This is a genomic window from Savagea faecisuis (genome assembly GCF_042675605.1).
Classification (GTDB): domain Bacteria; phylum Bacillota; class Bacilli; order Bacillales_A; family Planococcaceae; genus Savagea; species Savagea faecisuis.
Map to the genome: position 1 here is coordinate 1 of NZ_JBHTJF010000003.1, position 57342 is coordinate 57342.

General features: G+C 41.7%; 57 protein-coding genes, 3 pseudogenes, 1 CRISPR repeat array and 1 riboswitch (1 of these 62 only partly in view). Of the genes and pseudogenes, 36 read left to right on the plus strand and 24 right to left on the minus strand.

Going from position 1 to position 57342, the window contains the following annotated elements; translation table 11 throughout:
• Positions 1 to 18: 18 nt before the first annotated feature.
• Positions 19 to 1578, plus strand: coding sequence for an IS21 family transposase (gene istA / locus ACFQ0V_RS01060; RefSeq protein ID WP_381008853.1), 1560 nt, complete (start codon positions 19 to 21; stop codon positions 1576 to 1578).
• Positions 1575 to 2294: an IS21-like element helper ATPase IstB gene (gene istB, locus ACFQ0V_RS01065; protein WP_331640958.1), complete on the plus strand. Its 720-nt coding sequence runs from the start codon at positions 1575 to 1577 to the stop codon at positions 2292 to 2294. The genes istA and istB overlap by 4 nt, the downstream gene beginning before the upstream one ends.
• 295 nt (positions 2295 to 2589) lie before the next feature.
• Here istB and tndX read toward each other — a convergent pair whose 3' ends face one another.
• The 3 genes from tndX to ACFQ0V_RS01080 all read right to left on the minus strand — a co-directional run bounded on the left by tndX (position 2590) and on the right by ACFQ0V_RS01080 (position 5461).
• Positions 2590 to 4191, minus strand: a complete 1602-nt coding sequence (gene tndX / locus ACFQ0V_RS01070; protein WP_002324544.1) for a site-specific resolvase TndX — start codon at positions 4189 to 4191, stop codon at positions 2590 to 2592.
• Between the two features lie 617 nt (positions 4192 to 4808).
• Positions 4809 to 5039: a helix-turn-helix domain-containing protein gene (locus ACFQ0V_RS01075; protein ID WP_002334012.1), complete on the minus strand. Its 231-nt coding sequence runs from the start codon at positions 5037 to 5039 to the stop codon at positions 4809 to 4811.
• Complete coding sequence (locus ACFQ0V_RS01080; protein ID WP_002324547.1) at positions 5036 to 5461, minus strand: RNA polymerase sigma factor; 426 nt, start codon at positions 5459 to 5461, stop codon at positions 5036 to 5038. The genes ACFQ0V_RS01075 and ACFQ0V_RS01080 overlap by 4 nt, the downstream gene beginning before the upstream one ends.
• A 501-nt stretch (positions 5462 to 5962) precedes the next feature.
• Here ACFQ0V_RS01080 and ACFQ0V_RS01085 point away from each other — a divergent pair.
• Complete coding sequence (locus ACFQ0V_RS01085; protein WP_002324548.1) at positions 5963 to 6316, plus strand: helix-turn-helix domain-containing protein; 354 nt, start codon at positions 5963 to 5965, stop codon at positions 6314 to 6316.
• Between the two features lie 58 nt (positions 6317 to 6374).
• Here the strand turns inward: ACFQ0V_RS01085 and ACFQ0V_RS01090 are convergent, their stop codons facing one another.
• From ACFQ0V_RS01090 to ACFQ0V_RS01105, 4 genes and pseudogenes are all read right to left on the minus strand, one after another.
• Positions 6375 to 6569 carry a cysteine-rich KTR domain-containing protein gene (locus ACFQ0V_RS01090; protein ID WP_011860842.1) on the minus strand — a complete coding sequence of 65 codons (195 nt, stop codon included), beginning with the start codon at positions 6567 to 6569 and terminating at the stop codon, positions 6375 to 6377.
• Between the two features lie 95 nt (positions 6570 to 6664).
• A complete protein-coding gene (gene tet(M) / locus ACFQ0V_RS01095) occupies positions 6665 to 8584 on the minus strand; it encodes a tetracycline resistance ribosomal protection protein Tet(M) (RefSeq protein ID WP_011860841.1) in 1920 nt (639 codons plus the stop codon).
• 15 nt (positions 8585 to 8599) lie between these two features.
• A pseudogene (locus ACFQ0V_RS01100) lies at positions 8600 to 8653 on the minus strand (hypothetical protein); the annotation flags it as partial.
• Between the two features lie 500 nt (positions 8654 to 9153).
• A complete protein-coding gene (locus ACFQ0V_RS01105) occupies positions 9154 to 10431 on the minus strand; it encodes an IS110 family transposase (RefSeq protein ID WP_381008857.1) in 1278 nt (425 codons plus the stop codon).
• 667 nt (positions 10432 to 11098) lie between these two features.
• On the opposite strand from ACFQ0V_RS01105, the gene ACFQ0V_RS01110 reads away from it, so the two are divergent.
• The 4 genes from ACFQ0V_RS01110 to ACFQ0V_RS01125 all read left to right on the plus strand — a co-directional run bounded on the left by ACFQ0V_RS01110 (position 11099) and on the right by ACFQ0V_RS01125 (position 14512).
• On the plus strand, positions 11099 to 11587 hold the full coding sequence (locus tag ACFQ0V_RS01110; protein ID WP_381008859.1) for a GNAT family N-acetyltransferase: 489 nt from the start codon (positions 11099 to 11101) through the stop codon (positions 11585 to 11587).
• Between the two features lie 208 nt (positions 11588 to 11795).
• On the plus strand, positions 11796 to 12809 hold the full coding sequence (locus ACFQ0V_RS01115) for a hypothetical protein (RefSeq protein ID WP_381008861.1): 1014 nt from the start codon (positions 11796 to 11798) through the stop codon (positions 12807 to 12809).
• The gene (locus tag ACFQ0V_RS01120; RefSeq protein WP_381008863.1) at positions 12806 to 13906 is read left to right on the plus strand and encodes a hypothetical protein; all 1101 of its coding nucleotides are present in this window, start codon (positions 12806 to 12808) and stop codon (positions 13904 to 13906) included. The genes ACFQ0V_RS01115 and ACFQ0V_RS01120 overlap by 4 nt, the downstream gene beginning before the upstream one ends.
• 117 nt (positions 13907 to 14023) lie before the next feature.
• On the plus strand, positions 14024 to 14512 hold the full coding sequence (locus tag ACFQ0V_RS01125) for a CueP family metal-binding protein (protein WP_381008865.1): 489 nt from the start codon (positions 14024 to 14026) through the stop codon (positions 14510 to 14512).
• 40 nt (positions 14513 to 14552) lie between these two features.
• On the opposite strand, the gene ACFQ0V_RS01130 is transcribed toward ACFQ0V_RS01125, so the two are convergent.
• Positions 14553 to 14795 carry a DUF418 domain-containing protein gene (locus tag ACFQ0V_RS01130; RefSeq protein ID WP_381008866.1) on the minus strand — a complete coding sequence of 81 codons (243 nt, stop codon included), beginning with the start codon at positions 14793 to 14795 and terminating at the stop codon, positions 14553 to 14555.
• 77 nt (positions 14796 to 14872) lie between these two features.
• Here ACFQ0V_RS01130 and ACFQ0V_RS01135 point away from each other — a divergent pair, with 77 nt between their 5' ends.
• From ACFQ0V_RS01135 to ssuE, 15 genes and pseudogenes are all read left to right on the plus strand, one after another.
• Positions 14873 to 15298 (plus strand): hypothetical protein, encoded by a 426-nt coding sequence (locus tag ACFQ0V_RS01135; RefSeq protein ID WP_381008868.1) that lies wholly within the window; start codon positions 14873 to 14875, stop codon positions 15296 to 15298.
• A gap of 180 nt (positions 15299 to 15478) precedes the next feature.
• A CRISPR array of direct repeats spans positions 15479 to 16320; the repeat unit is 33 nt; unit sequence GTCTCCCTCTGCATAGAGGGAGTGGATCGAAAT.
• Between the two features lie 140 nt (positions 16321 to 16460).
• Complete coding sequence (locus ACFQ0V_RS01140; protein WP_381008870.1) at positions 16461 to 16895, plus strand: PH domain-containing protein; 435 nt, start codon at positions 16461 to 16463, stop codon at positions 16893 to 16895.
• A gap of 324 nt (positions 16896 to 17219) precedes the next feature.
• Positions 17220 to 17325, plus strand: a riboswitch (SAM riboswitch).
• A gap of 93 nt (positions 17326 to 17418) precedes the next feature.
• Positions 17419 to 18801 (plus strand): LLM class flavin-dependent oxidoreductase, encoded by a 1383-nt coding sequence (locus tag ACFQ0V_RS01145; RefSeq protein ID WP_381008872.1) that lies wholly within the window; start codon positions 17419 to 17421, stop codon positions 18799 to 18801.
• 34 nt (positions 18802 to 18835) lie between these two features.
• Entirely contained in the window at positions 18836 to 19801 is a 966-nt protein-coding gene (locus ACFQ0V_RS01150; RefSeq protein WP_381008874.1) for an aliphatic sulfonate ABC transporter substrate-binding protein, read from the plus strand.
• Position 19802: 1 nt separating this feature from the next.
• Complete coding sequence (locus ACFQ0V_RS01155) at positions 19803 to 20618, plus strand: ABC transporter permease (protein ID WP_381008876.1); 816 nt, start codon at positions 19803 to 19805, stop codon at positions 20616 to 20618.
• Entirely contained in the window at positions 20609 to 21322 is a 714-nt protein-coding gene (locus ACFQ0V_RS01160; protein WP_194561936.1) for an ABC transporter ATP-binding protein, read from the plus strand. Before ACFQ0V_RS01155 ends, ACFQ0V_RS01160 begins: the two co-directional genes overlap by 10 nt.
• Positions 21319 to 22953, plus strand: a complete 1635-nt coding sequence (locus tag ACFQ0V_RS01165) for an AMP-binding protein (RefSeq protein ID WP_381008878.1) — start codon at positions 21319 to 21321, stop codon at positions 22951 to 22953. The genes ACFQ0V_RS01160 and ACFQ0V_RS01165 overlap by 4 nt, the downstream gene beginning before the upstream one ends.
• 100 nt (positions 22954 to 23053) lie before the next feature.
• Positions 23054 to 24826: a glycerophosphoryl diester phosphodiesterase membrane domain-containing protein gene (locus tag ACFQ0V_RS01170; RefSeq protein ID WP_381008880.1), complete on the plus strand. Its 1773-nt coding sequence runs from the start codon at positions 23054 to 23056 to the stop codon at positions 24824 to 24826.
• Positions 24827 to 25304: 478 nt separating this feature from the next.
• Positions 25305 to 25625 (plus strand): annotated as a pseudogene (locus tag ACFQ0V_RS01175) (sugar diacid recognition domain-containing protein); the annotation flags it as partial.
• Positions 25626 to 25901: 276 nt separating this feature from the next.
• On the plus strand, positions 25902 to 26285 hold the full coding sequence (locus tag ACFQ0V_RS01180) for a helix-turn-helix domain-containing protein (RefSeq protein ID WP_381008935.1): 384 nt from the start codon (positions 25902 to 25904) through the stop codon (positions 26283 to 26285).
• Positions 26286 to 26353: 68 nt separating this feature from the next.
• Positions 26354 to 27466 (plus strand): glycerate kinase, encoded by a 1113-nt coding sequence (locus tag ACFQ0V_RS01185; RefSeq protein WP_381008882.1) that lies wholly within the window; start codon positions 26354 to 26356, stop codon positions 27464 to 27466.
• A gap of 11 nt (positions 27467 to 27477) precedes the next feature.
• Positions 27478 to 28830, plus strand: coding sequence for a GntP family permease (locus ACFQ0V_RS01190; RefSeq protein WP_381008884.1), 1353 nt, complete (start codon positions 27478 to 27480; stop codon positions 28828 to 28830).
• A 94-nt stretch (positions 28831 to 28924) separates the two neighbouring features.
• Positions 28925 to 29683 carry an AIM24 family protein gene (locus ACFQ0V_RS01195; RefSeq protein ID WP_381008886.1) on the plus strand — a complete coding sequence of 253 codons (759 nt, stop codon included), beginning with the start codon at positions 28925 to 28927 and terminating at the stop codon, positions 29681 to 29683.
• Positions 29684 to 29717: 34 nt separating this feature from the next.
• Entirely contained in the window at positions 29718 to 30545 is an 828-nt protein-coding gene (locus tag ACFQ0V_RS01200) for an aldo/keto reductase (RefSeq protein ID WP_381008887.1), read from the plus strand.
• 130 nt (positions 30546 to 30675) lie between these two features.
• Positions 30676 to 31215, plus strand: coding sequence for an NADPH-dependent FMN reductase (ssuE, locus tag ACFQ0V_RS01205; RefSeq protein WP_194561944.1), 540 nt, complete (start codon positions 30676 to 30678; stop codon positions 31213 to 31215).
• Positions 31216 to 31413: 198 nt separating this feature from the next.
• Here the strand turns inward: ssuE and ACFQ0V_RS01210 are convergent, their stop codons facing one another.
• Positions 31414 to 32637, minus strand: a complete 1224-nt coding sequence (locus tag ACFQ0V_RS01210; protein WP_275399380.1) for an IS110 family transposase — start codon at positions 32635 to 32637, stop codon at positions 31414 to 31416.
• A gap of 331 nt (positions 32638 to 32968) precedes the next feature.
• On the opposite strand from ACFQ0V_RS01210, the gene ACFQ0V_RS01215 reads away from it, so the two are divergent.
• The 4 genes from ACFQ0V_RS01215 (at position 32969) to ACFQ0V_RS01230 (ending at position 35708) form a co-directional block, all read left to right on the plus strand.
• Positions 32969 to 33460, plus strand: coding sequence for a GNAT family N-acetyltransferase (locus ACFQ0V_RS01215; protein ID WP_194561945.1), 492 nt, complete (start codon positions 32969 to 32971; stop codon positions 33458 to 33460).
• Positions 33461 to 33578: 118 nt separating this feature from the next.
• Entirely contained in the window at positions 33579 to 34124 is a 546-nt protein-coding gene (locus ACFQ0V_RS01220) for an NADPH-dependent FMN reductase (protein ID WP_381008891.1), read from the plus strand.
• Positions 34124 to 35095, plus strand: coding sequence for a ring-cleaving dioxygenase (locus tag ACFQ0V_RS01225; RefSeq protein ID WP_381008893.1), 972 nt, complete (start codon positions 34124 to 34126; stop codon positions 35093 to 35095). The genes ACFQ0V_RS01220 and ACFQ0V_RS01225 overlap by 1 nt, the downstream gene beginning before the upstream one ends.
• 4 nt (positions 35096 to 35099) lie before the next feature.
• Positions 35100 to 35708 (plus strand): alpha/beta hydrolase, encoded by a 609-nt coding sequence (locus ACFQ0V_RS01230; protein ID WP_381008895.1) that lies wholly within the window; start codon positions 35100 to 35102, stop codon positions 35706 to 35708.
• Between the two features lie 255 nt (positions 35709 to 35963).
• Here the strand turns inward: ACFQ0V_RS01230 and ACFQ0V_RS01235 are convergent, their stop codons facing one another.
• The 3 genes from ACFQ0V_RS01235 to ACFQ0V_RS01245 form a co-directional block, all read right to left on the minus strand.
• Complete coding sequence (locus ACFQ0V_RS01235; RefSeq protein ID WP_381008898.1) at positions 35964 to 36455, minus strand: GAF domain-containing protein; 492 nt, start codon at positions 36453 to 36455, stop codon at positions 35964 to 35966.
• A gap of 82 nt (positions 36456 to 36537) precedes the next feature.
• Positions 36538 to 38133 carry a ribosomal protection-like ABC-F family protein gene (gene abc-f, locus ACFQ0V_RS01240; protein WP_381008899.1) on the minus strand — a complete coding sequence of 532 codons (1596 nt, stop codon included), beginning with the start codon at positions 38131 to 38133 and terminating at the stop codon, positions 36538 to 36540.
• Between the two features lie 240 nt (positions 38134 to 38373).
• Positions 38374 to 38859, minus strand: a complete 486-nt coding sequence (locus tag ACFQ0V_RS01245; RefSeq protein ID WP_381008900.1) for a DUF4825 domain-containing protein — start codon at positions 38857 to 38859, stop codon at positions 38374 to 38376.
• Between the two features lie 177 nt (positions 38860 to 39036).
• Between ACFQ0V_RS01245 and ACFQ0V_RS01250 the strand changes: the two genes are divergently transcribed.
• The 3 genes from ACFQ0V_RS01250 to ACFQ0V_RS01260 all read left to right on the plus strand — a co-directional run bounded on the left by ACFQ0V_RS01250 (position 39037) and on the right by ACFQ0V_RS01260 (position 41554).
• The gene (locus tag ACFQ0V_RS01250) at positions 39037 to 39300 is read left to right on the plus strand and encodes a hypothetical protein (protein ID WP_381008902.1); all 264 of its coding nucleotides are present in this window, start codon (positions 39037 to 39039) and stop codon (positions 39298 to 39300) included.
• Between the two features lie 435 nt (positions 39301 to 39735).
• Positions 39736 to 41025 carry an NCS2 family permease gene (locus tag ACFQ0V_RS01255; RefSeq protein ID WP_381008904.1) on the plus strand — a complete coding sequence of 430 codons (1290 nt, stop codon included), beginning with the start codon at positions 39736 to 39738 and terminating at the stop codon, positions 41023 to 41025.
• Positions 41026 to 41035: 10 nt separating this feature from the next.
• Complete coding sequence (locus ACFQ0V_RS01260; protein ID WP_381008906.1) at positions 41036 to 41554, plus strand: DUF3841 domain-containing protein; 519 nt, start codon at positions 41036 to 41038, stop codon at positions 41552 to 41554.
• A gap of 53 nt (positions 41555 to 41607) precedes the next feature.
• Here ACFQ0V_RS01260 and ACFQ0V_RS01265 read toward each other — a convergent pair whose 3' ends face one another.
• On the minus strand, positions 41608 to 42708 hold the full coding sequence (locus ACFQ0V_RS01265) for a tyrosine-type recombinase/integrase (RefSeq protein ID WP_381008908.1): 1101 nt from the start codon (positions 42706 to 42708) through the stop codon (positions 41608 to 41610).
• A gap of 224 nt (positions 42709 to 42932) precedes the next feature.
• Between ACFQ0V_RS01265 and ACFQ0V_RS01270 the strand changes: the two genes are divergently transcribed.
• The 3 genes from ACFQ0V_RS01270 to ACFQ0V_RS01280 all read left to right on the plus strand — a co-directional run bounded on the left by ACFQ0V_RS01270 (position 42933) and on the right by ACFQ0V_RS01280 (position 44867).
• Positions 42933 to 43607, plus strand: a complete 675-nt coding sequence (locus tag ACFQ0V_RS01270) for a hypothetical protein (protein WP_381008909.1) — start codon at positions 42933 to 42935, stop codon at positions 43605 to 43607.
• Positions 43608 to 43619: 12 nt separating this feature from the next.
• Positions 43620 to 43742 carry a DUF418 domain-containing protein gene (locus ACFQ0V_RS01275; RefSeq protein ID WP_381008911.1) on the plus strand — a complete coding sequence of 41 codons (123 nt, stop codon included), beginning with the start codon at positions 43620 to 43622 and terminating at the stop codon, positions 43740 to 43742.
• Positions 43743 to 43931: 189 nt separating this feature from the next.
• Positions 43932 to 44867: a helix-turn-helix domain-containing protein gene (locus tag ACFQ0V_RS01280; RefSeq protein WP_381008912.1), complete on the plus strand. Its 936-nt coding sequence runs from the start codon at positions 43932 to 43934 to the stop codon at positions 44865 to 44867.
• Positions 44868 to 44955: 88 nt separating this feature from the next.
• Here ACFQ0V_RS01280 and ACFQ0V_RS01285 read toward each other — a convergent pair whose 3' ends face one another.
• From ACFQ0V_RS01285 to ACFQ0V_RS01295, 3 genes are all read right to left on the minus strand, one after another.
• Positions 44956 to 45492, minus strand: a complete 537-nt coding sequence (locus ACFQ0V_RS01285; protein WP_381008914.1) for a hypothetical protein — start codon at positions 45490 to 45492, stop codon at positions 44956 to 44958.
• A 95-nt stretch (positions 45493 to 45587) separates the two neighbouring features.
• The gene (locus ACFQ0V_RS01290) at positions 45588 to 45851 is read right to left on the minus strand and encodes a hypothetical protein (RefSeq protein WP_381008916.1); all 264 of its coding nucleotides are present in this window, start codon (positions 45849 to 45851) and stop codon (positions 45588 to 45590) included.
• Between the two features lies 1 nt (position 45852).
• Entirely contained in the window at positions 45853 to 46008 is a 156-nt protein-coding gene (locus ACFQ0V_RS01295) for a hypothetical protein (protein ID WP_381008918.1), read from the minus strand.
• 217 nt (positions 46009 to 46225) lie between these two features.
• On the opposite strand from ACFQ0V_RS01295, the gene ACFQ0V_RS01300 reads away from it, so the two are divergent.
• Positions 46226 to 47056, plus strand: coding sequence for a patatin-like phospholipase family protein (locus ACFQ0V_RS01300; RefSeq protein ID WP_381008920.1), 831 nt, complete (start codon positions 46226 to 46228; stop codon positions 47054 to 47056).
• Here the strand turns inward: ACFQ0V_RS01300 and ACFQ0V_RS01305 are convergent.
• The gene (locus tag ACFQ0V_RS01305; RefSeq protein ID WP_194561964.1) at positions 47045 to 47368 is read right to left on the minus strand and encodes a hypothetical protein; all 324 of its coding nucleotides are present in this window, start codon (positions 47366 to 47368) and stop codon (positions 47045 to 47047) included. The two genes, ACFQ0V_RS01300 and ACFQ0V_RS01305, sit on opposite strands and share 12 nt — an antisense overlap.
• A 475-nt stretch (positions 47369 to 47843) precedes the next feature.
• Positions 47844 to 48593 carry a hypothetical protein gene (locus ACFQ0V_RS01310; RefSeq protein ID WP_381008922.1) on the minus strand — a complete coding sequence of 250 codons (750 nt, stop codon included), beginning with the start codon at positions 48591 to 48593 and terminating at the stop codon, positions 47844 to 47846.
• A gap of 89 nt (positions 48594 to 48682) precedes the next feature.
• On the opposite strand from ACFQ0V_RS01310, the gene ACFQ0V_RS01315 reads away from it, so the two are divergent.
• Complete coding sequence (locus ACFQ0V_RS01315) at positions 48683 to 49333, plus strand: DUF5052 family protein (RefSeq protein WP_381008924.1); 651 nt, start codon at positions 48683 to 48685, stop codon at positions 49331 to 49333.
• A gap of 39 nt (positions 49334 to 49372) precedes the next feature.
• On the opposite strand, the gene ACFQ0V_RS01320 is transcribed toward ACFQ0V_RS01315, so the two are convergent.
• The 3 genes from ACFQ0V_RS01320 to parE all read right to left on the minus strand — a co-directional run bounded on the left by ACFQ0V_RS01320 (position 49373) and on the right by parE (position 55058).
• On the minus strand, positions 49373 to 50557 hold the full coding sequence (locus ACFQ0V_RS01320) for an MFS transporter (protein ID WP_381008926.1): 1185 nt from the start codon (positions 50555 to 50557) through the stop codon (positions 49373 to 49375).
• Positions 50558 to 50679: 122 nt separating this feature from the next.
• Entirely contained in the window at positions 50680 to 53100 is a 2421-nt protein-coding gene (gene parC / locus ACFQ0V_RS01325) for a DNA topoisomerase IV subunit A (protein WP_381008927.1), read from the minus strand.
• Positions 53097 to 55058 carry a DNA topoisomerase IV subunit B gene (gene parE, locus ACFQ0V_RS01330; RefSeq protein WP_381008936.1) on the minus strand — a complete coding sequence of 654 codons (1962 nt, stop codon included), beginning with the start codon at positions 55056 to 55058 and terminating at the stop codon, positions 53097 to 53099. The genes parC and parE overlap by 4 nt, the downstream gene beginning before the upstream one ends.
• 256 nt (positions 55059 to 55314) lie before the next feature.
• On the opposite strand from parE, the gene plsY reads away from it, so the two are divergent.
• Together plsY and ACFQ0V_RS01340 are read left to right on the plus strand one after the other, a co-directional pair.
• The gene (gene plsY, locus ACFQ0V_RS01335; RefSeq protein ID WP_381008928.1) at positions 55315 to 55917 is read left to right on the plus strand and encodes a glycerol-3-phosphate 1-O-acyltransferase PlsY; all 603 of its coding nucleotides are present in this window, start codon (positions 55315 to 55317) and stop codon (positions 55915 to 55917) included.
• Positions 55918 to 55927: 10 nt separating this feature from the next.
• Positions 55928 to 56218 (plus strand): HesB/YadR/YfhF family protein, encoded by a 291-nt coding sequence (locus ACFQ0V_RS01340; protein ID WP_381008930.1) that lies wholly within the window; start codon positions 55928 to 55930, stop codon positions 56216 to 56218.
• 29 nt (positions 56219 to 56247) lie between these two features.
• On the opposite strand, the gene ACFQ0V_RS13260 is transcribed toward ACFQ0V_RS01340, so the two are convergent.
• The 3 genes and pseudogenes from ACFQ0V_RS13260 to ACFQ0V_RS01350 form a co-directional block, all read right to left on the minus strand.
• Entirely contained in the window at positions 56248 to 56775 is a 528-nt protein-coding gene (locus tag ACFQ0V_RS13260; RefSeq protein WP_449329111.1) for a DUF3885 domain-containing protein, read from the minus strand.
• A gap of 9 nt (positions 56776 to 56784) precedes the next feature.
• Positions 56785 to 57078 (minus strand): annotated as a pseudogene (locus ACFQ0V_RS01345) (hypothetical protein); the annotation flags it as partial.
• Positions 57078 to 57342, minus strand: partial view of an acyl-CoA thioesterase gene (locus ACFQ0V_RS01350; RefSeq protein ID WP_381008931.1) — the 3' portion only. Its footprint extends 170 nt past the window's final position; the window shows 265 of its 435 coding nt (coding positions 171-435); its start codon lies off the right edge, out of view; the stop codon is at positions 57078 to 57080. The gene ACFQ0V_RS01350 and the pseudogene ACFQ0V_RS01345, both read right to left, overlap by 1 nt.

The following is a 57342-nucleotide window of genomic DNA, read 5'->3' on the forward strand; positions in this document are numbered from 1 at the left end:
ATAGATTATCTCGGATAGGTGGGGAATTTTAAACCGTTATTATTGAGGATTTTAACACCGATATTCACAGCCGAAATTAATTATATCAGATACGAAACGAATACCAAAGGAAAATCCTATTCATCTGTTGCCAAACAAATGAATCGGGATCGCAGAACTATTAAGAAATATGCAGAACAAGACGAGGTACAAATTCAACAACCGTTTAAACAAAAAAGAAAAGCACGTGTAATGGATCCAGTAAAACCAATCATCGATCAATGGATTCGAGAAGATATGAAAAAGAAGAAGAAATTTCAACGTACCGCTAAGCGAATGTACGACCTTCTGGTCGAACAACATCAATTTACAGGGTCAGATCGTTCTGTACGAGCTTATGTAGCTAAGAGAAGACAAGAGTTATTAGAAGAAAATCAAGCTGCTTACTTACCGTTAGAATCAAGAGCAGGAACTGCCCAAGTTGATTTTGGAGAAGCACCTTTTCTTTATGAAGGAAAAGAAGTCGTGCGTCCTTACTTAGTATTATCTTTTCCCTATAGTAACTCATTTTTATTTCAAGTTTTTCCGTCTCAAAATCGAGAATGCTTTTTACAAGGACTCGCTAATATGTTCAGTGAATTACAAGGCGTTCCACACACGATTCGATTTGACAACTTATCACCTGCGGTGAAAAAAGTATTGCCTCATGGAGAGCGGGAATTGACAGATGAATTCCAACGCTTTGTTTCACATTATGGGTTTCAGTATGAATTTTGTAATCCGAATAGTGGGCATGAAAAAGGACATGTAGAATCCATGGTGAAGTATATTCGCAACAACTACTTACTGCCAGCTGTCTCTTATCATGATTTTCAATCCTTACATGAATTGACCATCCAGTGGAGCATAGAGAATCGCCAACGCGAGCACTATGAAAAGAATTTGCCAATTGCCGAACTCTATTTGGCAGATCAGGAAAAGTTTCTACAACTCCCTGGAAAGCCTTTTGAATGCGTACGTTTCCTTTCATTAAAAGCAGATAAATATGGTTTTATCCAAATTGAGCAGAAAAAATATTCTACTTCTCCACGCTATGCTCGTCAGGTTGTCATTGCAAAAATTGGTTATGATCACATTATTTTATTTAATGAAGAGCAAGTTGAAATCGTGAAGCATAAACGCTTATATGGTGCTGAAGAGATGAAGTCTATGAATTGGCAACCTTATCTACACATGATGGCTAAAAGGCCGAATGCCTTAAAATACAGTTCATTTTACGACGAACTTTCAGAAAAATGGAAAAAGTATTTACAGGATTGTACGATATCAGAAAAGAAAGCAGCACTTTCTTTACTCTCAAACCTTTTAAAAGAACGAGATTTTACTTTAGCCGATCAAGCCTTAGATGTCGCTTCAGCTCATGGCCATCATCCTACAGCGGCAGCGATTGAACAAGTTTTTTATCAGCTCGTTAATGGCCGAGGAATTCGGGAAACTTTGCCGAATTCTCATCTATCTGTCACTATTCCGCCTTCGGCGGAGCGAGGATTAGATCACTATGATCAGCTTTTCGCTATCCAAGGAGGTGGTACGAAATGAGAGAACAAATTGAAGAATACGCAAAACGATTAAAATTGAGTTGGATTCGTGAGCATTATCATGAGGTTCAAGCTGATAATCATGAAGCTTTCCTGCTTGAAATCTTTCGACAAGAAATTAAACAGCGTGAGGAGCGTAAGCTTAATTTATTAATTAAACAAGCCGCTCTTCCTGACACTATGCACCAATCATTTGATTGGGTGAATCTCCACATGAACGGAAATCTATCACAACAGGAAGTACTGCAGGGGCAATTTATTGAGAGAAAAGAAAACTTGATTTTATACGGTGGTGTTGGAGCTGGAAAGACGTTACTGGCTTCTACAATTGGCTGGAATGCCCTACTCGAGCACCAATATAAAGTACGATTTTATACCGTCGCACAGCTCGTCAATATTTTATTAGATGCCCATGAAAAAGGAACAGTGGGACGACTTTTGAAACAAATTGAAAGTCTAGATCTTCTTATTTTAGATGAATTAGGTTATGTTCCTTTGCATAAACAAGGAGCAGAGCTCCTCTTTCAAGTGATTAATTTGTGTTATGAGAAGAAAAGTTTAATCGTGACGACGAATTTACAGTTTGGACAATGGAATCACATTTTTGGAGATCCTATTCTTACCGAAGCTGTCATTGATCGGCTGATTCATCATTCACATTTGATTGTCTTTAATCGTGAAAGTTATCGTCACAAAGAATCTTTAATGAATCAATAAATTAAGGGGGTGGCAAGCGGCTACATATTTAATTGCCGTTTCGAACATTTTCTAGTTGCCAAATACAGAGAAGATGTGTAAGCCGTTCTTACATTAGTGATTTTGCTTTCCTGATGCCAGTTCAACAATCCTTTCATTCAACGTTTATTTGTCATGTTGAATTTTCAATTTATGTTTTAGGGTTTCTAAATTGAATTGACTCTAAGAACATTTTTCGTAATGCTTCCAAATTGACTACCGATTGGATTATTGCCTACATATACGAAGCGTTCGCCCATTTCCTTCAGAGAATGTATCAATGAGACACTGCTAGAAACCTATAATTGATTTCTACTTTTTGAGTACGTTCTTTACCGATTCCCTCTGCTTGATACACGTAAATTGAATCAATCAGCTCACACAGCATAGAACGGTTTAACTCTGTAACATCTTTGTATTTACTAATAGTTTCAAGGAATCTATCCGTACCCTGTACTTTCTCCTCTTCGGATTTTATTTTTGACTTTAATTCTCTATAGCTTTGCACTACCTCTGCTTGTTCAGTTTCATAGTTCATAGACATTTTAGAGAATCTTTCATCAGTTATTTTCCCTAAAGCATTTTGCTCTATAAGTTTGGTAAAAATACTGTCTATTTCATCAATCCGTTTCTCTAAGGAAACTAATTCTTGGTTGAATTGATGAATCTTCTGACTTCCGCTCGTTTCACTTAGCTCTCGCATTTCTTTGATAAAATGGTCTCCTAGTTCTTCCATACTATTTACATGATTTTTAATATCATTTTGAACAATTTCATATAAAGCTTTGTATGAAATTGCGTGAGTAGTGCAAAGTTCGGTATTTCTTGCGTATGTTCTGCAACGGAATCTTGGTTCATTTCCGTTTGGATTGGAATACGCTAAATTTCTTCCACAATCTGGACACTTAACCAATCCCACAAAGATATTGGGTTTCCCTGTTTTGTTAGGCTGTTTCTTTACACTAATAAATTTTTGTACTATCTCAAAAGTTTCCTTATCGATAATAGCTTCATGAGTATTCTCAACCACTATCCAATCTTCTTTTGGCACAGGAACGATTTTCTTGTTCTTGAATGATTTGGTTTGTGATTTATGAGATACCATGTGTCCTAGATAAACTTGATTTTCCAAAATCATCTTAACATTCTTTCCAACCCAATCAGTAGGAAACGTAAATCCTTTGCTTTGCTCCAAAATCCCTTTTTTCTTTGCTCGATAGGCTCTAGGAACTAAAATTCCATCTTTACAAAGTATCCTTGCGATTTGATGTGTACTTGTACCTTGTTGTGATAATTCAAAAATCCGCTTCACAATCGGCGCTGTTTCAGGGTCAACAATCAATTTCTTTTTGTTCTCTGGGTCAACTAAATAACCATAAGGAGCAAATGCACCTGTAAAACCGCCAGTCAAAGCTGTTGTTCGTATTGAACTACGGATTTTCTTTGATATATCACGAGCATAATATTCGTTCAAGACAGATTTGAAGGGCATAATTTCGTTATCATCTTGTGCAGTATCAACCATATCATTGATAGCGATAAAGCGAACATCTAAATCTGGAAAAACTTCTTCCACATAGTACATGAATAGTGCATTGTTCCGTCCTAGACGTGACATATCCTTGACCAGAACTACATTAACTTTTCCTGCTTCAATATCTTCAAACATTCGATTCAATGCAGGTCTGTTAAAAGTTGTTCCGCTGAATCCATCATCAATGTACTCATCATATACATAAAACTTGTTTTCTTTCGCATATCGCTTCAACATTTCTCTTTGATTAGCAATGCTATTACTTTCTTTGTCCAACCCATCATCTCGTGAAAGGCGAGAGTATAATGCAACTTTTTCTTTATTATTTGCTTGCTGTTTTAACAATGTAAGCTCCTTTCCACAGCAAACAAACAACTCATATCCATTCCATTATACCACGCCCTCATAGGGGTTTCAGCTATTTATTTGACTGTTTTAGTGTCATTTAACGACCTGTCCTACCTCATTTTTTATCAATCTCTTTATAAGATGTTGAAGTGTTACAGCTCCTATAAATTTTGAAATCACATAAAATTTTGTATTATCAATACACATAGTTTTATTTTGACTATTCTCTTGCATAGCTTCACCTCACTTTGTTGCAAAGATAATCACGGTTATACTGCTTCTACATAAAACAGAAACAGCATGGAGTTTTACAAGCAATCGAACAGCTTTAGCAAAGCTCACGGGAATTTCACCCTTGCACGGTTCTCGTCCAACTGTACTCATTGCCTGCGACGCTTTGAACGCTCGGACTGTGACTGTACAGGAGTATCATTATCACGATAGGAATGTCTTCGCTGGCAATCCTGCTAAAGATTGCTTCTTGGATCATTGACTGAATCGCTCGCTATCTTTAGGGGATAGGTCATGGCGGTCAGCTCCGCTGGCTCTTTTCTTATCGAAATGTATTCGACTGCTATTATTCAGTTTTCAAGGAACAAAGAAATAGGGCAGTGTCACTCAATTTCAAATGACAGGATTTTTGTAATCAGTCTGGTTTCCATTCGTCCACGTAAAACTTCATCAACGACCATACTTTGATTGCCATACTCATCTTTCATCAGTCTAAGAGAGCGTTTTGTAATGTACCCTCTGTAATGATGAAGAATCTGGTTAATCGCTTCTGTATCGCCATCACAAGCCCTTACAATCATTGGAAACGGAATTCTGGAATATTCTTTTCTCATTCTTCATTTTCCTCCTCCATAAACTTCTTGATTAAGTCTAGTCCACTGGTTCTATGTCGATAGACAGTAGAGCGGTTCAATTTCAGTAAATCCGCTATTTCTGAATCACTCATGTCCATAAAATAGAACAGCAGTAGGATTTCACGCTTCTTGTCTGGCAATTCTTTTAGTGCTTCACTCAATAAATCATTTTCGATACCAACAGAAATATCATTGAGCGTAAAAATTTGAAAATCAGATGAATAGCTGTCTGTCGTTGCAAACTGATTGACGAGATAATCGCCAATATCCGAAAAGGACACTTCACGCTTTGCCAGCCTTGAAAGATAAAGGAAATAATTCTTCCGCTCGTCGTCCATAGCTCGCATACAGATAAAATCAAACTGATGTTCAATTCTCTCTTGAAAAGAAGATGGTTTCATGTTTCTCACCCCCTTTCTTTGGAAAGGAAGTGAGCTTTGCTCTTTTATCTCCTTTCACTCTTACTCCCAATGTGAAAGGGCGATTTGTTGCATTAAGAATTGAAAAAACATTAAAAAATATCCAGAGATACAAAAAAAGCACATAGACAGATTGATTTCTCTGTTTATATGCTTTAATTATTCTTGTTATATGATGTATAAAACCACATCGATAGACGTATTTGTCTATTGCTGGTGGATAACTTTTTTTGATAACAACCTAGGAATCAGACTATATGTAATATATCTCATGGCGACGTTTATCTCCATTAAACCGCCATTTGAAAGTGAGATTTATATTTTTACAGCACGAATAGCATTTCCAAACAACGGTTTTTTTATTGAAGTTGAGTAGTGCTTTTAAGAATGTAATTTAATAGGAACTGAAAAACTATTTAACACGTTTTTCTATACCTGTTTCAAATTCAACAGGAACAGTAAAATGTATAGAGGTGGTCTATTATGCGTAAGAAAGAAGATAAATTCGATTTTAGAGCCTTTGGTTTAGCAATCAAAGAAGCTCGAATGAAGCGAGGTTTAACTCGTGAACAAGTGGGAGCATTGATTGAGATTGACCCACGTTACCTAACTAATATTGAAAATAAAGGGCAACACCCAAGCATACAAGTCCTCTATGACCTTGTATCATTACTTGATGTGTCCGTTGATGAGTTTTTCTTACCTCATAATGATCTGACGAAAAGTACCCGAAGATTACAGGTAGAAAAACTACTGGATAACTTCACAGATAAAGAACTATCGTTGATTGAAGCCTTAGCTAGTGGTATCAATGAATCAAGAAACATCAAAAACTAATCATAATAACAATACATAAAACAGAAAGAGCCGATAAAATGAGAATGCTAATCTCAGATTATCGGCTCTGCGTCTTTGCGTCTGGCTCTGTAATCACAGTTAACTTGAACTGCTTTATATCAACTAAATTTTCCTGTCTACATTTAGGACAATAGAGAGGAAAGTTCTTCAATTCAGTATCTTCCCTTATTTTCAAACGTGTTTTATTTCCACAGATGGGACACAGTACCCACTCACAGTTTATAATAATTATCTTCTCCTTTACATTTAATTCAAATCTGTATTAAAGAATATTTCATCTCGTTTCGTTTAACAAGAAGCCACATTTATATAACAATATAAAATGTGCTAAGTTATTTTATTGAACATATATCGTACTTTATCTATCCGACTATTTGGACGACGGGGCTGACAAACAGATTCACCAGTAGTAACATAGTACCCTTTTAACTCTGTTAAACAAACGCTACGTCCATTTGTAAAGAAAGTTAAATCATTACGATATTCTTGAATACACCGAGCAGGAATTTCTCCACTAAGAATGACCTCATTATTTTTCAGTTGAGTGTCTACGATGTTCGCACAATATTTAGGAGCATCGTTATATGCTCGTGAAAGATATTCTTGTGGTGCATAAATTTTAAAACTAAGATATGGCTCTAACAATTCTGTTCCAGCTTTTTTTAAAACTTGTTCCAATACAATAGGAGCAAGCATCCGAAAATCTGCTGGGGTACTAACAGGGCTATAGTATAAGCCATACTTAAAACAGATTTTACAGTCCGTCACATTCCAACCATACAATCCTTGTTCACAGCCATATCGTATCCCTTCCATAACTGCATTTTGAAACGATTGATTTAAGTATCCAAGAGAAACCGAGCTCTCATACTGTACTCCGCTCCCTAATGGAAGCGGTGCTACAGAAAGACCAATGGAAGCCCAGAAGGGATTCGGTGGCACTTCGATGTGAATGGTATACTCTGCTTTTTTTAACGGTCTTTCCATATAAATGACTGTAGGCTTTTTTATTTTTACCTCCACATGATACTTTTCTTGCAATAGAGCACAAGTCACTTCCATTTGTACTTTCCCTAAGAAAGAAAGTATGATTTCATGTGTCGTAGAATCCACATAATATTGTAGAAGCGGGTCACTGTCGGAGATTTCTAAAAGTGCATCAAGTAACATTTCCCTTTGTTGAGGTTTGCTCGGTTCAACAGTTGTTTGCAGCAGAGGGAGCGGATTTTCAATTCTCTCTCTCTGTGGCAATAGCTTTGTATCTCCAAGAACACTATTTAGCTTCAAAAACTCATTTTGCAAAATAACAATTTCCCCGGAATAAGCCTTATCAATTTTACATAATTCACCATTTATTGAAGTATACATTTCTGTAATTTTTATTTTTTCCTTTTCCGATATTCTAACCGAATCCCGCAAATGCAGGATTCCGCCATAAAGGCGTACATATGCAAGACGTTGTCTTTCTTCCGAATATTCAATTTTGAAGACATTTCCGCAAAGTTCAGACTTCTTTCTGTATGTTGATGAATAAAATTTATTCGTTATCACTTCTATAAGCTGCTCAATCCCTATGTTGCTTTTTGCGCTTCCATGATAAACAGGGTACAAGGAGCAATTCTGAAATCTTCTGATTTCCTCTTGTTCGAGTTCTAATATCTCCAATGATTTCCCAAGTGTATATTTCTCCAAAAGATAATCATTTCCTTCTATTACCACATCCCATTGCTCAGGTTCCGTACAGCTCATCACACACATATTAGGGTGCAGCTCTACTTTCTGTTTGATTATAATTTCCATAGAAAGTTTCTCTTTAATATCTTGATAAACCGTTGATAAATCAATCCCATTTTGGTCAATCTTATTGATAAAAAAGATTGTGGGAATACCCATTTTATTTAGTGCATGAAATAATATCCGAGTTTGTGCTTGTACTCCATCTCTCGCAGAAATTAGTAGGATTGCCCCATCTAAAACTGATAACGAGCGATATACTTCTGCTAAAAAATCCATATGTCCTGGAGTATCTATGATATTTACCTTAATATCTTTCCACTGAAAAGAGGTTACTGCTGTCTGAATTGTAATTCCTCGCTGACGTTCTAAAAATGTAGTATCCGTTCTTGTTGTGCCTGTATCCACGCTTCCTGACTCCGCAATCGCTCCACTAGTATATAGTAAGCTTTCTGTCAAAGTAGTTTTTCCTGCGTCAACATGAGCTAAAACACCTATATTAATAATTTTCATGTGATTTTCCTCCATTCAAAAGCCAAAAAGGCATAAAAAATCCCAGTGACAGATACTCTTATCACTGGGTACAAAAAACTAATCCCTCCTAAAAAGGGACATCTAATTATTTGTTCCCACTATCAAATTGACAGTTTATTTAAGAATACCTTGCCGCATATTTATTAACTCCCTCTATAAATGTTGATGTATCAATGGCTCGCGCCATTTTTGAGCGTCAAAAAATATTTTCTCAACTCGTACATCTATCGTTATTTTGTAATTCTTGATTTTTCTTACATTTTTTTCGTACGCTTCGCTAAAGGAGGAACCATTAACTGGTAATCATTCTCCTGATCCAGTGCAGTATATCGATGCACTTTTGGATCTCTGCGTTGCTTATGATGACGGACCCTCCCATGTCTCTAGGCGTCTGATTGCGCGTACATTCCTTCGTTCGGTCTATTCATAAGGCAGAGGCTGGCGATGCTCCTTTAGGGACTCGTTTGATTGGTCATCAACGGTCGGATGGTGAAAATAATGCCGGCTTCTCCGTGTCATCCTCTTGTTTGGACTTCTGATGGGTACGCTTAAGCAGCCGTTTGAAGACTGGCGAAATCGTTCATCATTTGGTGTTCGTTAAACATTGTTTTCTTTTTGCACAAGGCATGTAAAATCTTTAGTAATTTCCCACATAGCACAACGATTGATTGCTTCTTTCGGAGTGGGTTTTTGGTGCGTGTTGTGTAATATTCATGGTATTGCTTAAAGGCTGGATTATGCAAGATGATCGGCATCATGACTCGGAATAAGAGGGCGCGAAGTTTGCGTCTTCCTCGTTTGGAAATCCGTTTTTGTCCTTTTTGTTGACCCGAAGAGTTTTCACGCAATGTGAGTCCCGCTAGTTTAATTAATTGGCGTGGATGTGCATATTGTGTGAGGGAACCAACTTCTGATAGTAAATCGACAATGGTTACGTCTCCGATTCCTGGTACCGATGCTAAGTATTCATAATCCGTCATTTGTTTCGCGAGCTCGATTAATTGAGCCGTTAATTCGTCCAGCTGGGCTTGCATCAATTTGACTTGGGAAAGCAGTGTGGCGATTTCAAGTTTGGCCATCACGACACCATCTGTCAGTCCGATTGAGTTTTGCGCAACCTCGACTAATTGTTTTGCCTTTGGTAGTTGAGGACTTTTCATCCCGTCTACTTGGCGGTATAAAAACAGTAGCTCTTCGGGTGTTTTCCCTTTGATATCCGATGGTAGTGGGGTCATTTCGAGCACCGCATAAGCCATTTTCCCGAAGCTTTTAAATACGTGTGTAAACTCTGGGAAGAAGCGATCTAACCAACGAATCATGCGATTTTGAAGGGCATTTAAATCTTCTTGAATTTTCGAACGCAGCGTTGCCCCGTTACGGAGTTCTGCTTCTACACCATTCAAAATCCGTGGATAACTAAAGCGTCCGTCTCGCATTAAACGAGCAATCACAAGTGCGTCTTTTTGGTCATTTTTCGTTTGTAGGTTATCGTCGAGTTCTTTCGAGCGATTGACGTGCATCGGGTTGACCATCACAAATGGAATCCCGTAGTGCGTTAAAAATGCGGCTAAATTCATCCAATAGTGACCAGTTGGCTCAAAACCAACAAGGATTTCTTGTTTTTCATGCGTGGCTTTTAACGCGAGTAAACGCTCATAAAAGCCTTCAAATCCACAGCGGGATTGCATGATTGGAAATGATTTTTGGAGCACACGGCCGCGATCATCGACAGCACAAGCGAAATGTTTGTGTTTGGCGATATCGATACCGATAACGAGTGTATTTTCAGAAACTTGATTAATTTTTTCATTCGTATTAGAATTCATAAGATAGAGTCCTCTCGTAGATGTATTGAGTCAATTTTCCGGTTGACACTCATGCATCATACTAGAGGGCTTTTTTGTTTTCAAGTCCCTGAAAATGTTTCTAACAGGAATGCTCCTTTCATGTAGAATATTCAAACTAAAATTAAAATTTTGTTAATTTCGAGTTAATACTGTGAACTACCCACCACTTAGTTAACCTTACGGTCTACTTGAAGTGGGGGCTTCTCGCTTCCACGAACATAGCTTGCAAGCAAGTCTTATGTGTTCTCCACGAGCGTGAATTCGGGGCATTCCAACCCTACTGATACGCAATGTTTTTAGTACCTTGGATATTTTACGCATACGAGGGGCTTGGTTTTCGCTCTTATTTCCGTATGCAACTCCATATATCCAGTTGTCAAAGAACATTATGTCTATATTTTACCAAATTCTTTGGCTAAAGCCAACCGAAATTCATCTCCCACCTACTCATTGGTGCTATTCGCACCTTCACACTCCTTGAGGATGGGAGACTTCTTTCGGAAATCCGTTAAATATGAACATTATTGGAATGGATGTCAATAGGCTGGATACTTTATGAATGGATGTATCTTCAACGAAAGTTGTGTACGTTTTGAAGAGCAACGATACAATGAGGAAGAGGAATTTTTAATGGGAGGGAATGTTGATGGAGATTTGTAATATGACACAATCAGACATAGTAGACGTGAAAAAGATTGCAACTCGTAGTTGGCATAGTACGTATAAAGGAATCATACCGATTGACGTACAAAATAATTTTTTGGATATGGCATACAGTGTGGAATTACTGCAGGAAAGATTAACGACTTCGCCTTTTTATATCGCTAAAATAGAAGATAAAGTCGTAGGGTTTGCTAATTTTTCAAACAAACATGAAAATGGGGCTGTTGAATTATTCGCCATTTACTTAAATCCCTCTCATCAAAATAAAGGGATTGGATCGGCATTGCTTCTGCACGGATGTCAGCAGTTACAACCTCATCATGTGTATGTCAATGTAGAAGCTGAAAATGAAATAGGGAAACATTTTTATTTAGCGAAGGGGTTTGAGATGATTGAAGAATTTGATGACAATTTTGAAGGTCATCTATTAAAAACAATCAGAATGGTTTTGGACCTCAAACATTTATCGTAAAAAAAGTGATCGTTAAGGGGTTATAAAAATAAACATACCTTCTCATTTATTTTGCATGATGTCATGCTACTGATTCCAATAAATGAGAAGGTTTTTTCTGTTTTTTGGACGTCGTACCGTATTGAAACATGTCTTAAACTGAATTTTTTGTTTTAATGAAACTTTTTGAATGGGATATCGTATCAGTAACAGAAAAGGAGTGAATGCGATGGATTGGCAGTTGTGGAAGGCGTTTGTTTTTCCTTCAGGAGAGGGCGAGATCATAGAAGGGCAGTCGACGGTACGCTTTGTAGAAGCGGGAGTATTGTTTCGACGTGAGGACGGTTCGGTCGCGAGTTATACGCGGGAATCCATAGAGAGCGAGCAGGTGATTTCGTTCGATCAATTGTTGGAGCGCTTGTGTCTGTTTGAGACGACTCTTTTACCTTTGCTTGATGAGACGTTCACGTATCGGACGATTGAGACGCGTTACGAAGGAGGATGGTTCGTGCAATATATGCCGGTCCGTTGTGGGATTCCGGTTAAGCCGGTTTGTTTCATGATTCATTTCAATGCGGACGGTTTGATTGAACAACTCGATTGCCCAGATTCGGCAATATTGGATGAAACGGTGCCACTCCTTACAGCAGATGAAGTGAAGCGGCTGTACGTAGAAGAGGTTCCTCTTTTACCGCACATTGTCACAGTGGAAGGACAGGCGTGCGTCGGGTACGATTTGACAGATGTGCCGCTCGTCGATGCGGGAGAGATTCAATGGAGTGAGCCGTGGCATGAGTTTGAAGACGAGCAGAAAGGCGAGTACGAGGCCGTTGCGCGTCATTTATTGCAGACGCTTTTACCGGAGGCGACGTTTGCGGTAGAGGATGTTTGGGTGAGTGAGCAATATGAACAGTGGACGTTCGTACGTCTTGTTGATGGCTATCCCGTCATCGGACATATTGAAGTCGAAGTGAATCGGCGAGATGCGGTCGTACAAGAAGCGACAATTGATGAAGCAGTCTATATGTCGGCTAGTAGTTTGTCAACGGCGCCGCTATTGCCAGAAAGCGACATTCGCGAAAAATTGGAGAGAGCGACGCGTGTGAAGTTGACTTGGAAGTATGGAGATGAGGATACGCTCGTTCGAGATTGGTCGATTGTACCGCCGATTGCGATCGATGGACAAACAGGACGAATCGTTCATCCGAAAAAACGTTTTTTACAGGAGGGATTGATTCGATGACAGAGCGCATGACACGATGGATTAGGAAAGAGCTTCCGTCCGATATCGTTGAAAAAGGAGAAGGAAATGTCGTGACGTATGAACGAGACGGAGAAGAAATCGCGTATATGGAAAGCGAATGTGGCCAGTTTCAGCGGTACATTTGTTATGCTGATCCGTTTAGCGGTCCTTCCTTATCGAAAAGTGAGCTTTATGCGAAAGGGGAAGCGATTGTACGAGATGTTTTTCACGAAGTGTGGCCGGCTCATTATGAGCTGTCACGCAGTGCCATCGGGGACGAACATATGGTGACGGTAACACCGATTGATGAACAAACAGGCAAGCCGCTCGTCCGTTATGAGTGGAGTGTCGGTTTATATGAAACGGGAACGATCAGCCATGTCATCGCTCCGAGCGGTACGTATTCGTTTGAAACGATTGACTATACGTATTCAGTAGAGGAAGTGAAAGAGAGATATCTCCAAGCACTTTCTCTTCCGCTCCGTTACGCTCGTTTTGAAGGCGATGAGCAATATGTCGGAGGAGATGGGACGTATCATCTCATTTACGATGCATTAGAAGGGATGCCTTTCGTGGAACCAGACGGGACGTTTAATGAGTCGTACACGTATGTTACAGAAGACACGAGCGCGTCCATCGATGACTGGGCGCAGTGGGCAAACCGAGCAGAAGCTCTCCTTCACGAGCTCATCGGTCCGATTGAACTTCGCACGGTTAGTGTGACAGAAGGAGAAGAGCGAGACGAAATTCATGTTACGGTGGAGCGTCTCGTCGACGGGTATCGCGTCGGCGAACGGTCAACGCTCGACTTTCATCGCGAACGGGCTGTCATCATTCGATGTGTACTCGATCACGGCTTATATGCGAACATTACGCCACAACCGATTCGCCACACACGCGAAGAAGCGCGCGAAATCGTCTCGGCACACACGACATTCGGCTATTCACCTGAAGTGTACAACGATGAAGATGACAAACATACGATTTTTGTGCGAGGCATAAGCGAACAATTCCCCGCTTCCCACGGCGCCATTCACGCAGTCGAAGCCGCAACGGGAAACCCATGGCTCGTCGACACATCGTGGATGAATGAATAAAGCAGAAACAATCGTTGCATTCGTTAAATTTTCATCGAGATGTGTAATACTAGTGAAAAAATGATGAAGTGAGGGCGAAAAATAGTGTGGAAAAAATATAGCTGGATATTTATAATGATGATGTTTTTAGTAGGTTGTTCGTCGGAAGCGCAGCATGAATCATGGTCTCCCGAACAGTTTAAAAATGTTGTTCAAGCTTATGGAGATCGAGAATTAGCGAGCGAGGCAGCGTCCATTACAGGTGAAGCGTTATGGATTACAGAAGAGGGGGAGCAACTGGAAATTCCGATTCCGACGGATGAATTTTTCGTCTCGATTGCTCCTTACCGTACTGTCACACACGATTGTGAAATTCATAGCTTAACCGGTTGTCAAGGAGAGCTCGTTCATGAAACATTTACGGTAACCGTTATAGATGAAAAAGGGGACATTGTGAATCAAGACAATTACAGTACCGGCGTAAATGGTTTTATCGATTTATGGCTACCGCGTGATCAAACATTACAGGTTTTCATTGAATCTGGAGAAGAGCAGGTAGAAGCGGAGTTGACGACGTATTCGGACAGCCCGACGTGCATCACGACGATGCAGTTACAAAAATCTTAAAAATAGGCAGGACATCAAAGTGTATGATGTCTTGCCTATTTTAGTTTTGTGAAATGGTAGGGGAAGGTTGTTTCGGATAGGCGAACGATTCGATTTTTTTCCAAACGAGTTCAACAGGACCGCGTTGGAAGAAACGGAGCCAAATCGTTGAAAAGATCATAAGGAATGTAACGATTCCGAACCATGCGACGACCGTATGCCAATCTTTTGCGAGTGGCGCCAGGCCGAATCCCCAGTTGTAAAATAAAGAGCGCGTCTTTTTAAATCCCCATAACGAAGTCACGATTATGTCAACGAAATGTCACAGAGCGGGAACTTCTGATACAATCAAACGTAAAGAGAAAAAAAGGGGGAATTTGTATGAAAAAATGGATCATTCCATTGTTTATATTGGGGACGATGTTTAGTGTACTATTTATTCAAAATCAATTTTCGGTTGAAGCAACCATCAAAAAAGATGAATTACGTGTCCATCGTTATTACACGTTATTGCAAGAGGAAAAGTGGAAGGAAGCGCTTGAGCTCGTGCACGTTGACTCGAAAGACGCATCTATCGATAAAAAAGTAGAAGCATTGCAAACATCCCCAGCTTCATTCACGCGCTATGCGATCCAACAAGTTGACCATCTAGACGGGGCACACTACTCTTTCGTCGTACATGTGACGAAAGAAGAGGATGGCATTCAAAACATTTACGAAGACCGGGTATTTGTAGATGAGAAAACGAAAAAACTATCGATCACCTCGACAGACCCAAACCTCGCGCTTCGGAGTGGCGAAATGTAAAGAGAAATCGTATCATTTTGCACGTGCGAACGTGAAGTGCCCACGAAAACCATAGGACCTTCGCAAAGAAAATTGCACCTTTTATGAAGTTTTAGTGAAGTTCCAAACGTCACTTGCAAGAAAAAGGGAAATGAGGCACAATATGTAGTAATAGAGAGGCAAACAAAACAACCTCTCGCAGTCTCCCTCTGCATAGAGGGAGTGGATCGAAATGGTACAATTTCGGTGACGTTGTTCTTTTGGGTACGTCTCCCTCTGCATAGAGGGAGTGGATCGAAATTAGCGTTACATTGCGGTAGTCCTGCGGTATTCCGTCTCCCTCTGCATAGAGGGAGTGGATCGAAATCAAAGAGCAAAAGAAAGAACACAGAAATTGAAGTTGTCTCCCTCTGCATAGAGGGAGTGGATCGAAATAGCCCCGCGATTTGCGAAGTGTAATAAGCGCGTTGTTGTCTCCCTCTGCATAGAGGGAGTGGATCGAAATATAATCTCTGAAACCGTCGACTGAATCGGAAATGAGTCTCCCTCTGCATAGAGGGAGTGGATCGAAATTCTATCATCGTGTCATTGACGTCTTTGGTGAGATGTCTCCCTCTGCATAGAGGGAGTGGATCGAAATCGGATATGCTGTAAATGCCTTGACGTTTTCGCCGTGTCTCCCTCTGCATAGAGGGAGTGGATCGAAATTATGTTCTCTATCTCTTTCCCTCTTAGACCGCAATGGTCTCCCTCTGCATAGAGGGAGTGGATCGAAATAGCCATCCAATCCACTTCCTTTTCTTCTTCTTTGTCTCCCTCTTCATAGAGGGAGTGGATCGAAATTCGAAACAATACAATGTTTGGCTGGGAGTATATCGTCTCCCTCTGCATAGAGGGAGTGGATCGAAATACAGAGGTCATCGATTTGACTTGGGATCCTGAGAGTCTCCCTCTGCATAGAGGGAGTGGATCGAAATTGCTAGTGTTTGAACGCTCATATGAGATTTGCGGTCTCCCTCTGCATAGAGGGAGTGGATCGAAATAACTAGGTGTGCTTAAAAGTGAGAACGGTAATAGTCTCCCTCTGCATAGAGGGGGACTATGGATGGAAATAAGAAACCGCGAAACAAATGAATCGTCACCTTCCATATGAAGTGGCGTTTGAAGTGGAGGTGTATTGTTTTTGAAGTTCCAAGCAAAGAAAGACTTTACGTATCGAATGATCGTATGGGGATCGGTCGTGTTGTTTTTAGGATTATCGATCGGTCTGTTTCTCCCGATTTATCATAAGGCTGGCCTTGTCGCAAGTTCGATTTTTTCTTCCATATGTGGGGTTTTTGCCATCGTCATCTTATGGTTTTGGTACCGAACCTTTTACGTTATAACCGATGAACATTTAATGATATATGTCGGTCCAATGAAACGACGGATTGAGCTGGAGACGATTCAAAAAATCGAAAAGACGAATACGCCATTAGCTTCAGCTGCTCTTTCCAAAGAACGTTATTATTTGTATTATGGCGTAGGGGATGTCACCATCATCGCTCCAGAAAACATGAATACATTTGTAAAAGTGATCAATGAACAAAGAGATGAACCAGTTGAATTATCGATATAGAAAGAGAAAACGAATTTCCCTCACAAAAATTCATTTTCTCTTTCTTTTTTTGTTAATACCTAGTAAACTAATAAGAATAATATATAAGAGGTGAATGAAATGGAAAAAAGGAGAGAGTCCCTTATGTCACCCATTTTTACAATCGTTCTCTTCCTTGTCGTTGCTATCACGTGGGAATACGCTGCTGTACAAGGATGGATACCGACCTATCGACTACCAAAATGGTGAAACTAAATATTTAATTTCTTAATTTTTCAGAAAAATTTGACAAAAGGAAAAGAATAGGTTTATAATACAGCTAACATTCAAACAACAACATATATTTTCTTATCCAGAGAAGTCGAGGGACCTGACCCAATGACGCTTCAGCAACCAGCAAACTGCATTGGTGCTCCTTTCAGAGAATGAATAATCATTCTGAAGATGAGATTTTTGTTACATTTACATTCGTAAATATGACGCTATTCTCTTCAGAAGAGGATAGCGTTTTTTGTTTGAATGAAAAAGAAAAAAGGGGATGCTTATGAAAAAAAGAATGTATCTTAATGCATTTGAAATGAACTGTGTTGGCCATCAGTCTCCTGGCTTATGGACACATCCGAACGATCAATCGTCTCGATACAAAGAGGCAAACTATTGGATCGAACTCGCTCAAATTTTGGAGAAGTACGAATACGATGCGGTATTTTTAGCAGATGTACTTGGGGTTTATGACGTTTATGGTGGTGATGACAAGACGAGTTTAAAAGAAGCAACACAAGTACCAGTCAATGATCCGATGTTTGTCATTCCGCTTATGGCGCATGTGACGAAACATTTAGGCTTTGGAGTTACAGCATCTGTTACCCATGAACATCCGTATTTATTTGCACGGAAAATGACGACACTTGACCATTTAACTGAAGGACGAATCGGTTGGAATATCGTCACATCTTACTTAGCGAGTGCCGCGTTAAATATGGGGAAAGATCAGCCTATTCGGCATGAGGAGCGGTATGCGATTGCCGAAGAGTTTGTGCAAGTGTGCTACAAGTTGTGGGAAGGCAGTTGGGAAGATGGAGCTGTCGTAAGAGATCGGAAATCACGTACTTTTACACACGGAGAGCGAGTCCATCCGATTGAACATAAAGGAAAATACTTCGAAGTACCTGGAATTCATTTATGCGAACCGTCCGCTCAAAGGACACCCGTTTTATTTCAAGCAGGGGCTTCATCGTCTGGTCGCTCTTTTGCGACAAAGCATGCGGAGTTGATTTTTATCGGAGCTCCGACGATTCAAGCAGCGAAAGTTTTTACATCACGTATTCGAGAGGAAACAGTCATCAATGGACGAGATCCAAACGATGTTAAAATCATTACGATGATTACACCGATTGTTGGAGAAACGACAGAAGAGGCGCAGGCGAAGTATGACGAATATGTAGCGCATAGCAGTTATGAAGGAGCCTTAGCATTATTTGGTGGGTGGACGGGAGTTGATTTATCATCATTTGACCCAGATGACGAAGTGCAATATGTGGAGAATGATGCGATTCGCTCAACACTCGAAAGTTTTACGACGATAGACCCGACACGCAAATGGACGATTCGAGAAATTGCACATTCAATAGGTATCAGTGGAATGGGAACGGCAATAGTAGGAACGAAAGAAGAAGTAGCTGATGAATTAGAACGGTGGATGGATGAAGCAGACGTCGATGGTTTTAATTTAGCATATGCTTTAGCTCATGATACGTTTGAACAGTTCGGCCGAGAGGTGATTCCAATTTTAAAAGAGAGAGGAAGAAGAGGAGACCGCGTAACAGGAACTCTTCGCGAACAACTATTTGGAAAAGGAGACTATTTACCAGACGATCATGTGGCAAAACGTCATTATGATAAAATCCATACCGTTAAAACCAATTAAAATAATATGTTTAATGTATTTAGGGGGAAATAAAATGAAGCAATGGACAAAGGTAATATTCGCACTTATTTTATTTGGAAGTTTGGTAGGCTGTTCGCCTACTGCGTCTGAGCAGACACTTTCAAAAGTGCGATTAGATTATGCGCATTACTCGCCAACGAGTTTAGTATTGAAAGAATTTGGTTGGTTAGAGGAACGATTAGAGGAACAAGGAATCGAAGTAGAATGGGTGTTTAGTCAAGGAAGTAATAAGTCGCTTGAATTTTTGAATAGTAATAGCATCGATTTCGGCTCAACGGCGGGAGCGGCGGCCTTATTATCAAAAGCAAACGGCGCACCTATTGAAAGCATTTACGTATTATCTCAACCAGAGTGGACAGCACTCGTATCTACAGGTTCTATTACGGATGTCTCACAATTAAAAGGTAAAAAAATTGCTGCGACAAGTGGTACAGATCCTTATATCTTTTTATTGCAGGCCTTGAGTGCACAAGGTATATCTCTTGATGAAGTGGATATCGTAAATGTGCAACATGGCGATGGAGCAAATGCTTTATCGAGTGGACAAGTGGACGCTTGGGCAGGATTAGATCCCCATATGGCTCGCGTAGAAGTGGAACGAGGCGGACAGTTATTTTATCGAAATGTCGATTTTAATACGTACAATTTGTTAAATGTTCGCACAGCCTTTTTACAAGAACATCCAGAAATTGTTCAAACAGTGTTAGAAACGTATGAACAAGCACGACAATGGGTGATTGAACATCCAGAAGAAACAGCACAATTGTTAAGTAAAGATGCAAACATCCCGATAGAAGTAGCTCGAATACAGCTTGAACGCACAAGTTTTGAATCAAGCGTTTTAACGTCAACTCAACATGAAACATTGCGACGCGCTGGTGAAACATTACTGCAAGGAAATTTTTTAAAGCAAGACGTATTGCTAGATGAAACGATTGACGCTTTATTAAATAAAGATGTTTGGGAAGGAGCGCAATGATGTGAAGGCTATCATTTTAGATCAAGAAAAAGTGAAAACACGTCATATTCTCCCGAACTTATGGCGATTAACGAATGGATACGGATGGCTCATACCACTTTTATTACTTATTGTGTGGGAGTTGGCGAGCCATATGCAATGGGTGGAGAGTTACCAATTGCCCGCTCCTTCTACAATTGGTGGAACATTGTATGAATGGTTGCTTGATGGCACGTTATGGACGCATGGTTCGATGACAACACTCCGTGTCCTGGCTGGTTTTTTCCTCGGATCTATCGTCGCTTTTATTTTCGGAATTTGTAACGGTTTATTTCCGACTGTGCACCAATTGACGGATCCACTCATTCAAGGGTTACGAGCGATTCCTTCTTTAGCATGGGTTCCTCTTTTCGTCTTATGGATGGGCATTGGGGAAACATCCAAAGTAGTATTAATTGCGGTCGGTGTCTTTTTTCCAGTGTATTTAAGTGTAGTCAGTGGCTTGCAACAAGTCCCAAAACAATGGATCGAAGTAGGAAAGTTATATCAACTTTCTCGTCTTCAACTCGTCCGAAAAATTTTATTACCCGCAAGTCTGCCTTCTTGTTTTGTCGGGTTACGCAGTGGTTTAGGACTCGGGTGGATGTTCGTTGTCGCAGCTGAATTAATGGGGGCGAGTGAAGGGCTCGGCTACTTACTCGTCATGGGTCAAAATACGCTCTCTCCCGATATGATTATCGCAAGCATCGTATTGTTTGCTTGCATCGGAAAAATAACAGACTGGATTCTTGTGTTCATCCAAAGACGTGTATACAAAGGAGGCAGCCAATGGTCGTAATCGAAGCGAAAGATTTCGCAAAATATTATGAAGAAACATGTGTCGTGAACCAAGTGAATTTTTCGATTGAACGAGAGGAAATTGTGGGAATCATCGGAACGAGCGGGAGCGGAAAAAGTACCATCTTACGTGCTTTATCAGGGCTGGATGCTCAATATGAAGGTCAATTATATCAAGAGGAACAACATCCGAGTGTCGTCTTTCAAGAAGCACGATTATTCCCGTGGCTTACGGTGCTAGACAATGTATTATTTGGGCTTGCTCAAACGGAAGAGATGATAGTAAGAGCGCGAATGTATTTACAAAAAGTCGGAATTGAACAAGCGGAGCGACTTTTTCCGAATGAATTATCGGGAGGAATGGCGCAACGTGTCGCCATTGCTCGTGCGCTTGTAAGAAAAACGTCAGTCTTATTATTAGACGAACCATTCAGCGCGCTCGATGCCTTTACAAAAATGAAATTACAACGCTTATTATTAGACTTATGGGAAGCAGAACGGACGACGATGGTGCTCGTAACACATGATTTAGAAGAGGCGCTTTACTTATGTGATCGCATTATCGTTTTACACGGGCAACCTGGGTTAGTAAAAGCGACGATTACTATTGACGTGCCCAAGCCGCGTAGACGAGATGACGTCATATTGGCGCGCTACAAAGGAAAGCTTTTGAAATTATTACAGTTGGAGGAGGAAGTGGAATGACACTACAAACGAAACCGCAAATATTACCCCCTGTTGCAACGGCGACAAATTGGACAAGCGATGTTCCAGAAGGAGAATTTCGATGGGAGTATTATGTAGAAAATCGCCCTTTAAATATTGCGTACGAAGCGGTCACTCGACATGTGGAAGAAGGTTACGGAAAGAAAGTCGCTTTGTATGAAGTAGAGGGAGGGCAAGTTCGTTCATACACGTTTCAGGAAATTGATGATTTAGTGAGACATTATGCTAACGTATTACGAGCATTAGATGTTCGTCGTGGAGAACGCGTTGCAATCTTTTTACCAAAATGTGCAACAAATTATATCGCTTTACTTGCAGCGATTCGAATTGGTGCGATTGCGGTTCCTTTATTCGAAGCATTTATGGAAGAAGCGATTGTTGATCGTGTCTTAGATAGTGGAGCGACGACGTTCATCACGGATGAAACGCTCGGTCAACGAGTGCCCTTGCAACGTCTTCCTTCTATCCGTCATTTTTTATATACGTCTACGATTGAACAATTTACACCGAAAGAAGAAGCAAGTATCGTTTATCAAGATAAAGAAGCTCCTTTTCTTCTTCATTATACGAGTGGTTCAACGGGAAAACCGAAAGGCGTCTTGCATGCGCAACGAGCGTTTTATCATCAACGTTTGACAGGACGATGGGTGCTTGATTTACGAGATGACGATATTTATTGGTGCACGTCTCACCCAGGTTGGGTGACAGGAAGTGTTTACGGATTTTTAGCTCCTTGGTTTAATCGCGCAACTGTCGTTGTCCATTGCGGACGTTTCGATGCTTCAGAATGGTATTCGGTTATTGAAAAACTGAAAGTGACGGTTTTATATAGTGCGCCAACCGCTTATCGTCTACTTATTGCTTCAGACGCACATAAGCAGTATGACCTTTCTTCTGTTCGTCATGCGATGAGTGTCGGCGAACCATTAAATCCAGAAGTCATTCATTGGTTCGAACAAACGCTGAATATCCGCTTACACGATACGTGGTGGATGACAGAAACAGGTGCACATTTAATTGTCAATGCCCCTCATGCTCCAGTTAAACCGGGGTCAATGGGACGTGCTTTTCCTGGTATTACAGTTGGGATTTTAAATGATACCGGAGAACTTTTACCTCCTTATGAGGTGGGACATTTAGCAATACAGGCTCCTTGGCCAGGATTGATGAAAACAATTTGGAATAATGAGGAGCGTTTTAATCAGTACTTTAATGAAGAAGGATGGTATCATTCAGGAGATTTAGCGTATATGGATGAAGACGGTTATGTATTTTTTGCGAGTCGGGATGACGATCTCATTATGAGCGCTGGAGAACGTATTGGTCCGTTCGAGGTTGAAAGTACGCTGTTAGAACATGAAGCAGTAAAGGAAGCGGGTGTCGTTGGTGTGCCGGATGAAGTGAAGGGAGAGGTCGTAAAAGCTTACGTCACATTACATGATCATGTCGAACCATCTTCGCTTTTAGAAGAACAACTTATTCAACATGTTCGAACGCATTTAGCTGCGCATGCGGCACCCCGCTATGTTGAATTCATCGAAGAATTGCCTAAAACGGTGATTAGCGGAAAGATTATGCGTCGAGAATTAAAAAAGAGACATCGCATCTAACGATGAGTTGTTTAGCCTCCCATCCTGAAGTATTCGACATTTTCATTGTTGAGTTCTTCTGTTTCGTCTACAATGGACGAATGGATTGGAGGCTTTTTTTATGAAAATGTTTACGGTGATGCGGATGAGTGCGCGGCGTATTTTGATGGATCCGAAAGAATATTTATTCGGGTTTTTCTTATTGCAAAGTATGCGCTGGGCATTGGCAGTTCCGCTCGTAACCTTTTTGTTTTACACGATGTTAAATACCGCCGGACTCGTCAGTGTGACGAATACGAATATCATTCAATTGTTGGCAAGTCCGCTGGCGCTCGGAATTTTAATCGTTTTACTTTTTTTACTTACCTTTTTCGCCTTTTACGAGTTCGGGTATTATTTTTTAGTAGCGAAATATCAACGACTAGGCGAACCGTTTACGTTTCGTACGATTTTGCGTGAGCTGAATGCGAAAGTCCCGAAGTTTTTTAGCATTCACTTTCTCATTTTTACAATTTATCTCGTCTTGTTGTTGCCGATCGCTTCACTCGGAATGAGTACGTCTTGGACAGAAGCGCTACAAATTCCATATTTTATTACCGATGAAGTGGCGAACATGTCTTACGGCAAAATCGCGCTCGGCATCGGACTGGCGGTCGTGCTCTATGTGAACGCTCGCTTCGTCTTTACGGTGCTTTATTTTTCAACAGAGCGAGAAGCATCGATGCGTCAGTCATTAAAGAAAAGTTGGCATCATTCGAAAGGGAAAGTATTGCGCATCGTGACGAGTTTAGTAACGATCGTTTTCACGTTTACGGCGAGTGCGACAGTGCTCATTACGTTAACGCTTGCGCCCCTTTTCATCGCTGAATCTTACTTTGAAATGCAGTTGCCGATTGTCGCAGGAATTAGTTTTACGGTCATTCAAGGGATTTTGTTTACGACGAGTGCGCTCATGCAGCCGATGTTGACCGAAGCTGTGACGATCATCGAGCGAGGAGAAGAGCGCCTCGGGAAAGTGACGAGTTATCGCCGAACGTTCGGGACGTATTTGCGTCGCTTTTGGCCGTTGTTGGCACTCGGCTTTATCGTTTTCGCTTTCATTCATACGAATACATTGAAAGAAACGGTGTATCAGCCGATGACGAAAGTAGTTGCGCATCGTGGCTATGCGGCGGTCGCACTTGAAAATACGATTGCAAGTTTAGATGCAGCAGCAGAGGCGGGAGCCGATATGGTGGAGATGGATATTCAAGAAACGAAAGATGGTCAGTTTGTCGTCTATCACGATAAAACGTTGCGCCGTCTAGCGGGAGATTCACGTGTCGTTGGAGAAATGACGCTCGATGAATTGACGAAGGTGACGTTGACGGACGGTCATCATATCGAACCGCTCCCGTCCTTTGAAGAATACATCGACCGAGCAAAAGAGCTCGACATTCGCTTGCTTGTGGAAACGAAAACATACGGCCATGAGTCAGCGGAGATGGAGCAGAATCTCGTGCAATTGTTGCATGAAAAAGAAGTCGCATACGATTATGTCGTTCAATCGCTCGACATTCCTCATTTGCGCAAAATACAAGCGATCGACCCGCTCATCCCAACGAGTGACGTCATCGCACTGAACGTAGGCCGCGTGCCGAAAACAGAATCGATGTTTTTAAGTTTGGAAGATTTTTCAGTAACAGCGGATCTTGTGAAAAATGCAGAAAAAGAAGATAAAAAAATATTCGTCTGGACCGTCAATAAAGAAAACTTAATGCATCATTACATTCGAATGGGTGTGTACGGACTCATTACGAATCACGTATCGGACGCCGTCGATGTGCGCGATACGTATGAAGAAGAGCAAGGACTGTTGCAGCGCTTGCTTTGGTTAATTGAAGAAAATCAATAAAAAGAAAGAGTCGATATGAAATCGGCTCTTTTTTTATGGCATACTAGTCAAAAAGGAGGTTTCGGTATGTTATTATCTGCATCACTCGGACAGGCGATCATTGAACAAGTGAGTCCGATCATCGACTATCATGTGAACTACCCACCACTTAACTTCGTTTGAAGTGGGGGCTTCTCGCTTCCACGAACATAGCTTGCAAGCAAGTCTTATGTGTTCTCCACGAGCGTGAATTCGGGGCATTCCAACCCTACTGATACGCAATGTTTTTAGTACCTTGGATATTTTACGCATACGAGGGGCTTGGTTTTCGCTCTTATTTCCGTATGCAACTCCATATATCCAGTTGTCAAAGAACATTATGTCTATATTTTACCAAATTCTTTGGCTAAAGCCAACCGAAATTCATCTCCCACCCACTCATTGGTGCTATTCGCACCTTCACACTCCTTGAGGTTGGGAGACTTCTTTCGGAAAGTCGTTAAATTTAATGGATGAACGAGGGTATGTTGTCGCAAGTACGGATGTTTCACGCATCGGGGAACAACATATGGGAGCGATGATTGCCATTCAAGAAAAGCGACCGATTACGATTGGTTTCGCGAACCAAAACGATTATCCTGGTACGAAAAGCGGGGTCAATTTACCGATTTGGTTTCAAGAGCAAGTAGTGGGTGTCGTCGGCGTTAGCGGTCAACCGAATGATATTTTGCCGATGGCGAAGCTCGTCCAAAAAACGGTGCAATTGTTAATGGAGCAATTATTCATTCAAAATGAACAACGCGAACGTGAAGAACGGTGGAATCGTTTTATGCATTGTGCACGTGAACAACGATTGTCCGATGACGAAATCGAAGCGCGTTTCAATCAGCTTACCGATCATTCTTTCCCACAGAACAGTCAACTACTGTACTTTCATGCATTGCTTGATCCCGTTGCGATTCAACGCGTGAAAAATGATGTGGCGCGCCTTGCGGTACATGTCATTTGTACGTATGCGACCTCGGAAGGTTTGTTCATTTGGATAAGCGGTAAGCCTTTCCATGAACAAAACAGATGGCCTGAATGGCAGTGGGTCATGAGTCAACCTATCGAAACTGTTCAGCAATTTCGAACGACATTGCGCGCACTTCCACACCTTCGTTTAAACGGGCATCGAGTAGAAGAAGAGCAACTCGATGTTTTCGTGCAAGTGATTCCAGAAGACATTTGGGAGACGTTTTTCAAAGAAGAAAAAGAAGCAATCGCTCAGTTGAAAGCGGAAGATTGGGAGACGATTGCGCAGTTTGTCGAGCAAAATGGTTCGTTAAAACATACTGCTAAGCAATTAATGATTCATCGCAACACGTTAACGTATCGTTTGCAAAAAATTGCCGAACAAACGGGACTTCACCCGCAACGATTCGATCAATTGTTTTTCTTATATGCTCTATTTGTTCATTTGCACAAAAAAGAGTTGTGAATATTTGGTTAAATTACCGATGGAAACCGCTTTCACCTTTTGTATACTAACGATAAGGAAGTGATGACATGCATATTGTAATAGCACCAGATTCATTTAAAGGAAGTGCTTCAGCGATTCAAGTAGCAGAAGCGATGAAAAGAGGCGTTCAAGAAATCGATCCTTCGATAACCGTCGATCTACTTCCGATGGCCGATGGAGGAGAAGGGACCGAGGAAGCGTTAGCGGTCGCACTAGAAGGCAAGACGGTGAGCGTTTCGACATGTGACGCACTCCGACGGAAGATAGACACGACATTTACCGTCATCCATGACGACACGGCGGTCATTGAATGTGCCAAATGTATCGGTTTGCCGATGCTTGCGGAGCGAGAGCGCAATCCGATGAAGGCGTCGTCTTACGGTTTAGGTGTTGTCGTTCGTGAAGCGTTAGCGATAGGGTATCGCAAGTTTATCATTGGCCTTGGCGGTTCAGCTGTCAATGATGGCGGAATCGGGTTGCTTACGGCACTCGGTTATACATTTACAGACGCAAAAGGAAATGAGCTCGAAGGAAACGGGCGCGATCTTTTTCAAGTGGCGGCTGTCGATTCATCGTCTCGCGATGAGCGATTGAGTGAGGCGACATTTATTATCGCAAACGATGTCACAAATCCCCTTTGTGGAAAAGAAGGGGCGACGGCGATTTATGGTCCTCAAAAAGGGGTGAAAGAAGAAGACATTACTCGATTCGATGAAGCGCTCGCCCGTTACGCTAAGCTTTTCGAAAAGCGAGAGGCCGATGAGCCAGGAGCGGGGGCTGCTGGAGGGCTCGGATTCGCTTTTTTACAACTAGGCGGAACGATGCAACCGGGTGCGCAATTAATCGCAAAAGAAAGCGAATTGTTAAAGCGTATCCGACGTGCAGACCTCGTTTTGACAGGGGAAGGGCAGTCTGATGAACAGACGCTTTTCGGAAAAGCACCATACGTCGTCGCACAGTTCGCTCGGGAACAAAGGGTTCCAACCGTACTACTTTCTGGCAGTGTGACAGGAAATACAGATGCGCTTCGTGAAGTGTTTGCGGGTGTTTTTTCGACCGTTATGCAACCGATGTCATTGAGTGATGCCATGGAAAATGCGGAACAATCCATCGTCGAAATGACGAAAAATATTATTCATTTTTATCGACATTCTATTTAAGGGGGAACGTTATGTTAAGTGTTATTTTAGTCATTGTGGCTGTCGCATTTATCGTATTTGCGACAGCGAAATTAAAGTTACATCCGTTTTTATCATTAATTATTGCATCTTTCGGTTTAGGAATCGCGGCTGGATTACCGATCGCAGGCATTGGTGGGATTGTGAACGAAGGATTCGGAGGATTGATGGGTGGTATTGGACTCGTCATCGTCTTCGGGACGTTAATCGGGATTATTTTAGAACGTTCAGGAGCTGCTTTACGTATGGCGGAAGTCGTTTTGCGTATCGTCGGGCCGAAACATCCGCAACTTGCGATGAGCATCATCGGTGCTATTGTCAGTGTTCCTGTATTTTGTGATTCGGGATTCGTCATTTTATCTTCTTTAAAGAAAGCGATTGCACATAAGACGAAAGTGACGGTTGCTTCGATGTCCATTGCGCTCGCGACAGGATTGTTTGCGACGCACAATTTAGTGCCACCGACACCTGGTCCGATTGCAGCTGCAGGAAATATCGGAGCGGAAGCATATTTAGGCACAATTATTTTATTCGGCCTCATCGTCTCCATTCCTGCTGTAATTGCGGGATATCTTTGGGCGATTAAAGTCGGTCCGACGATTCATATCGAAGGGGAAGAAGATGGTGTTTTACAATACGATTACGATACGATTATAAAAGAATTCGGTGAAATGCCTTCAACGGCGAAATCTTTTGCACCGATCATCGTTCCGATTTTACTCATCGGCTTTAGTTCAGTCATTACATTTATGAAATGGGAAGGCGTCTTTTTTGATATTTTCTTATTTTTAGGGTCACCGGTTGTCGCACTATTTGTCGGTTTACTATTTGCCTTCTTTTTATTACCTGAATATTCTGAAATTACGTTAAATGATTGGATTGGTGATGGACTAAAAGAAGCTGCACCGATTTTACTCATTACAGGAGCGGGCGGCGCTTTCGGGAAAGTGATTCAAAATACGTCGATTGTCGAAGTCATTGAAAATGTTGGTTCGAACGCATTTTTCACAGGAGCATTATTTTTATTCATTCCGTTTTTAATCGCAGCGGCTTTAAAAACGGCGCAAGGGTCATCCACTGCAGCGCTCGTCATTACCGCTTCACTCGTTGCACCGCTTCTCACTGAAGTAGGGATTACAGGAGCTGTTCCACTCGCGCTCGTCGTTATGGCGATCGGTTCAGGTGCGATGGTCGTATCTCATGTGAACGACAGCTTCTTCTGGGTTGTGACGCAATTTAGTGGTATGTCAGTCACACAAGCGTACAAAGCGCAAACGATGGCCACTTTATTCCAAGGGCTCGCAGCGTTCACTACGACATTTATTCTTTGGTTAATTTTAGTGTAATGTTTAAAAAACCTTTCTCTCGTATAAAGAGGAAGGTTTTTCTATTCGGTTTCTTTAAAATCGACTATACTAAAATGAAAAGGGAGGGAATCGGATGTATACGATACGTAATTTAGAAAAACGAGAGAACGGTTCCATTATTGAACAGACCGGTCCGTTTCAAGTACTGGAATATGAAAAAGATTTAAGCGTCGATTATGCGACAGCGCAAGCGGCTTATTACGCTTCTCAAATGAATGTGAGAAAGCGTCAATTAATTTGTGAAGTTGGACCTTCTCAAATTACGGTACAAGCAGGTGCGATGCAGTGGACAGTCGGTGATGTGAAAGCGACGACAGGAGTGAAAGGAGTCGGTGATTTTATCGGCAAGGCTTTGCGCGGTTCGGTGACGAATGAATCAGCGATTAAGCCAGAATATACAGGAGAAGGAACGCTCGTATTAGAACCGACGTATAAACATATTTTACTCGTTGATCTAAACGACTGGAACGGTTCCATAGTAATAGAAGATGGGTTATTTTTAGCGTGCGAACATCATGTGAAACATAAAGTCGTCATGCGCAGCAATTTATCTTCAGTCGCATTCGGTGGTGAAGGTTTGTTTAACTTAGCTTTGACAGGTGATGGCGTCGTAGCGTTAGAATCGGACGTACCACGCGCGGAGTTGATTGAGATTGATTTACACGACGATGAACTAAAAGTCGATGGCAATATGGCGATCGCATGGTCAGGTAGCTTAAATTTCACAGTAGAACGTGCTGGGAAGTCGTGGATGGGTTCTGCAGCTTCTGGAGAAGGTTTAGTAAACGTTTACCGTGGTACAGGAAGAGTATGGATGGCCCCTCTTGTGTAAAGAAGCCCTTCATGAGAAAGGAATGGTGAAAAATATGGAGAAACAATTAAAAAATGGCGTTCCGATGCCTGAAATCGGATTAGGTGTATATAAAATGACGGATGAAGAAGAAGCGTATCGCGCCATTCGTCACGCTTTAGAAGTAGGATATCGTTCAATTGATACGGCAGCTTTTTACCATAATGAAGATGTCGTCGGTCGGGCAGTGCGAGAGAGTGGCATTCCAAGGGAAGAGATTTTCATTACGACGAAAGTGTGGAACGATGATACAGGATATGAAGAGACGTTGCGTGCTTTTGAACAATCTCTTGAAAAATTAGGTCTCGACTACATCGATTCATACTTAACGCACTGGCCAGTCCCTGGAAAATATGTAGAGACGTATCGTGCCATTTTAAAGTTGACGGAAGAAGGGAAAGTGCGCGCACCTGGTGTATGTAACCATACGATCGAACAATTAGAGACGATTAATGAAGAATTAGGGGAGTATCCGAACATTAACCAAGTCGAAATTCACCCGTATTTACAACAACGTGAATTGATGTCGTTTTGTCGTGAGCATCATATTGCGGTAACGGCATGGGCGCCACTCGGACGTGGCCAAGCTTTGCAAGACCCGGTCATTCATGAGGTGGCGAAGCGATACGGCATCACACCTGCACAAACGATTTTGCAGTGGCATTTACAACAAGGCCGGATCATTATCCCGAAATCGGTTACGCCGAGTCGCATTGAGGAAAACTTCGCAGTCGGGCAAGTGGAATTGACGGATGAATGTATAGAATCAATCAATGCGTTAGAGCGCAATGGCCGTACAGGGGCAAATCCAGCAAAACCTAATTTCTTAGAACACTTTAAATAAACATTATCCGACAATTTTATCCCTGTCAAAAAGCAAAAACCCAACCAATAAAACCATTGCTCACCCTTTCACAAACTCATTTTGTTCTGTTATACTTACTATTATAAATATTTTACCATAGGAGGACATTATGAGTCATATTGTATATATTTCAGGGAGTCCGACACCTTACTCACGTACGGAAGCCGTTCTTAAATTTATGAGTGAAACGTTAAAAAAGAAAGGGCATACATCACAGCTCATTACGATGAAAGATATTCCAGCGAATGATTTAATCGATGGCAATTGGAATAGTGATGCGGTCATCCGGATCGGCGAACAAATCGAAGCAGCAGACGGTGTCGTCATTGGAACACCGGTTTATAAAGCATCTTATCCAGGTGTATTTAAAGCCTTTATCGACGTGCTCCCCCAGCAGTTGTTGGCAGGGAAGACAGTATTGCCATTTATGACAGGTGGTAGCCATTATCACTTACTCGCTTTAGAATACGCATTGAAGCCTTTAATTTCAATCGTTCAAGGCTCGCCTGTGCGTGGCATTTACTACGTCGATTCATATATCGACCGTGAACAACCAGAGCAACCGATCGTCGATGAAGCGACATATGCACGTACGATGCAACAACTTCAAAACTTTATCGAAATTATCGATCCAACATGTGAAATTTAAAAGAGAGGGACTAGTTGAGGCTAGTCTCTTTCTTACGATTAGTCAAGTGTATTTAATTAATTTCTTTTGTTTTTATGATTTAGTTTTGTGGGGGAGGGGTACCCCTCCCCCACAAAACTAAATTTTCACAAGCCAAAAAGACCTAACGATTTTTATTTTTTTCGAAAGGTCTATATGGTATAGTTGAGTTACATTTTATTACGAATTCTGAGCTGGTAGTGCGGACTCATAATCGTATAGGATGCCTCTTGTCAGTAACTGAAATGTCACTTTCAGAAATTTATTGACGCAGGCGATGATCGCAACCTTATGAGGCTTTCTCTGAGGTTGCGTTTTTAATTTATAATAGTAATCCACAAAATGATTTGGCTTCTCCTTTAACATAAGCATCCCTTGAATCATGAAATATAGAATTTTTCGCAAATGTTTATTGCCACGTTTATTGATGCGGTCACGATACTGGGTATTACCGGATTGATAACGCATGATATCAATCCCTGCATAAGCGTTTAGTTGTTTCGCATTTCGGAAACGGCGAATATCCCCGATTTCCCCAATTAGACGACAAGCTGTTGAATCGCCAACACCAGGAATGGAACGTAATACGGTATATTCTTGGCGTTCTTTGGATAGTACTACCATCTGTTGGACGAGTGCTTCTTTCTTTTCCTTTAATTCTCCAATACGAGATGCGTAATCTCTTACTTGGTCACATCGAACATCTGTCGGCTTAATTGCGGGATAACTGTTTTGAGCTGCTTCTATTAGTTCAATCGCCTTTTTCTCCGCCCGATTAAGTGAAAGGTTCTTTTTCGTATTCGCTTTCAAACGATTTTTAATGACTGTTTTTGAATGCGATAATACAAGTGCAGGATGTGGGTAAAGCTGTACGATATTTAAAAATAAAGCCGAACTTGGCGTAATTAGTTTTTCAAGCTCTGGAAAACTCATATGTAAAATCGCATGCATTCGGCTTTTGAGTCCAATCATTTCTTCATCTACCTCGTCGTAATAACGCGTGAGTGCACGCATCTGTTCATAATAGTCATCTTGAACGTAAGTCGCTTCACGCTCCATTTTAAAGTGCGTTTTCGCTAGTTCATGTGCGTCACTACAGTCCGTTTTATGACGTCGCATTTTCGCCATTTGTAGGTTCGCTTCAAGCGGATTCATGCGACTATATGCATAGCCATGATTTTTGAAAAACGCTTCTACTGATTTGGAATAGACACCTGTTGCCTCAAAGACAATTTCAGGGGCTTGTCCATCAAGCTTCGTTACTTCTTCGATACGCTCGTGTAATCGTTCAAAATCTATTCGCGTATGATTTAGTTCACCTTCATATTCACATTGTCGATAGCGATCATAAATAACGATTGAACTCTTATCCTTACTCACATCTAACGCAATGACATGTTTCATCATTTCCATCTCCTTTTTAGCTAGTCATAGAAGTCTTCACAGTACCTTATCGATTCCACTTTCTTATACGCGATCTCTTTGGACCCAACAGACTAAACTGATTCATATAAGGGTGTGAAGTTAGCCGGTTTTTAATACGGACTCTCAAATGGTCCCAGAGACTAGTCGACTTTCCTTCACTTCTACTATAAAAAAATAGTAGCACAAACCATGGCCTTGGTTTGTACTACTAATCTTAGTCTGTTTTTGTTATCATCATTTATTGGCAGAGAATGTGAAGTCGTTGTATACTAATAAAGAATGACGTAAGAGGTGAAAGGAGTTGTGACATATGCAATATCGTAAAGCGACAAAAGCAGACGCAGCAGGAATTATTGCTGTAATGGAAAATGCAGAGCAAGCAGGAACGATGTTATGGAGTCCTGGAGAGAGAGAGATGGAAGAAGCAACATTTGCGCAATCGATTGAACAAGAAGATACAGCACGCTCTGGTTTTTTCGTGGCGGAAGATGAAGAAGGGATTGCGGGCTACATATTTATTAAAGGGGAGCAACCTGAAAGAATTCGTCACCGTGCACATCTCGTGATGGGCATGCATGAGCGAGTACGTGGTCAAGGGATCGGAACAGAATTTCTTGAATATGTGATTGACTGGGCGAAACATTCACCTCTCCGCAGACTCGAATTAACGGTTCTTACAATTAATGAACAAGCGATTCGATTATATGAAAAATGCGGATTTGAAAAAGAAGGCGTCAAGCGTGATTCTCTTCGTATTAATGAATTGTATGTCGATGAATTAACGATGAGTTATTTATTATGATATCCACCTCTTGAAGTACATAAAACTTCGAGAGGTTTTTTATTTGAAACATATATCTTGAATTCAAGATAATTATGTGCGATACTACAATTAACTTCAAAACAGAGGAGACGATCACATGAATATCGGATTAATTATCGGTAGTTTACGAGAGCAATCATACAATATGAAACTTGCATCACATATTACACAAGCTTTTTCTGACGTCACGTTTGAACGGATTTCAATTGGGGAATTACCTTTCTTCAACGAAGATTTAGAAACAAATGGGGACCCGCAAGCTGTTCAACAGTTTAAAACAGCAGTAGAACGAATGGATGGGCTCATTATTTTAACGCCAGAATATAATGGTAGCATACCGGGTGTGTTGAAAAATGCACTCGACTGGGGATCACGTCCGGTGACAAATTCCGTTTTTCACAATAAACAAGTCGGCATTATCGGCGCGACCCCTGGGGGAATGGGAACAGCATTCGCACAAATTCACTTACGACAAGTGTTAGAAGCGATGCGTGCTGATGTTTTACCACATGAAAAATTACACGTCTCACGGGTTCATGAATTATGCGCAGTTGCGGAACAACCGAACACATTCCGTTACGTCGACCGCTACGTACAGCAATTCATTCAATTTATCCAAAATACAAAAGGAGTGCATGTATAATGTTACAATTTACAGGATTACATCACGTTTCAGCAATTACGAAAAGCGCCCAACAAAATCTTGATTTTTATACGAACGTCCTCGGATTCCGTCTCGTGAAAAAAACGGTCAATCAAGATTCACCGTCGATGTATCATTTATTTTACGCGGACGGAGAAGGTTCACCAGGAACAGAAATGACTTTCTTTGAAATCCCAGTCGTCGGGCAAACACATGAAGGAACGAATAGCATTTCGACAACTTCTTTCCGTGTGCTGACAGATGAAGCGTTGCATTTTTGGAAAGAGCGTTTTGAACAATTCGATGTGGCGCATGAAGACATTACAGAACGAGCAGGACGCCAAACTTTACGCTTCCGCGATCCGGAAAAACAACGACTTATGCTCGTATCCGATGAACATGACGAAGGAGTCGCAGGAGGTATTCCATGGAAAGTGGCTGATATTCCAGAATCTTTTGCGATTTATGGATTAGGACCTTCTTATTTTACAGTAGCGAATGCGAAAGCGACGGATGCCTTACTGACAACCGTTTTACATTTCCGTGAAGCGGGAACGTATGAAGCGGATGGTACGAGCTACAAAGTATATGAAACAGGAGAAGGCGGCTCAGGGGCTGAAATCCATGTAGAACACCGGGAAGACTTACCAGTAGAACGGGCAGGGCGTGGTAGCGTTCACCATATCGCTTTACGCGTTTCGACAGAAGAAGATATTTATGCATGGATTGAACGACTCGAGCAATTTGGAGTACGCAATTCAGGATTCGTCGACCGCTTCTATTTCAAATCGATTTACATGCAAGATCCGAATGGATTGACGATTGAAATCGCTTCTGACGGTCCAGGTTTTGCGATCGATGAACCCGAAGATACACTCGGTGAAGCATTATCGCTTCCACCATTTTTAGAAAACGACCGCGCCATCATTGAAGCGAACTTAAAACCGCTCCATACAAAAAGAGGTGAGTGATAAGATGGAACATATTTATACGTCTGTCGAACGAGCGAAAGGAACACTCGTCTTACTGCACGGCACAGGTGGTAATGAACAAAGTATGTTGCCGATCGCTAAGCATCTGACGGATGAGTGGAATGTATTAAGTGTGCGAGGCGAAGTGAATGAAAATGGGGCGTTACGCTTTTTCAAACGATTGCGGGAAGGGGTGCTCGATGAAGACGACTTAATCGCAAGAACGGCTCAATTTCACGAAACATTAACTCATTGGGCGAATGAGTATACATTTTCTTTACAAGATATCGTATTTATCGGCTATTCTAACGGTGCAAACTTTGCGGCGAACTATTTATTACAATTTCCGAATGCAGTAAAAGGAGGCATCTTACTGCACCCGATGGTTCCGACAAGACGACATAACGTTGCATCACTCGATGAAACGAATATCTTCATCTCAGCAGGCATTCACGATCCGCTCGTCCCTTACGAAGAAACCGAACAATTACTCGACATGTACCGCTCCGCGCATGCCAATGTCAAAGCACATATTGAATCAAACGGACATCAGATCACGTACACTGAATTAGAAGCGGCGAAACAGTGGTTAACGACACTTAGTAGAATTTAAGAGGACTATAAAATACCTTTATTAGGCTGCTTCACACTGAAATCTAAAAGTGTAAAGTAGCCTAATTTTTTGGATAAGCTCTTCATTATCATAATTGAAGTAGGCGACAAAATGTATGAACATTTTCCTTAGCTTTCACTACCGCCCATTTCATTTCGCTCGTATAAACATTTTTATCCACACAAAAACACTTCCGATGTCAGTACTTTTTACAAGAGTACGACTTCGAAAGTGCTTTCTAAGCGCCGTGTTTTATTATATGATTTGGGCAAAGCGCGTCGTTAAAATGGTTACAAACTGTTCGAGTTCGCGTTCATCGACTTCATCGAAGCGATTTTTAACCGGGCTATCGATATCGAGTACGCCGAACTTTTCGCCATTGACGATCATCGGAATGACAATTTCCGATTGACTCGCTGCGTCGCATGCAATATGTCCTGGAAACTGTTCAACATCGGCAACACGCAATGTGCGTTCTTCCTCGATACTCGTACCGCACACACCTTTTCCAGCAGGGATGCGAATACAAGCAGGGAGCCCTTGGAAAGGACCGAGTACGAGTTCATCTTCTTTCCATAAATAAAAGCCGACCCAATTAATATTTTGTAAGTAATGATTTAATAATGCAGAAGCATTCGCCAAATTCGCCACGATATCCGTTTCACCGTCAATGAGTGCCATAAGCTGTGAGCGGACCGTCGCATAATCTTGCGCGCGATCTCCTGTATACATCGTTGTTTCAAACATGAGCAAAACCCCCATTTCTTATCGTTTAGTATATCAATATTTTATAACGAACGCTATTTTCAACATATACGAAATACGCAAATCATTTCAGTTTCATACGTAATGTTTGAATTTTCTTTTGAATATGTTGAAATTGAGCATCCAATTGTTGATAATCTTCACTTCCTATTTTGGCTTCCGTTAATTGATGAATGAGTATGATTTGTTCGTTCTCCAAGTTCATTAATGTATCGCGTATTGCCGTATTTGGACTTTTCGGTCGTTGATCGTTTTGCATATCAAATGTCCGCGTCGCCACATGTTCTCGAAACGTCGCATCATGTGAAGTGAACACGACGGTGCCGTTGTATTGTATGAGTGCATGTTCTAGTTGAATTTTAGAAGGGAGGTCTAAATGATTCGTCGGTTCGTCTAAAAGAAGTAAATGACAACCTTCTGACATCCATTGTAACAATTTCACTTTTAAACGTTCGCCCATACTTAAATCTTTAAGCATACTCGTCCAGCGTTCTGGTGCGAAACCGAGATGGAAAAGTTGTTGTTGTCGTTTGACCATTAAATGAGCAGAACCCTCTAATAAATCACTAACCCGTAGTTGTTCGTCTTCGAAAGTGATCGATTGGGCCAAATAGCCGATTTTCAAATGAGGGGACATCCATAATGTGCCCGAGCTGATGGGGAGCTCGCCTAATAGAGCAAGAAGTAATGTTGATTTTCCGCTCCCATTCGGCCCAACGAGTGCTACTTTCTCTCCTCGTGTCAATTGAAAATGAATATTTTGTAAAACTTGAATGCCGCTTCGTTCAAGTGTCACATCTCGCATATAACCGACTTGCATTCCTCGTTGCGCACTATCTTCTATTTCAAATTGAATCGTTCGGTTAGGGGAAGGACGCTCGATCGGTTCTTCTATTCGCAAGCGTTGTAACTGTTTCTCTTTTGATTTCACTTGCCGGTCAGCTCGCTTTGCTTTCGTTCGGTAATACTCTTTCGCTCCCATCTGTTTCGGATGATGAGAAGCGGTAGACTCACGATGGATATGCTCCGACCAATCGTGAAGAGCTTTCATTTTGCGTTCTGTATCTTGAATCATTTGTTGTTGTTCTTCGAAACGCTTTTGTTGTTGCTGTCTTTTTCGTTCACGCTCTTGTTCATAGGCGGTATAATTTCCTCTGAACGTGTGAATGTGCTCGTCTTCAATCGCCCATATGTGCGTTGCAATATGATCTAAAAAATGACGATCGTGAGAGACGATAATCCAAGCGGCCCGAGATTGTTGAATCATTTCAATTAGCCATTCAACCGCTTCTTCATCTAAATGATTCGTCGGTTCATCCAATAAATAAAGATCGGATTCTTTCATTAATGCAGCGCCGATTTGATAACGCAATTGTTCACCACCGCTATACGTTGTATAAGCGCGTTTCGGTAAATTCCATCTTTCCATCACTTGCTTTTTTAGATGAGAAGCAAGGCGGGGAGGAGGGAGGTCAAACCGTACAAATTCTATCACAACGTCACTTGGAGCGCTTTGGTACATCGCATGTAAAAAGCTCGTCTTCCCACTGCCGTTCGCTCCGATCAATCCGATTGCTTGCCCTGCTTCGATGGTGAGTAAGTCGTGTTGAATGCTTTGATTTTCATGAATTTGAATCGTTTGAGCCGGTAATTGTAACATATAAAAAACTCCTTTTTGAATCGTTTAAAAGGACACGAAAAAAATCCTTCTAAACGGAATAGTTTAGAAGGATTCGTCACGCTTAAAAACATCGACTTCAAAAGAAGATGATGGTAAAAAAGTGCAGACGAATCCCTTACGCAAAAAATATGACGTAAAAGATTACTGAATCATCTGCACACTTCACCCCTGACTTTCATAATATATGCTCACTATAGCGAACATTTTCAAAAATGTCCATTACGACGTACGAAATAATGCATGGGCTTTTTCGAGATATTGCTCCATTAAGCGTTCTGATGCTAATTTATGTAATTCCGGATACGCTTCAAAAAATGCTTCTTTCGACTCGACATATGTATCCTTCATTCCAAGATCGTTCGTCCATTCAAATGTAATCGTTTCTAAGTTTTGGACGAGTAAAAAGAACACCGCGGCATTGTACGCGAACGCCCGCTCCGGTTTCCAACGATTGTAGGCCTCTTGTTGTTCTTTAGACGTAATCGGAGGAGCTTCGTAAGATAATGTAATGCTCGTCTCTGTTAACGCCATCTGTTTGAAATAATCGGACCCTGGAGTTAAATGAACGATTGCCCCCATCGCTGAGTTATCGCCGACGTAACTTGCATAATACGGTTTTAGTTGTTCGAATTCGGTTGGCGCACTCGATTGGCAACCCGATATGCTTAGTAGAAGGGCGAGTAACCCTATTTTTAAATAATTCATACGATCTCTCCTTTACTTGTAAGTATACGTGAAAAAATAGACGGAAATCTGAAGAATTTCTGAAGATTGTTTAAGATTTTTCACATTTTTCGAAATTTAAGGTAGCATTAAGGTTCACTTTACCTTTCGACAATCTTTTCCATGTATACTAAAAGAAATAAAGGGGGGAAATTAGCGATGCATATTGTTTTATTGACATCTTGTATTTTAATCATTCAATATATTTTGTTGCGACAACCTTCTAAGCTTTGGGGAACGGTATTGCCTATCTTTTTATTTATGGCGCTTATCGTTCATTGTGTCAATGTCGCTTTTTATAACCCTGGTGAAACGTTAAAAATCATTTTACTCAGTATCGTATTTTATGCATTTTTTATTACGATGTGCAAAGAAGTACGCACACAATATAAAGAAGAACGAAAAAAGGCAACCGCATCTTAAGGCAGGTTGTCTTTTTGCATTTGAAAGAAGTCGCTTTTTCCGATAGAATAGTAACGTTTGATACTCGTGAACTACCCACCACTTAACTTCGTTTGAAGTGGGGGCTTCTCGCTTCCACGAACATAGCTTGCAAGCAAGTCTTATGTGTTCTCCACGAGCGTGAATTCGGGGCATTCCAACCCTACTGATACGCAATGTTTTTAGTACCTTGGATATTTTACGCATACGAGGGGCTTGGTTTTCGCTCTTATTTCCGTATGCAACTCCATATATCCAGTTGTCAAAGAACATTATGTCTATATTTTACCAAATTCTTTGGCTAAAGCCAACCGAAATTCATCTCCCACCTACTCATTGGTGCTATTCGCACCTTCACACTCCTTGAGGATGGGGGACTTCTTTCGGAAATCCGTTAAAGAAAAAGAGGCGTATAAAATGAAACAATTTTTTAATTTGCAGGCGATGAAGACCGATGTGAAAACGGAAGTCATCGCAGGTTTAACAACGTTTGTGACGATGGCGTACATCATTATCGTCAACCCGTTTATCTTATCGGATGCAGGGGTACCTTTTGATCAAGTGTTTATCGCAACAATCGCATCAGCGGTCGTCGGAACTTTAATTATGGCATTGTTTGCGAATTATCCGATTGCGATCGCACCAGGTATGGGTATGAACGCCTATTTTGCGAGTGTTGTCGCTACGCAAGGCGTCAGTTACCAAACGGTGCTCGGAGCGGTATTTTTCGCAAGTATTTTATTCGTATTGCTCGCATTTACGAAGTTTCGTGAGTTGCTCATTGAATCGATTCCGGAACCACTAAAAGTCGGCATTACGGCGGGTATCGGATTATTCGTTGCCTTTTTAGGACTTCGTATGTCAGGGATTGTCGTACCGGCAGAAGGTACGTTTGTTGCATTCGGAGATGTGACCGCTCCTGAAACAGCTCTCGCCGTATTTGGCATTATCGTAACACTCATTCTCGTCGCACGAAAAGTGCACGGCGGACTGTTTCTCGGGATGTTCATTACGGCGATTTTAGCGTATTTCCTCGATATGTTGCACATTGAGAAAATCGCTTCCTTACCACCCGCTCCCGTCTTTTTCGATTTTGATTTAGGCGGAGTGTTTACACACGGTTTATATGCCGTCGTCTTCGCATTTTTACTCGTGACGATTTTTGACACGACGGGAACGATGATCGGCGTAGCGGAACAAGCAGGCTTAATGAAAAATGGCACATTGCCGAGAGCGAATGTCGCATTAACAGCAGATGCGATCGCTTCTACAGTCGGTGCTTCTCTCGGGTCGACACCGTCTAGTGCGTATGTCGAATCTTCTGCGGGTGTCGCAGCAGGTGGGCGAACAGGATTAACGTCCCTCGTCGTCGCTGTATTATTTTTAGTCGCTCTATTTTTCTCACCGCTCGTTCAAGCGATTTCAAGCGTTCCGGCCATTACAGCACCTGCGCTCATTATCGTCGGAAGCTATATGATGAACGGCTTAGCGAAAGTGAAATGGGATACATTTGACGAAGCATTCCCGACATTTGCGGTCATTTTAACGATGCCGCTTACGTCGAGCATTGCGACAGGGATTGCGATGGGCTTCATCATGTATCCATTATTGAAATTTGTATCAGGTAAAGGAAAAGAGGTTCACCCGATCATCGTCGTCTTCGGCATATTGTTTACGATCCAACTCATTTTCTTCCCGATGCATTAGGAGGAGACCGATGCCGATTTATTGGACGATTCAAACGGAACAAAAGTGGACACTCGCTTTACAAAAAGGAGTATTGATCGGGGAACGAGGCGCAGTATGGCCGGAGTTCCTCGCTCCGTATAACTGGATGAAAGAGCAAATCTACCGTCGCCTTTCTTTACCGATGACCGAAGAACAACAGCCGGTTTGGCTATGGACAGAACGGCCTGACCTTAGAAGAAGCGGCCATTTAGAAAGAGGAACACGCGGCGTGTTGCTGAAAGTCGAGTTAGAAGCGAATAAAATTTTGTTTTCCGATTTTCAAGCGTGGCATATCGTTTTAATGAATGATTTTCTACAAGAAAGTGTAGACGCGCGTGAACATGTGACAAAATGGACGGAATGCGAGAAACGACAAAGCTGGGAACGTATTTTTGACTTTGACTGGCTCAGGAATCATCCCGATTGGGGAGAACCTACCGTACAAGGCGTTACACCTTATATCGCGACTGCCGATGTCATGCATGTTCAACCATTTACAGCGAAATAAAATCCTTCCTTTCTTTACGTATGATAGGTAAAGAAAGGAAGGATTTTTTATGTTTAAAATTCAAAAGTTTCATCCCATTGATGAATCGTATGACGTTCTTTTTCAAATAGTTTTTCCAAATAAATCATCGTCGTTTCAATCTTTTCATGCCCGAGCGAGCGCATAATGTCGTAGATGTCCGCACCATTTTGTTTCGAAATAATAGCGAAGGCGTGACGGAAGACGTGAGGGGTGACGATGACGTCTTGCGGTAAGTAAGAATCTGGCACTCGGCTCAGTTCTTTTTTGACGTATTGCGCAAAATAAGAAGGCGTGTATGCAGAGCCGCGCGATGTCGTAAAGAGCGGTGCTATCTCCTCATCTGACGCATGACGTGTTTCTCGAAATAGTTGAATCGCTCGTAACGTGTCGGGGCGGAGCGGGATCATCCGACGTTTATTCCCTTTTCCGATGACGTGTAAGTAATGACCTCCTCGGATGCGGTCTTCTTTTAACTGTTCGACCGTTAACGAACAAAATTCTTCATTTCGCAAGCCAGTCGTCGTTAAAATTTGAATGATCGCAAACATGATCGGATGTTGCTGTTGTTTGAAGTAGGTGAGGAGGCGCTTCACATCATGCACCCCGAGATCGCGGTTCGGACGTTCGTCTTTTTGAACGGTAGCGATTCGTAAACCGTCGCCAATCGGTCGTGTGATGTAATCACTCTCATATAAAAAACGGAAAAACGCCGATAAAATACTCGTTTTTCGCTCCAATGTCGCTGATGAATAAGCCCCGCGCTGCAATACGTACGGACTGTCCGTTGCGAGCCATTGTTGGTAACGACGAATGTGACGTTTATCGAGCGACTTCCAAAGCGATTGTTGCTCCCACGTCACGTCGAGTCCTATCTCTTCTCCGTACTGCAATAAATAAGTGATCAGTTGTTTCAGTTCGAGTTCATACTCTCGAATCGTCCGTGCTGAACGGTCATGAGCGCGGTTTAAATGTTTCGGTGCATATAAAAACCAATGGACCATTTCCAAATCATTAAAATGGTGAAAAGCATCCATTCCTTGCCGTTCCGCTTCATCGTATTTGCGTTCAAGCATGCGCATCGTCTCGGGGTCTCGTTTGACGATTTGTCCGATCGGTTGTTGAACGAGTTCCATCTAGCACCCTCCTTTTGTCATATTTCATGTGTACTTTGACGATTTTTTAACAGTTACGTTATCTCTTATCGTTAGTGTACCATAAGGGAAGTTTATCCGACTTCATGGAACTTTTCTCCAAATGCATCGTATACGTATGAATGACTGAAATAGGGGATGGAAGGGAATCTCCTTGAAAATTTTCGTCATAAACAAAACTAAAAAAATCGGAGAGGAAGAGATGGATGGAATGGTTATCAAAAGGGGCATTGCTATTTAGTGTGATTATCGTCATTTTGACCGTATATGTGATTTTTCGCAAGCAAAGTAAACAATGGAAGACGAAACAACAAGTAACGAGAACTGGAGAGGTAACCGCTGCTCGTGTTGTAAAGTACGAACCGACCGGCTTGTCAAAACGATACTTAGATGAAATGATCGTTCACGTACTCGTGCTTTATGAAGGGCGATGGATTCCATCTTCGTATACAGGATTTTTTTCGTTCTCGGACCGGCAAGATGAAGCGTGGATTCCGATTTGGTTCGATCCATATGCACCGAAGCATGTGCATCCTGCCGAACAAAACGAAGAAAATGAAGCGATTGTCGAGAAAAGTCGCATCGACTATGAGTGTGCGCATTTGTCGCCATTAGAGCGCACAAAGTGGGAAGCGCATCACGAACCCTCGACCGCCCTTATTCAATCGATTCGTTTGCACGGAGATCAAACGTTATCTCCGTATGAACACCAACTCGCAACGATCACATTGTCGATTCAAAATGCAGATGCAGAAGTGACGCGTGACATTATGTTGACAGGAGAAGAATATGACAAAATGACAGCACCGTACTATGTCGCGCTCGTTCATTATTGTCCAGAAGCACCAGAAATTTTTACATTTCCTATTGAATTTCAATAGACGAGTCGCTCGATGTGCAATAAACACGGATGGAGTGTGCTTTACTTCAAAAAATTCCGCATCGGGCCACTCGAATGGATATGTCGAAAGTTCACATACGGTTTCAGGTCGAATGCATACGGTTCTTACCGTTAACCTTTTAAACACAGTATCTTTTGAGATAGTGTGTTTTTTATTATATTTATTTAATATATATGTATTTTTAAATGAAATAATTTACCTAAACAAATGTACCCTTTGTTTATGTATGGTATACTATTTAAAATAAATCATATGATAATTATTAAATACTTAAAATATGTGTATTTTAAAAGGATGATACAATTGAAAAACTGGGTAACTGTGCAAGAAGCGGCCGAACAGATTGGGTTATCAAAACCGACGATTTATAAGTATGTGAGAGAAGGGAAGTTAGAAGACATTCCCGATCCACACCGGCTATTTGGAGAAAAACGAATTACACAACAATCTGTCCAACAATTAATCGAGGAACGAAGCGCATCCATTAAAAAAGGGAAAACCCCGCATGAACTAGCGAAACAGTTCAACATACCCCCTCACTTCGTTTATGAAGCGATACGTGAACTGCAATTGCAACCACGAAAAAGAAAACAAGGAAAACGCGATTTGTACGACTTGTCTAAAACAGAATGCGAACAAATTACACAACATATCGAGAGCATCGGAGCGGAGCCTTTGTTTTATGATTCGACGCACGATGTCGCATTGTATCAAAAGATGGAAGTGAGCGAGGGGCAAACGTTACGTGTCGTATGGCATGAAGAGAAAAAAGAGTGGGGCGCTTATATGCATGGGTCCATTTGGATGCCTTTGCAATCGAATTGGAAACTATGTTATCCGATTCATCGTGAAGTGATGCGTGCAGCGGACACTATTACGTTCACATTATCGATGCAGCAGTCCAATACGTGGGAAACGATCGATTGGATTTATACAAACTTCGGCGTCGAAAATTGTAAAGTAAGTAGAAATCTCGATACATTAACCGTTCATATTAAAACGGGTGTCGTCACATTGCGTGAAACAGCAAATCATTCAATCATCAAAGCGCTACAGGACGGACTGCAATCTGGGCAGTTTGTGATTGAAGAGAACGTGTGGCACGCAAAAGGAACGAAACGACAAACGAGTTTATTGCTTGATGAAGCGATGATTGAAGAAGTGAAAACTCGTGCACGTCAAAATGGTGAAACGATGAACGAATGGATTGAGCGAGCGATCGCAAAACAATTAAGTTAACGGTAATTATATTATGTTAACTTAATAAAAATAAAATAAAAACAGTTCCTCTTAAGTCGAGTAGAACTGTTTTTATTATGTCATCTTTTTACGATGATGCTTGTTCCTCAATTAAACGATCGATGCGAGCATGCGCCTCTTCGATAGAAGCTTCTTGTGTAATGGAGCGGTCAGACAACAAGCGGAATTTAGAACGGACTTCCCGACGGAAATCATTATGACGTTCTTCTTCCCACCACGTTTTCGTGACCATCTCTTCACGAATAGAAGCGACTTCTTCCATCGTAATATCGATTTTACGATGGAGTTCCTCGTATTGCGCCGCCATTTCTTCGCGTAACGAACCAATCTCTTGGTGCATCTCTTTACGTAACGAACCGATCTCTTGGTGCATCTCTTTACGTAACGAACCGATCTCTTGGTGCATCTCTTCACGTAACGAACCGATCTCTTGGTGCATCTCTTCACGTAACGAACCGATCTCTTGGTGCATCTCTTCACGCAATGAGCCCATCTCAGTGCGTAATGCACCAATCTCTTGATGCATCTCTTTACGTAACGAACTGATTTCTTTTTGCATATCGATCATCACAGCCATCAATTGTTCCAACGTAACAGCAGACATGCTTTCACCCCTTTCTGTACTATAAATAGTATACATAATTTTACACTATTTGAAGAGGTTTTGTCGAATATTGATAATTGGTCTGGCAAATTGAGCTATTTCTTGTTTTTCACATAAGCCATAAATAATTGAATGACGATAAAGCATAAAAATAAACTGTTCGCGACACTTAAAATAATATGATCTCCAAATGGTGTGAACGTACGGAAAATCGTTAATGCTAGGATTCCGAATATAAATAATTGAATCGGTAGCTCTTCGTTTAAAGGTTTAGAGCGGGGAGTACGCATTAATAACAACAATAAAACGATCATCGTCACAAATAAAACGACATCAAAAATAGCAAAGACATTTTGCATATTACTTTTCCTTTCTCGGTTTCATATTGAGCAAAAAGAGGACGAGGGCACCTGTTAAAAAGACGATATTTAGTGCTTGTAGTATGAATGTTCCTTTATAAGGACTTAGCCATTCAAATCCGATCACAATCACATATAAGAAGAGCCAAAAGTACATAAGTTTCGTCATCCAATCGTGCTGGAACGTATCTTTTGAACTCACTAATAAATAGATGAAAAGTCCAACAATCGTTACGTCTATTAAAATTCCGATTTCGCCTCACCCTTTCTCGATATACCTCTCTTAGTGTAACAAATTTCGCTTGAAAAAGAGGCTTTTTTAAGAAAATGCACCTCAATTTCCTGTATACTACTCAAAGAAAGGAGGTATTTGAATGAATGCAAGTTTAATATTAGAAGGAGGCACATTTCGCTCCATCTACACAGCAGGCATTTTAGATACTTTTTTAGCACATGGCATTCGATTTCCGTATACGGTAGGAATCTCAGCCGGGGCGCTAGCGGCTTGTTCTTTCGCTTCTCGTCAGCCTGAGCGAACGTTGCGCGTCTTTCGAAATTACCGTCATGATACGCGTTACATGGGCTGGCGTAACTTCTTAAAGGAACGCAGCTATTTCGGTCTCGACTTTGCCTACAATTACATTCCAAACGTAGCAGATCCATTCGATTGGGAAGCGTTCTATACATATGAAGGAGAGTTAGAGTTCGGCTTAACTCATGCAGAGACAGGGGACATTCATTATGCGAATGCACTTGAGATGAACCGGACATGCGATATGTTGCAAGCGACATGCGCGATTCCGCTTGTTTTTCCTGAAATTCAAGTGCAGGAAGAAGGATACTTTGATGGAGGATTAGCTAATCCGATTCCGTTGCAGCGCGCGATAGACAAAGGATTCAATAAACATGTCATCGTTTTAACGCGGCCAAAAGGGTACCGAAAAACGTTTGATCGACAAGCGAAATTCGGAACGTACATGTTGCGTAACAAGTATCCGAACATCGCTAAGTTGCTGACAGTTCGCGCGGAGCGTTACAATGCGACAATAGAGCGAATCGAACAGTTAGAACGTTCAGGAGAAGCGGTCGTCTTCCGTCCAGAATATGCGCTCAACAGCTTCGAAAAAGACGCTGGCCAAATGAACAAAACGTATCAAATGGGCCGAGCACACGGAGAAGCTAAAATGAATATTTTATTTACGTGAAGAAGGTAAGCGGTGACGTTGTTTCATTTGACGACGTTTCACCGCTTTTTTCTTTTCATGATTGCGATAAATAAACCATTCCACAATACTATAAATGAATAATAAAACGATAAATACGATACGACTCACAGCATACCCGTAAGTGATCCGAATCGTTTCACTTTGTCCAAGCCCAATCAAAACTGCGAAAGCGAGGATCAGCAGAAGAAAAGGAATCCCACGTTTTCCTTTAAACGAAGGAAAGGCAGAGCGAATATAAAGATAAACACTTACTAAAACGATCCATAAAAACAAGTCATACACGAAAGACATGCGAAAACTCCTTTCATAACGTGAACATAGTATAACACATGCGAAAAAATCGCTTTTTCTTTTAAAAATACAAATTAAAGTATTTTTATTCTCAAATTATCATTTTTCCCGAGGGTGAGACTTTCATTTATTGTATAACGATGTATATTACTTAAAGGAAAAAGAGATCTTTTACAAAATAAATGACATAAAATTTGATTGGTTAATTAAAAGTTTTGCAATTAATAAAATAATCATCACGATGTGACCGGATAAATGATGAGCTTGCTGCGAGGGTGAAACGTCCGAAACATGCAATGGTAAAATCGGACAGCAGAACGGTGTAAGTGTTATTTCAAAATAGGAAAGTAGAACATATTGATTGTTATATTGACGATTTTTATTTTAGTTTACATAATATAACTTATAGGAAGTTATATCTCATATATAAGTATACAAGTAATATTGAGATAAAATCAAAATTTCATGAGATACGTTATATTTTTTTCGTCCATTGCCAAATGGCTTGTGCTAAAAGATTTTCTAAATGATTCATCCACTCATCCAATTGATCACATTTTTCATATTCCATTACGTTTAACTCATATTGCAATGCTCGTTGCAACTCGAAAACTTTCCGCAATAACTCATTAAACGCTTTCTCTGTATGATCTCGTTTAAACTGCCGTAACATCTCATGTAATCGACCATCCTGCTTCAACGGATGATTCCCTTGAAAGTACGCTTTTAGCTCTCCTATATCGACCCGCTCTCCATATTGACAAACAAATTGCGTATGCAGCGCATATAAGTAAAAATTCACGAGCGCTTTCGCATCTTTTTCTTTCTGAATGCGATCGATTGATTTCGTAAGCATCCCGAGCGTACTATACAGCAAGTTTTTGCGATTTTCATACAAAATAAACGGGACTGACGCATCCAATTCATCGTAAAACGATTGAAATTCTTTCGTATAACGCACTTCTTTCGCCCAAAGAAACGATGAATTGCTCATATTTGGCTTTTTAATCCACTGCATCATACTGCGCACATCGACTTCCAACCGATCGACTTTTGCCTCTTCATCGATTGTTTGAGTTGTCTTACAAATATTTCCTAGCATCACATGTCGGAGTGATGAAGGGAGTACAAAGTGAAGTTCGTCTCGATCGGACGACTCCGTTTCTAAAGAATAGTTGATAGAACCGACCGTAAAGCACATAACGCCCCGCTTCTCTTCTGCCATATAACTTTCTCCTTTCGATATTTCCTGTTATTTCAAAGAATATGGTAAAATGAAGTGAATCGACTAATCAAAGAGTGAGGAGACACAGTATGAGTGAAACGACAAGCTTTTCAAACAAATTTAAACGTTGGACGATTATCATTTTGTCCGTAGTATTGCTCGTCCTTCTTCTTGTGCTCGTCTTGAACTTTAAAAATTTATCGTTTTTCGGTAAATCTGTTCAAGAGAAGTTTACAGGAATTGAAACGACACTTCAAACGTACGATGATGACGGGCAAGCATTGGATAAAATGGTCGGCAAATCTGTAGCGATCGATGCCGATAAACAGTTTTCATTATACAATGAAGATGGAGATGAAATTAAAAAATCTCAAGTGTTAAAAATTACAGTCGGTGGCCACGAAGCGATTCACGTTGGCTCTAGCTTAATTGCTTACGAAGAAGGACTCGACAATATTTTAGACGAATATAGCGAAACCGTCACGATCGATAGTACGAATCGTACCGTACCTTTCGTCAACAAATTCATAAACGACATGAAAAACCGTTTCCAAGGGATGGATAAAGTCGTGTTAATCCGTTCACAAAGCGGGAAACCAATCGCGACATTCGCTGGGAATAAAGTGGTTTTTAAAGAGACTGAAATCGAAAAATCGACCGCTCTTTTAATCGATGGAAAACTACTCTTTATTTACCGCAGCGATTATAGCATTTACGACCGTGCCTTGCTGGAACAATAAAAAACATCCCCTGATCTTCGTGATCGAGGGGATGTTTTTTTAATCAAATTGCAAATTTTTTCGTTTCGTTTGAAGCCAGAAAAACGTCGTGAGGGATACGCTGACGAGCGCAAAGATGACCGCCATCCATTGTAAGCCAATCCAGTCGAGTAAAGCACCAGACGATAGTAAAACGACTTGGAACATGACGCGCTCTAACATGTTACGGAAAGCGAAAAAGCGTCCGTGGTAAGCGCGTGGCATTTGCTGCTGGAACACGAGCATCGCAGTCGGGAAGAAACAACCGAGTGAAAATCCAAGCAAAGCAAATGCGAGCAAAACGAGTGGCACATTCGTCGGAACGTATAAAAACAGCTCCGCTAAGCCGACGATCCACGCGAACGTAAACAAAATCGTCTTCGTTCGAACGTGCAACGTAATTCGCTTAATGACGACTGTCCCGATCATGAAGGAAATCCCTTCAATCGCATAGACGATTCCTTTAATAGACGTAGAATCTTGAATTTGACTTAATTGAATGACAATCAAGTTAAAGGACCCTAAAAAGAGTAAAGGGATGAGCGTCATAATAAGCGTCATCGTCACTTGTGGGAATTCCCGTAAAATCGGGAAAACTTCTTTGAATCCCCCGCTCTTATCCCCTTTCGCCCGCTTCGGAATGACCGCTTCTTCGACGATGAGCATCGACGTCGTCACGAGTAAGAAAATATATGCGAAAAACGACATCCAATAAAGAGCGCTTAATGAAATTTGAATGAGTAACAGTCCCGCGAGCGCCGTTCCTAATACGCGAGCAATCGTCGCGACGTTCATATGCCATCCGTTCATCACAAGCAATTGATGTTCATCGACAATGAGCGGAATCGTCGCTTGCAACGCGGGAAAATAAAAACTAGACGCCACTTGAATACTAATGACGAAGCCGATCATCCAAACGATTGAATCTTGCTGGATCGCCACGAACATAAAGAGCACACTGATAAGACGCCCAATTCCCGCTCCTATGAGCACTTTCTTTTTATTCGTCCGATCAATCACCTTCCCCGCAAAAGGTCCAATGAGAACCCCTGCAAGCAGCCCTGTCGATAAAATTAAAGCTTTTTGGAAGTCGGAAGGCACTTTCTCCTGCATAAACTCCAAGTTTCCGATAATCCCCATCCATAACCCAATTCCTGCAATTAACTCCCCAATTAAAATAATCCATACATTTCGATTACGCCACATAAGCCTATTCCTCTATCTTTCTTAAGTATTTCGATTTTCGAACTATTATACACGGAATGTTCACAATTGTCATGAAAGAAAACTAAAAACTGCCTACCTCCTATGAAGTAGACAGTTTTCCTTTATTCGATAGTATGTTGAACGTACGTATGTGCAAGCATGTTGGCATCGGTTTTTTTCCATAATGCGCTACCTGCTGAATTTAAGTCCATGTAGCGTAACTCACTTGCGAGTACGATGACTTGTTCGAAATGTTGATTCACCGCATAAAGCTCATCCGTCGTATCGACGAGATGACTGCTGTTATAAAGATGTGGATTCGATTTCAAACGACGAATGAGAGCATTCCCTACAACAGCACGTGACGTTTCTGGAATATCTTCTAAACGAAGACGTTTCACATGACCTCGATTTGTAAATAAGACGAGAGACTGTTCTTCTTTCACGATGTGCACACGTTGTAATGTGTCGTCATCTTTCAACTGAATCCCTCTCACTCCAGCTGTACGCACTCCCGTGACTGCTAATTCGCTCACTGGGAAACGAGTCGATTGGAAATGTTCCGAAATGAGTAAAAGCTCATCTTCTAACGTACAGAGCGCGACAGATGTCATCGTCTCTTCTTTTTTCGTATTCATCGCACGGAACGTTCGATTGTAGCGGGCCACTTCATAATCTTTTAATGCTGAAACTTTCACATTCCCTAAACTACCCGTCGTGACGACATATTGATCTTCATCAAAGCTCGGCACACCGATGACGCCGATCACTTCTTCATTCGGTGCTAAAGAAATGATGCTCGATAAATGTTGTCCGAGGTCTTTCCAACGGATGTCCGGTAATTCATGGACTGGTTGATACATATAGTTCCCGAGTGAAGTGAATATGAGTAAATGATGTTGCGTATTGAGTGGTGCGACATACAATAAATAGTCGGACTCTTTCATATCCATCCCTTCACCGTTCGACGCACTATAAGAACGGACACTCGTCCGCTTCACATAGCCATCTTTCGTTACCGATACGATGACATCTTCACTCGGAACGAGCACACTTAAATCGACTTCGATCGTTTCAACTTCTGATTCGATGACGCTGCGACGACTATTTGCGTATTTCCGTTGAACGTCTTTCAATTCACGTTGAATGACACGGTTCAACTGCTTCTCACTGCTTAAAATGAGCTCATAGCGTGCGATTTGTTCATGAAGGTCACGCTCTTCTTCACGCAATGCCGTAATGTCTGTATTCGTTAAACGGTATAACTGTAAAGAGACGATCGCTTCGGCTTGCGGCTCTGTAAATTGGAACGCTTCTTGTAAATTTTGTTTCGCATTCCCTTTATCCGTTGAAGAACGAATCGTTTCGATCACTTCATCTAAAATCGATAAAGCTTTCATCAATCCTTCTACGATATGAAGGCGTTTCGTTGCGCGAGCGACGTCGTATTTCGTACGGCGCGTTACGACTTCTTGTTGGTGACCGATATAAGCGTCCAGCAACATCGGCAAGCTCATTAAACGTGGACGACGGTCAAATATCGCGACCATATTGAAGTTATACGTAATTTGCAAATCGGTATTTTTAAATAAGAAATTACGAATCGCATCCGGATCGATATCTTTTTTTAACTCGACGACGATACGCAATCCTTTTCGATCACTTTCATCCCGAATATCTGCGATGCCGTCTAATTTTCGGTCGATACGTAATTCGTCCATTTTTTTTACGACATTCGCTTTGTTTACGTCATATGGGATTTCGGTAAAGACGATTTGATTTTTTCCGGCTTTTAACGGTTCAATCGTCGACTGAGCGCGTACGACACAGCGTCCTTTTCCTGTCTCGTACGCTTTTTTAATCCCTTCTTTTCCTTGAATGATCGCTCCTGTCGGAAAATCAGGCCCTTGAATCGCTGTCATCAGTTCATCGACAGTCGCATTCGGATTTTTCATGCGCATAAATACCGCTTCGATCACTTCAGCTAAGTTGTGAGGCGGGATATCTGTCGCGTATCCTGCAGAAATTCCTGTCGAACCGTTCACGAGTAAATTCGGAAAACGTGCAGGAAGTACTGTCGGCTCAATCGTCGCATCGTCGAAGTTCGGAATGAAGTCGACCGTCTTTTTATCGATATCAGCAAGGAGTAGTTCCGACACAGCGGAAAGACGCGCTTCTGTATAACGCATCGCTGCTGCAGGGTCTCCGTCTACTGAACCGTTATTCCCTTGCATCTCAATCAATTCATGGCGCAGTTTCCACGTTTGGCTCATCCGTACCATCGCATCGTACACCGACGTATCTCCGTGCGGGTGATAGTTGGCGATGACGTTACCGACGGCTTTTGCTGATTTTTTATACGGCTTATCGCTCGTGTTATGGTCTTGTTGCATCGCGTATAAAATACGGCGCTGTACCGGCTTTAACCCATCGCGCGCATCCGGTAATGCACGGTCTTGAATGATGTACTTACTATATCGACCGAAGCGATCTCCGATAATTTCTTCCAATGTTAAATCTTGAATGTGCTCTTGTTGACTCATACTTCCTCACCTTCCACATGAATGAGTTCATTTTCTAACATATTCGTTTCTTCCGTCATGCTAAAGTCGACGTTTTTCTCAATCCAGTTTCGGCGTGGTTCTACTTTATCGCCCATTAATGTCGACACTTGCTTTTCTGATTGTCCGCTATTTTCAATCGTGACGCGGATTAAAGTGCGCGTTTCAGGATTCATCGTCGTATCCCATAATTGATCTGGGTTCATCTCCCCGAGTCCTTTATAGCGCTGCAATTTATACGTCTTGCCGATTTCTTGAATCGCTTCTTGAAGATCATCTTCCGTCCATGCGTAGCGCAACACTTCTTTCTTACCCGCTCCTCGGTACACTTTGTAAAGGGGCGGCATCGCAATATACACTTTCCCCGCTTCTACGAGTGGGCGCATGTAGCGGAAGAAGAACGTCAGCAACAGCACTTGAATGTGCGCCCCGTCCGTATCCGCATCCGTCATAATGATCACTTTGTCATAATTGGAATCTTCCACATTGAAATCAGACCCGACACCCGCACCAATCGCATGGATGATCGTGTTAATTTCTTCGTTTTTCATAATGTCTTCAAGTTTTGCTTTTTCGGTATTTAACACTTTTCCTCGCAGTGGCAAAATCGCTTGGAATGTTCGGTCGCGCCCTTGTTTTGCAGAGCCTCCAGCTGAGTCCCCTTCGACTAAGTACAGTTCGTTATTTTTCGCATTACGAGACTGCGCAGGGGTTAATTTCCCCGATAGCAAAGTGTCCGAACGTTTGCGCTTTTTCCCGTTGCGCGCATCTTCTCGCGCTTTTCGGGCTGCCATGCGCACTTGTTGGGAGCGGATCGCTTTACGTACAAGCTCCGCGCTAAATTCCGCATTTTCTTCTAAATAATAGTTCAGCTGTTGGCTGACAACCGCGTCTGTCGCTGTGCGGGCTTCACTCGTTCCGAGCTTCCCTTTCGTCTGCCCTTCAAACTGCAAAATTTCTTCAGGAATGCGCACGGAAATAATCGCAGTCAATCCTTCTCGAATATCCGCGCCATCTAAATTTTTATCTTTTTCTTTCAATAATCCTGTTTTTCGAGCGTATTCGTTAATGACGCGCGTCATCGCCGTACGCGTACCTGTTTCATGTGTTCCCCCGTCGCTCGTTCGCACGTTGTTGACGAAAGAGAGTACGGTTTCGGAATAGCCATCATTAAACTGAAACGCAAATTCGACTTCAATGTCTTCTTGCGTCCCTTCTAAATAAGCGACTTCATGCAATGTATCTTTTTCCTCGTTTAAATAATGGACGAAGGCGACGATTCCTTCATCATATTGGAACGTCTCTTCGACTTTTTCCGCTTCACGTTCATCGATCAAACGGAAAGCGACACCTTTTAATAAAAAAGCAGATTCGCGCAATCGTTCACGAATCGTCTCTCGGTTATACGTCGTCGTTGAAAAAATCGACGCATCTGGTTTGAAATGAATGCACGTTCCGGTCTGCTTCGTCGTTCCGACTTCTTCTAATGTAGTGACCGGCTTCCCACCGTGTTCAAAACGTTGTGTAAACTGTTTCCCGTCTCGGTAGATCGTAACGGTTAACCATTCCGATAAAGCGTTCACGACAGATGCTCCGACACCGTGAAGTCCTCCACTCGTCTTATAGCCACCTTGTCCGAACTTACCTCCCGCATGAAGCACAGTCATAATGACTTCTGCTGTCGGTCTACCTGTCTGATGAGTTCCGGTAGGCATGCCTCGTCCATAGTCGCGGACGCTGACAGAATCGTCTTTATGTAAAGTGACGACCACTTCACGACCAAATCCTGCTAACGCTTCGTCGACGGCATTATCGACAATCTCATAAATTAAATGATGCAGGCCGCGTCCATCGGTCGAACCGATATACATTCCTGGACGTTTTCGCACTGCATCGAGCCCTTCTAGTACTTGAATCGCATCATCATCATAATTCATCATTTGATTTGTATTCGTCACTTCGACACCCTCCATAAAAACATGTGTTCTCTTTTTATTATCAACTATGCTGAAAACATTGTCAAATCACGCTCTACGACATTCGAGAATTAATTGTATAGAACATTTTCAAAAAAAGCAACGAACTTCTAAAACCGAGCATTTAAAAAATAGTTTTCTTTTTCAACTATTGTTGGCACTCTTTTTACGGTATGATAGAGTTATCTTGTATTTATTTTTAGCGTAAAGGGGTACCATTATGAATATCGTTCTCGTCATACTCATCGCCTATGTGTTAGGCTCCATCCCATCTGCCCTTTGGATTGGGAAAGTATTTTTCAAAACGGATATACGCGAGCATGGAAGCGGTAACTTAGGTGCAACGAACACCTTCCGTGTGCTCGGTAAAAAAGCGGGCATCATCGTCACTTTGCTCGATATTTTAAAAGGGAGTGCAGCGGTTTGGATTGCTTCTCTATCTTATTTTCAACCACTGCCCGTTGAAACGATCGTTATCGGACTATTCGCTGTAATTGGCCATATGTTCCCGTTATTCGCTCGCTTCCGGGGTGGAAAAGCAGTCGCTACAAGCGCAGGGGTATTACTCGCTTATGCACCGATTGTATTTGTCATCGTCTTAGCCATTTTTATTATCAGTTTGAAAGTAACGAAGATGGTTTCACTCTCTTCTGTGATCGTCGCTTGTTCTGGGATTATCATCGCAATCGTCGAGTTCATTCGTTCGCAAAACTATTCCTTTTCTATTATAGTCATATGTATGGCACTGTTTATCATTTATCGACATCGTGCGAATTTAGAGCGGGTTAAAAATGGTACAGAACCAAAGATTACGTGGATTTAGGAGGAGTTTTATGAACATTCAATTAACAGACGACGCCATCGAATGGTTTGAAACGGAAATGGATGTTGAAGCAGGAGAAGCGGTTCAATTTTACGCGCGTTACGGCGGCGCAAGTCCTCTTCATGAAGGGTTCTCACTCGGCATTCAAAAAACTGAGCCAGAAAAAATCGTCGCACAAACCGTCATCAATGATGTGACATACTACATCGACGAACACGACGAATGGTTTTTCCAAGACCATAATTTACTCGTATCACTGAATCCAGACTTAAATGAACTGCATTTCGACTACGAAAAATAATACGAAAAGCCTGACGTTACTCGAATACGTCAGGCTTTTTTATGCCATTTTTGCGCAATGTCAGGAGACGGCGCAATCACTTCAAACCCTCGATCATCATAAGAATGAAAGACAGTGAGCGACGGAATATGTTCGATGAAAATAGACGGGCTATACTCATACCCTTTAAACGGCCTTCCCATATCCGCTTCTACGGTTCGCTGAATTAATTTCGGAATATCGAATTGCTCATACGTTCCTGTAACGTAAAATTGTTCCGCAAGCCAATTCTCTTCCTCCTGAATCATAAACGAATGTGTGCGCATTTTATAACGCAGTTCAGGCGATACGTAGCGATGCAGCATGAGAGGGTGACGCTCACTTGTCGGATACGTCGTCACCATGAGCCGAACTTCATCTTTAGGGTGAATCCATTCGTTTAACCAATGAACTCGCTCTTCCGTCGTACGCGCTACATAAATCTCGACCGGATCGGTGATGAGTCTATCATTCGGTAAATGAATCGCATACGGAGAACGATGAAATAAGCCGTAATAAAATTGTTCCGTAGGACGCAAGCTTTTCGGATAAAAACGTTCGTATTGCTGCTGTAAGCCTTCTTTTCTTAATATATAACGCTCTCGGTCGCCGATTAAGTCGAAATGCGGATACGTCGGGTGCGCATCGATCCATTCCGGGCGCAAACCGTAAGACGCGCCCCATTCGATTAGACGTTCTACATCTGCACAACCTGCTTTCGTTACCGTTTGACAGCCAGGGAAGCGGTCGTCGAGCCAATAATGCGTCAAAAAAGCGAGTTCCCCTTGCGCTACTCGCTCTTGCCACTGTCGTAATTGTTGACGATGAATACCGAAAGCCACTATTTTTCCTCTTTCGGAATAACATTTTTTTCGTAAGCGTCATGCCAAGCCGGATCAACTTTGCTCAAGGATACAGGACGGAAATTACCTTTTTTGACGAGCACATGTGTCGATTCACCAGTCGCTGCAATTTCTCCATTTTCTTTCACGATTTCGTAAGCATAAACCGTGCGCACACGACCGTGTTCACGTAACCATGTACGAACGGTTACCGTCTCTCCGTATGTACAAGCTTGTTTATATTGAATATTTAAATCGACGACA

Bases quoted from the DNA above. Each gene is read 5' to 3' on its own strand.
- ACFQ0V_RS01270 (WP_381008909.1), top strand. From the start codon at position 42,933: ATGGAATGGTTATCAAAAGGGGCATTGCTATTTAGTGTGATTATCGTC.
- ACFQ0V_RS01110 (WP_381008859.1), top strand. From the start codon at position 11,099: ATGGAGATTTGTAATATGACACAATCAGACATAGTAGACGTGAAAAAG.
- ACFQ0V_RS01120 (WP_381008863.1), top strand. From the start codon at position 12,806: ATGACAGAGCGCATGACACGATGGATTAGGAAAGAGCTTCCGTCCGAT.
- abc-f (WP_381008899.1), bottom strand. From the start codon at position 38,133: ATGTTACAATTACCGGCTCAAACGATTCAAATTCATGAAAATCAAAGC.
- istB (WP_331640958.1), top strand. From the start codon at position 1,575: ATGAGAGAACAAATTGAAGAATACGCAAAACGATTAAAATTGAGTTGG.
- ACFQ0V_RS01215 (WP_194561945.1), top strand. From the start codon at position 32,969: ATGCAATATCGTAAAGCGACAAAAGCAGACGCAGCAGGAATTATTGCT.
- ACFQ0V_RS01315 (WP_381008924.1), top strand. From the start codon at position 48,683: ATGAGTGAAACGACAAGCTTTTCAAACAAATTTAAACGTTGGACGATT.
- ACFQ0V_RS01305 (WP_194561964.1), bottom strand. From the start codon at position 47,368: ATGTCTTTCGTGTATGACTTGTTTTTATGGATCGTTTTAGTAAGTGTT.
- ACFQ0V_RS01310 (WP_381008922.1), bottom strand. From the start codon at position 48,593: ATGGCAGAAGAGAAGCGGGGCGTTATGTGCTTTACGGTCGGTTCTATC.
- ACFQ0V_RS01250 (WP_381008902.1), top strand. From the start codon at position 39,037: ATGCATATTGTTTTATTGACATCTTGTATTTTAATCATTCAATATATT.
- ACFQ0V_RS01245 (WP_381008900.1), bottom strand. From the start codon at position 38,859: ATGAATTATTTAAAAATAGGGTTACTCGCCCTTCTACTAAGCATATCG.
- ACFQ0V_RS01285 (WP_381008914.1), bottom strand. From the start codon at position 45,492: ATGTCTGCTGTTACGTTGGAACAATTGATGGCTGTGATGATCGATATG.
- ACFQ0V_RS01075 (WP_002334012.1), bottom strand. From the start codon at position 5,039: ATGAGAAAAGAATATTCCAGAATTCCGTTTCCAATGATTGTAAGGGCT.
- ACFQ0V_RS01320 (WP_381008926.1), bottom strand. From the start codon at position 50,557: ATGTGGCGTAATCGAAATGTATGGATTATTTTAATTGGGGAGTTAATT.
- ACFQ0V_RS01180 (WP_381008935.1), top strand. From the start codon at position 25,902: ATGAGTCAACCTATCGAAACTGTTCAGCAATTTCGAACGACATTGCGC.
- parE (WP_381008936.1), bottom strand. From the start codon at position 55,058: ATGATGAATTATGATGATGATGCGATTCAAGTACTAGAAGGGCTCGAT.
- ACFQ0V_RS01150 (WP_381008874.1), top strand. From the start codon at position 18,836: ATGAAGCAATGGACAAAGGTAATATTCGCACTTATTTTATTTGGAAGT.
- ACFQ0V_RS01290 (WP_381008916.1), bottom strand. From the start codon at position 45,851: ATGCAAAATGTCTTTGCTATTTTTGATGTCGTTTTATTTGTGACGATG.
- ACFQ0V_RS01225 (WP_381008893.1), top strand. From the start codon at position 34,124: ATGTTACAATTTACAGGATTACATCACGTTTCAGCAATTACGAAAAGC.
- ACFQ0V_RS01160 (WP_194561936.1), top strand. From the start codon at position 20,609: ATGGTCGTAATCGAAGCGAAAGATTTCGCAAAATATTATGAAGAAACA.
- parC (WP_381008927.1), bottom strand. From the start codon at position 53,100: ATGAGTCAACAAGAGCACATTCAAGATTTAACATTGGAAGAAATTATC.
- ACFQ0V_RS01145 (WP_381008872.1), top strand. From the start codon at position 17,419: ATGAAAAAAAGAATGTATCTTAATGCATTTGAAATGAACTGTGTTGGC.
- plsY (WP_381008928.1), top strand. From the start codon at position 55,315: ATGAATATCGTTCTCGTCATACTCATCGCCTATGTGTTAGGCTCCATC.
- ACFQ0V_RS01200 (WP_381008887.1), top strand. From the start codon at position 29,718: ATGGAGAAACAATTAAAAAATGGCGTTCCGATGCCTGAAATCGGATTA.
- ACFQ0V_RS01340 (WP_381008930.1), top strand. From the start codon at position 55,928: ATGAACATTCAATTAACAGACGACGCCATCGAATGGTTTGAAACGGAA.
- ACFQ0V_RS01260 (WP_381008906.1), top strand. From the start codon at position 41,036: ATGCCGATTTATTGGACGATTCAAACGGAACAAAAGTGGACACTCGCT.
- ACFQ0V_RS01275 (WP_381008911.1), top strand. From the start codon at position 43,620: ATGTGCAATAAACACGGATGGAGTGTGCTTTACTTCAAAAAATTCCGC.
- ACFQ0V_RS01185 (WP_381008882.1), top strand. From the start codon at position 26,354: ATGCATATTGTAATAGCACCAGATTCATTTAAAGGAAGTGCTTCAGCG.
- ACFQ0V_RS01125 (WP_381008865.1), top strand. From the start codon at position 14,024: ATGATGTTTTTAGTAGGTTGTTCGTCGGAAGCGCAGCATGAATCATGG.
- ACFQ0V_RS01255 (WP_381008904.1), top strand. From the start codon at position 39,736: ATGAAACAATTTTTTAATTTGCAGGCGATGAAGACCGATGTGAAAACG.
- ACFQ0V_RS01135 (WP_381008868.1), top strand. From the start codon at position 14,873: ATGAAAAAATGGATCATTCCATTGTTTATATTGGGGACGATGTTTAGT.
- ACFQ0V_RS01295 (WP_381008918.1), bottom strand. From the start codon at position 46,008: ATGTACTTTTGGCTCTTCTTATATGTGATTGTGATCGGATTTGAATGG.
- ACFQ0V_RS01165 (WP_381008878.1), top strand. From the start codon at position 21,319: ATGACACTACAAACGAAACCGCAAATATTACCCCCTGTTGCAACGGCG.
- ACFQ0V_RS01105 (WP_381008857.1), bottom strand. From the start codon at position 10,431: ATGAATTCTAATACGAATGAAAAAATTAATCAAGTTTCTGAAAATACA.
- ACFQ0V_RS01195 (WP_381008886.1), top strand. From the start codon at position 28,925: ATGTATACGATACGTAATTTAGAAAAACGAGAGAACGGTTCCATTATT.
- ssuE (WP_194561944.1), top strand. From the start codon at position 30,676: ATGAGTCATATTGTATATATTTCAGGGAGTCCGACACCTTACTCACGT.
- ACFQ0V_RS01085 (WP_002324548.1), top strand. From the start codon at position 5,963: ATGCGTAAGAAAGAAGATAAATTCGATTTTAGAGCCTTTGGTTTAGCA.
- ACFQ0V_RS01210 (WP_275399380.1), bottom strand. From the start codon at position 32,637: ATGAAACATGTCATTGCGTTAGATGTGAGTAAGGATAAGAGTTCAATC.
- ACFQ0V_RS01115 (WP_381008861.1), top strand. From the start codon at position 11,796: ATGGATTGGCAGTTGTGGAAGGCGTTTGTTTTTCCTTCAGGAGAGGGC.
- ACFQ0V_RS01265 (WP_381008908.1), bottom strand. From the start codon at position 42,708: ATGGAACTCGTTCAACAACCGATCGGACAAATCGTCAAACGAGACCCC.
- ACFQ0V_RS01230 (WP_381008895.1), top strand. From the start codon at position 35,100: ATGGAACATATTTATACGTCTGTCGAACGAGCGAAAGGAACACTCGTC.
- ACFQ0V_RS01220 (WP_381008891.1), top strand. From the start codon at position 33,579: ATGAATATCGGATTAATTATCGGTAGTTTACGAGAGCAATCATACAAT.
- ACFQ0V_RS01170 (WP_381008880.1), top strand. From the start codon at position 23,054: ATGAAAATGTTTACGGTGATGCGGATGAGTGCGCGGCGTATTTTGATG.
- ACFQ0V_RS01235 (WP_381008898.1), bottom strand. From the start codon at position 36,455: ATGTTTGAAACAACGATGTATACAGGAGATCGCGCGCAAGATTATGCG.
- ACFQ0V_RS01300 (WP_381008920.1), top strand. From the start codon at position 46,226: ATGAATGCAAGTTTAATATTAGAAGGAGGCACATTTCGCTCCATCTAC.
- ACFQ0V_RS01190 (WP_381008884.1), top strand. From the start codon at position 27,478: ATGTTAAGTGTTATTTTAGTCATTGTGGCTGTCGCATTTATCGTATTT.
- ACFQ0V_RS01080 (WP_002324547.1), bottom strand. From the start codon at position 5,461: ATGAAACCATCTTCTTTTCAAGAGAGAATTGAACATCAGTTTGATTTT.